This is a genomic window from Rahnella sp. GSA61A (genome assembly GCF_019969905.1).
GTDB lineage: Bacteria > Pseudomonadota > Gammaproteobacteria > Enterobacterales > Enterobacteriaceae > Rahnella > Rahnella aceris.
Genome location: NZ_JAHXYO010000022.1, coordinates 1 through 57,671 on the forward strand (window position 1 = coordinate 1; position 57,671 = coordinate 57,671).

53 protein-coding genes, 1 tRNA gene and 2 pseudogenes (1 of these 56 running past the window's edge) are annotated in these 57,671 nt (G+C 52.1%); 27 read left to right on the forward strand and 29 right to left on the reverse strand.

Annotated features, from left to right (window positions below; all coding sequences use genetic code 11):
- Positions 1-178: 178 nt before the first annotated feature.
- The 6 genes from proX (LC431_RS21575) to LC431_RS21600 form a co-directional block, all read right to left on the reverse strand.
- On the reverse strand, positions 179-1,174 hold the full coding sequence (gene proX, locus LC431_RS21575; RefSeq protein ID WP_013574085.1) for a glycine betaine/L-proline ABC transporter substrate-binding protein ProX: 996 nt from the start codon (positions 1,172-1,174) through the stop codon (positions 179-181).
- Between the two features lie 24 nt (positions 1,175-1,198).
- Complete coding sequence (gene proX, locus LC431_RS21580; RefSeq protein ID WP_153376679.1) at positions 1,199-2,209, reverse strand: glycine betaine/L-proline ABC transporter substrate-binding protein ProX; 1,011 nt, start codon at positions 2,207-2,209, stop codon at positions 1,199-1,201.
- 105 nt (positions 2,210-2,314) lie between these two features.
- Positions 2,315-3,514 (reverse strand): glycine betaine/L-proline ABC transporter permease ProW, encoded by a 1,200-nt coding sequence (gene proW, locus LC431_RS21585; RefSeq protein ID WP_013574087.1) that lies wholly within the window; start codon positions 3,512-3,514, stop codon positions 2,315-2,317.
- A complete protein-coding gene (gene proV, locus LC431_RS21590) occupies positions 3,511-4,707 on the reverse strand; it encodes a glycine betaine/L-proline ABC transporter ATP-binding protein ProV (protein WP_013574088.1) in 1,197 nt (398 codons plus the stop codon). Before proV ends, proW begins: the two co-directional genes overlap by 4 nt.
- A 588-nt stretch (positions 4,708-5,295) precedes the next feature.
- The gene (locus tag LC431_RS21595; RefSeq protein WP_013574089.1) at positions 5,296-6,009 is read right to left on the reverse strand and encodes a response regulator; all 714 of its coding nucleotides are present in this window, start codon (positions 6,007-6,009) and stop codon (positions 5,296-5,298) included.
- On the reverse strand, positions 6,002-7,654 hold the full coding sequence (locus LC431_RS21600; protein ID WP_119261267.1) for a sensor histidine kinase: 1,653 nt from the start codon (positions 7,652-7,654) through the stop codon (positions 6,002-6,004). Before LC431_RS21600 ends, LC431_RS21595 begins: the two co-directional genes overlap by 8 nt.
- 319 nt (positions 7,655-7,973) lie before the next feature.
- Between LC431_RS21600 and LC431_RS21605 the strand changes: the two genes are divergently transcribed.
- Together LC431_RS21605 and LC431_RS21610 are read left to right on the forward strand one after the other, a co-directional pair.
- Positions 7,974-9,329, forward strand: a complete 1,356-nt coding sequence (locus tag LC431_RS21605; protein ID WP_013574091.1) for a 2-hydroxycarboxylate transporter family protein — start codon at positions 7,974-7,976, stop codon at positions 9,327-9,329.
- 296 nt (positions 9,330-9,625) lie between these two features.
- On the forward strand, positions 9,626-10,084 hold the full coding sequence (locus LC431_RS21610; protein WP_223510322.1) for a C40 family peptidase: 459 nt from the start codon (positions 9,626-9,628) through the stop codon (positions 10,082-10,084).
- Positions 10,085-10,131: 47 nt separating this feature from the next.
- Here LC431_RS21610 and mgrA read toward each other — a convergent pair whose 3' ends face one another.
- From mgrA to LC431_RS21640, 6 genes are all read right to left on the reverse strand, one after another.
- Positions 10,132-11,175, reverse strand: a complete 1,044-nt coding sequence (gene mgrA / locus LC431_RS21615; protein ID WP_112152331.1) for an L-glyceraldehyde 3-phosphate reductase — start codon at positions 11,173-11,175, stop codon at positions 10,132-10,134.
- 117 nt (positions 11,176-11,292) lie between these two features.
- Positions 11,293-12,276 carry a class 1b ribonucleoside-diphosphate reductase subunit beta gene (gene nrdF / locus LC431_RS21620; RefSeq protein ID WP_013574094.1) on the reverse strand — a complete coding sequence of 328 codons (984 nt, stop codon included), beginning with the start codon at positions 12,274-12,276 and terminating at the stop codon, positions 11,293-11,295.
- A gap of 21 nt (positions 12,277-12,297) precedes the next feature.
- Positions 12,298-14,460, reverse strand: a complete 2,163-nt coding sequence (gene nrdE / locus LC431_RS21625) for a class 1b ribonucleoside-diphosphate reductase subunit alpha (protein WP_112198036.1) — start codon at positions 14,458-14,460, stop codon at positions 12,298-12,300.
- Positions 14,442-14,846: a class Ib ribonucleoside-diphosphate reductase assembly flavoprotein NrdI gene (nrdI, locus tag LC431_RS21630; RefSeq protein ID WP_013574096.1), complete on the reverse strand. Its 405-nt coding sequence runs from the start codon at positions 14,844-14,846 to the stop codon at positions 14,442-14,444. The genes nrdE and nrdI overlap by 19 nt, the downstream gene beginning before the upstream one ends.
- Positions 14,847-14,856: 10 nt before the next feature.
- Positions 14,857-15,096 carry a glutaredoxin-like protein NrdH gene (gene nrdH, locus LC431_RS21635; protein ID WP_013574097.1) on the reverse strand — a complete coding sequence of 80 codons (240 nt, stop codon included), beginning with the start codon at positions 15,094-15,096 and terminating at the stop codon, positions 14,857-14,859.
- A gap of 257 nt (positions 15,097-15,353) precedes the next feature.
- The gene (locus tag LC431_RS21640; protein ID WP_013574098.1) at positions 15,354-15,785 is read right to left on the reverse strand and encodes a carboxymuconolactone decarboxylase family protein; all 432 of its coding nucleotides are present in this window, start codon (positions 15,783-15,785) and stop codon (positions 15,354-15,356) included.
- 123 nt (positions 15,786-15,908) lie between these two features.
- On the opposite strand from LC431_RS21640, the gene LC431_RS21645 reads away from it, so the two are divergent.
- Together LC431_RS21645 and LC431_RS26430 are read left to right on the forward strand one after the other, a co-directional pair.
- Positions 15,909-17,360: a PLP-dependent aminotransferase family protein gene (locus LC431_RS21645; RefSeq protein WP_223510323.1), complete on the forward strand. Its 1,452-nt coding sequence runs from the start codon at positions 15,909-15,911 to the stop codon at positions 17,358-17,360.
- The gene (locus tag LC431_RS26430) at positions 17,344-17,517 is read left to right on the forward strand and encodes a hypothetical protein (RefSeq protein WP_015689408.1); all 174 of its coding nucleotides are present in this window, start codon (positions 17,344-17,346) and stop codon (positions 17,515-17,517) included. Before LC431_RS21645 ends, LC431_RS26430 begins: the two co-directional genes overlap by 17 nt.
- A 237-nt stretch (positions 17,518-17,754) precedes the next feature.
- Here LC431_RS26430 and LC431_RS21655 read toward each other — a convergent pair whose 3' ends face one another.
- Positions 17,755-18,060: a YqjD family protein gene (locus LC431_RS21655; protein WP_013574100.1), complete on the reverse strand. Its 306-nt coding sequence runs from the start codon at positions 18,058-18,060 to the stop codon at positions 17,755-17,757.
- Positions 18,061-18,332: 272 nt separating this feature from the next.
- Here LC431_RS21655 and LC431_RS21660 point away from each other — a divergent pair, with 272 nt between their 5' ends.
- Together LC431_RS21660 and LC431_RS21665 are read left to right on the forward strand one after the other, a co-directional pair.
- On the forward strand, positions 18,333-19,529 hold the full coding sequence (locus tag LC431_RS21660) for an MFS transporter (RefSeq protein WP_121020181.1): 1,197 nt from the start codon (positions 18,333-18,335) through the stop codon (positions 19,527-19,529).
- A gap of 126 nt (positions 19,530-19,655) precedes the next feature.
- Positions 19,656-19,991: a DUF2002 family protein gene (locus tag LC431_RS21665; RefSeq protein WP_013574102.1), complete on the forward strand. Its 336-nt coding sequence runs from the start codon at positions 19,656-19,658 to the stop codon at positions 19,989-19,991.
- Between the two features lie 64 nt (positions 19,992-20,055).
- On the opposite strand, the gene LC431_RS21670 is transcribed toward LC431_RS21665, so the two are convergent.
- The 3 genes from LC431_RS21670 to pfkB all read right to left on the reverse strand — a co-directional run bounded on the left by LC431_RS21670 (position 20,056) and on the right by pfkB (position 22,614).
- Entirely contained in the window at positions 20,056-20,943 is an 888-nt protein-coding gene (locus tag LC431_RS21670) for a GyrI-like domain-containing protein (protein ID WP_166861370.1), read from the reverse strand.
- Positions 20,944-21,069: 126 nt separating this feature from the next.
- A complete protein-coding gene (locus tag LC431_RS21675; RefSeq protein WP_013574104.1) occupies positions 21,070-21,510 on the reverse strand; it encodes a DUF1198 domain-containing protein in 441 nt (146 codons plus the stop codon).
- Between the two features lie 159 nt (positions 21,511-21,669).
- Complete coding sequence (pfkB, locus tag LC431_RS21680) at positions 21,670-22,614, reverse strand: 6-phosphofructokinase II (RefSeq protein WP_112152335.1); 945 nt, start codon at positions 22,612-22,614, stop codon at positions 21,670-21,672.
- 183 nt (positions 22,615-22,797) lie between these two features.
- Here pfkB and LC431_RS21685 point away from each other — a divergent pair, with 183 nt between their 5' ends.
- Positions 22,798-23,328 (forward strand): class IV adenylate cyclase, encoded by a 531-nt coding sequence (locus LC431_RS21685; RefSeq protein WP_013574106.1) that lies wholly within the window; start codon positions 22,798-22,800, stop codon positions 23,326-23,328.
- Between the two features lie 48 nt (positions 23,329-23,376).
- Here LC431_RS21685 and ygfZ read toward each other — a convergent pair whose 3' ends face one another.
- Positions 23,377-24,369, reverse strand: coding sequence for a tRNA-modifying protein YgfZ (gene ygfZ, locus LC431_RS21690; RefSeq protein WP_013574107.1), 993 nt, complete (start codon positions 24,367-24,369; stop codon positions 23,377-23,379).
- A 278-nt stretch (positions 24,370-24,647) separates the two neighbouring features.
- Here ygfZ and sdhE point away from each other — a divergent pair, with 278 nt between their 5' ends.
- Together sdhE and LC431_RS21700 are read left to right on the forward strand one after the other, a co-directional pair.
- Positions 24,648-24,914, forward strand: coding sequence for an FAD assembly factor SdhE (sdhE, locus tag LC431_RS21695; RefSeq protein ID WP_037035260.1), 267 nt, complete (start codon positions 24,648-24,650; stop codon positions 24,912-24,914).
- On the forward strand, positions 24,895-25,347 hold the full coding sequence (locus tag LC431_RS21700; protein ID WP_112198031.1) for a protein YgfX: 453 nt from the start codon (positions 24,895-24,897) through the stop codon (positions 25,345-25,347). Before sdhE ends, LC431_RS21700 begins: the two co-directional genes overlap by 20 nt.
- 45 nt (positions 25,348-25,392) lie before the next feature.
- Here LC431_RS21700 and fldB read toward each other — a convergent pair whose 3' ends face one another.
- Entirely contained in the window at positions 25,393-25,911 is a 519-nt protein-coding gene (gene fldB, locus LC431_RS21705) for a flavodoxin FldB (protein WP_013574110.1), read from the reverse strand.
- 99 nt (positions 25,912-26,010) lie between these two features.
- On the opposite strand from fldB, the gene xerD reads away from it, so the two are divergent.
- From xerD to LC431_RS21740, 7 genes and pseudogenes are all read left to right on the forward strand, one after another.
- A complete protein-coding gene (xerD, locus tag LC431_RS21710) occupies positions 26,011-26,970 on the forward strand; it encodes a site-specific tyrosine recombinase XerD (RefSeq protein WP_072012276.1) in 960 nt (319 codons plus the stop codon).
- A 25-nt stretch (positions 26,971-26,995) separates the two neighbouring features.
- On the forward strand, positions 26,996-27,715 hold the full coding sequence (dsbC, locus tag LC431_RS21715) for a bifunctional protein-disulfide isomerase/oxidoreductase DsbC (protein WP_013574112.1): 720 nt from the start codon (positions 26,996-26,998) through the stop codon (positions 27,713-27,715).
- A 6-nt stretch (positions 27,716-27,721) separates the two neighbouring features.
- Positions 27,722-29,455: a single-stranded-DNA-specific exonuclease RecJ gene (gene recJ / locus LC431_RS21720; protein ID WP_013574113.1), complete on the forward strand. Its 1,734-nt coding sequence runs from the start codon at positions 27,722-27,724 to the stop codon at positions 29,453-29,455.
- A 130-nt stretch (positions 29,456-29,585) separates the two neighbouring features.
- A protein-coding gene (gene prfB / locus LC431_RS21725; RefSeq protein ID WP_013574114.1) for a peptide chain release factor 2 occupies positions 29,586-30,684 on the forward strand; the annotation gives its coding sequence in 2 pieces (ribosomal slippage) (positions 29,586-29,660 and positions 29,662-30,684; 1,098 coding nt in all).
- 9 nt (positions 30,685-30,693) lie between these two features.
- Positions 30,694-32,223, forward strand: a complete 1,530-nt coding sequence (lysS, locus tag LC431_RS21730) for a lysine--tRNA ligase (RefSeq protein WP_013574115.1) — start codon at positions 30,694-30,696, stop codon at positions 32,221-32,223.
- 151 nt (positions 32,224-32,374) lie between these two features.
- A tRNA-Gly gene (locus LC431_RS21735) sits at positions 32,375-32,448 on the forward strand.
- A gap of 164 nt (positions 32,449-32,612) precedes the next feature.
- Positions 32,613-33,137: pseudogene (locus tag LC431_RS21740) on the forward strand (tyrosine-type recombinase/integrase); the annotation flags it as partial.
- A gap of 92 nt (positions 33,138-33,229) precedes the next feature.
- Here the strand turns inward: LC431_RS21740 and LC431_RS21745 are convergent.
- Positions 33,230-33,460 carry a hypothetical protein gene (locus LC431_RS21745; protein WP_223510324.1) on the reverse strand — a complete coding sequence of 77 codons (231 nt, stop codon included), beginning with the start codon at positions 33,458-33,460 and terminating at the stop codon, positions 33,230-33,232.
- Entirely contained in the window at positions 33,457-33,717 is a 261-nt protein-coding gene (locus LC431_RS21750) for an AlpA family transcriptional regulator (RefSeq protein WP_223510325.1), read from the reverse strand. The genes LC431_RS21745 and LC431_RS21750 overlap by 4 nt, the downstream gene beginning before the upstream one ends.
- Before the next feature lie 567 nt (positions 33,718-34,284).
- Here LC431_RS21750 and LC431_RS21755 point away from each other — a divergent pair.
- Together LC431_RS21755 and LC431_RS21760 are read left to right on the forward strand one after the other, a co-directional pair.
- Complete coding sequence (locus LC431_RS21755) at positions 34,285-35,070, forward strand: capsid protein (protein WP_223510326.1); 786 nt, start codon at positions 34,285-34,287, stop codon at positions 35,068-35,070.
- Positions 35,071-35,079: 9 nt separating this feature from the next.
- On the forward strand, positions 35,080-35,286 hold the full coding sequence (locus LC431_RS21760) for an ogr/Delta-like zinc finger family protein (protein ID WP_223510338.1): 207 nt from the start codon (positions 35,080-35,082) through the stop codon (positions 35,284-35,286).
- Between the two features lie 334 nt (positions 35,287-35,620).
- On the opposite strand, the pseudogene LC431_RS26435 reads toward LC431_RS21760, so the two are convergent.
- Together LC431_RS26435 and LC431_RS21770 are read right to left on the reverse strand one after the other, a co-directional pair.
- Positions 35,621-35,689: pseudogene (locus LC431_RS26435) on the reverse strand (SEC-C metal-binding domain-containing protein); the annotation flags it as partial.
- A 1,521-nt stretch (positions 35,690-37,210) separates the two neighbouring features.
- A complete protein-coding gene (locus LC431_RS21770) occupies positions 37,211-37,990 on the reverse strand; it encodes a hypothetical protein (RefSeq protein WP_120134549.1) in 780 nt (259 codons plus the stop codon).
- Positions 37,991-39,685: 1,695 nt separating this feature from the next.
- Between LC431_RS21770 and LC431_RS21775 the strand changes: the two genes are divergently transcribed.
- Positions 39,686-39,937 carry a helix-turn-helix transcriptional regulator gene (locus LC431_RS21775; RefSeq protein ID WP_131638647.1) on the forward strand — a complete coding sequence of 84 codons (252 nt, stop codon included), beginning with the start codon at positions 39,686-39,688 and terminating at the stop codon, positions 39,935-39,937.
- A gap of 71 nt (positions 39,938-40,008) precedes the next feature.
- Here the strand turns inward: LC431_RS21775 and argG are convergent, their stop codons facing one another.
- Together argG and LC431_RS21785 are read right to left on the reverse strand one after the other, a co-directional pair.
- Positions 40,009-41,370 (reverse strand): argininosuccinate synthase, encoded by a 1,362-nt coding sequence (gene argG, locus LC431_RS21780; protein ID WP_015689414.1) that lies wholly within the window; start codon positions 41,368-41,370, stop codon positions 40,009-40,011.
- A 149-nt stretch (positions 41,371-41,519) separates the two neighbouring features.
- Positions 41,520-42,425: a LysR family transcriptional regulator gene (locus LC431_RS21785; RefSeq protein WP_037035253.1), complete on the reverse strand. Its 906-nt coding sequence runs from the start codon at positions 42,423-42,425 to the stop codon at positions 41,520-41,522.
- Positions 42,426-42,553: 128 nt separating this feature from the next.
- Here LC431_RS21785 and LC431_RS21790 point away from each other — a divergent pair, with 128 nt between their 5' ends.
- From LC431_RS21790 to LC431_RS21805, 4 genes are all read left to right on the forward strand, one after another.
- Positions 42,554-43,693 (forward strand): M20 family metallopeptidase, encoded by a 1,140-nt coding sequence (locus LC431_RS21790; RefSeq protein ID WP_131638648.1) that lies wholly within the window; start codon positions 42,554-42,556, stop codon positions 43,691-43,693.
- Between the two features lie 364 nt (positions 43,694-44,057).
- Positions 44,058-44,738 carry a nucleoside recognition domain-containing protein gene (locus tag LC431_RS21795; RefSeq protein WP_013574120.1) on the forward strand — a complete coding sequence of 227 codons (681 nt, stop codon included), beginning with the start codon at positions 44,058-44,060 and terminating at the stop codon, positions 44,736-44,738.
- On the forward strand, positions 44,731-45,198 hold the full coding sequence (locus LC431_RS21800) for a YjiG family protein (protein ID WP_013574121.1): 468 nt from the start codon (positions 44,731-44,733) through the stop codon (positions 45,196-45,198). Before LC431_RS21795 ends, LC431_RS21800 begins: the two co-directional genes overlap by 8 nt.
- A 47-nt stretch (positions 45,199-45,245) precedes the next feature.
- Positions 45,246-46,349: an amidohydrolase gene (locus LC431_RS21805; protein WP_013574122.1), complete on the forward strand. Its 1,104-nt coding sequence runs from the start codon at positions 45,246-45,248 to the stop codon at positions 46,347-46,349.
- Positions 46,350-46,403: 54 nt separating this feature from the next.
- Here the strand turns inward: LC431_RS21805 and LC431_RS21810 are convergent, their stop codons facing one another.
- The gene (locus LC431_RS21810) at positions 46,404-46,880 is read right to left on the reverse strand and encodes an Lrp/AsnC family transcriptional regulator (protein ID WP_112197510.1); all 477 of its coding nucleotides are present in this window, start codon (positions 46,878-46,880) and stop codon (positions 46,404-46,406) included.
- A 132-nt stretch (positions 46,881-47,012) separates the two neighbouring features.
- Between LC431_RS21810 and LC431_RS21815 the strand changes: the two genes are divergently transcribed.
- Complete coding sequence (locus LC431_RS21815) at positions 47,013-47,429, forward strand: DUF2000 domain-containing protein (protein WP_119261274.1); 417 nt, start codon at positions 47,013-47,015, stop codon at positions 47,427-47,429.
- A gap of 75 nt (positions 47,430-47,504) precedes the next feature.
- On the opposite strand, the gene LC431_RS21820 is transcribed toward LC431_RS21815, so the two are convergent.
- The 4 genes from LC431_RS21820 to LC431_RS21835 all read right to left on the reverse strand — a co-directional run bounded on the left by LC431_RS21820 (position 47,505) and on the right by LC431_RS21835 (position 50,830).
- Positions 47,505-48,689, reverse strand: coding sequence for a sugar transporter (locus tag LC431_RS21820; RefSeq protein ID WP_223510328.1), 1,185 nt, complete (start codon positions 48,687-48,689; stop codon positions 47,505-47,507).
- A gap of 162 nt (positions 48,690-48,851) precedes the next feature.
- Entirely contained in the window at positions 48,852-49,406 is a 555-nt protein-coding gene (locus LC431_RS21825) for a GNAT family N-acetyltransferase (protein ID WP_112152341.1), read from the reverse strand.
- 51 nt (positions 49,407-49,457) lie between these two features.
- Positions 49,458-50,003 carry a D-alanyl-D-alanine carboxypeptidase family protein gene (locus LC431_RS21830; RefSeq protein WP_015689419.1) on the reverse strand — a complete coding sequence of 182 codons (546 nt, stop codon included), beginning with the start codon at positions 50,001-50,003 and terminating at the stop codon, positions 49,458-49,460.
- Positions 50,000-50,830, reverse strand: a complete 831-nt coding sequence (locus LC431_RS21835; protein WP_037035205.1) for a gamma-glutamyl-gamma-aminobutyrate hydrolase family protein — start codon at positions 50,828-50,830, stop codon at positions 50,000-50,002. The genes LC431_RS21830 and LC431_RS21835 overlap by 4 nt, the downstream gene beginning before the upstream one ends.
- 471 nt (positions 50,831-51,301) lie before the next feature.
- On the opposite strand from LC431_RS21835, the gene LC431_RS21840 reads away from it, so the two are divergent.
- The 3 genes in view from LC431_RS21840 to LC431_RS21850 are tightly spaced (each overlapping or abutting the next) and all read left to right on the forward strand, a layout consistent with a single transcriptional unit that may run on beyond the window.
- Positions 51,302-52,645, forward strand: a complete 1,344-nt coding sequence (locus LC431_RS21840; RefSeq protein ID WP_112152343.1) for an MdtA/MuxA family multidrug efflux RND transporter periplasmic adaptor subunit — start codon at positions 51,302-51,304, stop codon at positions 52,643-52,645.
- Complete coding sequence (locus LC431_RS21845; protein WP_223510329.1) at positions 52,642-55,842, forward strand: efflux RND transporter permease subunit; 3,201 nt, start codon at positions 52,642-52,644, stop codon at positions 55,840-55,842. Before LC431_RS21840 ends, LC431_RS21845 begins: the two co-directional genes overlap by 4 nt.
- Positions 55,843-57,671: the 5' portion of an efflux RND transporter permease subunit gene (locus tag LC431_RS21850; protein ID WP_121020175.1), read on the forward strand. It continues 1,297 nt past the right edge of the window; the window shows 1,829 of its 3,126 coding nt (coding positions 1-1,829); the start codon lies at positions 55,843-55,845; the stop codon falls past the right edge of the window.

The window sequence follows — 57,671 nt, forward strand, 5'->3', positions numbered from 1 at the left end:
GGACATGGAACGAATGCTTGCCGAGGTCAATACCGATGAGCGTAACGTTTTGCATGATGATCCCCTTCAGAAAGAAAAACACCCTGTCAGCGTACCGCTCACAGGGTGGGGGTGACCATCTTATTAAACGGGCGGAGATCTCTCTCCGCCCGCGGGCCTTACTGAGTCTGTGACTGCGTTATTTCGCTGCGGCAGCCGCTTCTTTTACCCAGCCATCAAATTCTTCCTGATGGGCTTTGATCCAGCCGTCGGTCTGTGCAGCGATATCCGCATCTGAATTTTTACCCGCGTGCATCGCGGCGTTCTGCGCATTGATGTCTTTCAGAGGCAGTTTCATGATGGCAAACAGTTTTGCTGCCGCCGGGTTTTTCTCAGCCCAGGCTTTGTTCGCCACGATGTGCATAGTGCTCACCGGGAAACCGTAGTTTTTGCCATTTGGCAGTTTGGTATCGGCGTTTTTATCCCCTGGCACCACGGAGAACGGTACCTGCATCCACAGCACGTCTTTGCCCGGGATCAGCACATTGCTCACCCAGTACGGCGTCCAGGTGTAATAGAAGATCGGTTTACCTTCTTTGTAACGCGTGATGGTGTCAGCGATCATCGCAGAGTAGTTACCCTGATTGTGCGTCACGGTCGGTTCAAGACCATAGGCTTTCAGCTGTTCATTCAGCGCCGCTTCGCAGCCCCAGCCCGGTGTACAACCGGTCAGATCGGCTTTGCCGTCGCCGTTGGTATCAAACAGTTTGGCCAGTTTCGGGTCTTTCAGCTGTTCGATATTAGTGATGTGGTATTTCTCAGCGGTTTTCTTATCGATCAGCCAGCCCTGTGCCGCGCCGGTCACGTAAGTCCCTTCACGGTAAAACACTTTGTCGCCACCGGCGGCTTTATACATTTCATCATGCAGCGGTGACCAGTTGACGGCGGTGAAAGTGGCATCACCGGCAGCCAGGGTGGTGTAGCCGACGTTGTAATCGACCTCGCGGGTTGGCTGAACGTCATAGCCCAGTTTCTCCAGCGCCTTGCTGACCAGTTCTGTCTGAAAAGACTCTTCGCTGATGGTGCTCTGAACGGGTGTCACGCTGATGCCTTTACCCGGCAGATCGGCGGCGAATGTGGTGGCTGTTGCAAATGTGGTGAGGGCGGCAACTGCCCAGATTCCTGTCTTTTTCATAAATTCCTCGATTTTTATAATGCGTTATTTTGCTGCGGCGGCAGCTTCTTTGATCCAGCCATCGAAGGTCGCCTGATGCGCCTTGATCCAGCCATCAACATGCTGCTGGATATCTTCTGATGAGGATTCACCTTCATGCATCCGCAGGTTCTGCGCATTCACGTCGGCCAGTGGCAGTTTCATGATGGCGAACAGTTTCGCGGCCGCCGGGTTTTTCTCAGCCCAGGCTTTGTTCGCCACGATGTGTTCGTTATTGACCGGGAAACCATAGTTCTTGCCGTTCGGCAGCGTGGTATCGAGATCTTTCTGCGAACCCGGATTGGCCGAGAACGGCACAGTCAGCCAGACCACGTCTTTGCCCGGTCTCATCTCGTTGCTGACCCAGTACGGCGTCCAGGTGAAGTACAACACCGGCTTACCGGATTTAAACCGGGTGAGGGTGTCAGCGATAATCGCCGAATAGTTCCCCTCGTTTTGCGTCACGGTATTGCTCAGACCGTAGGCTTTGATTTGGGTGTTGATCACCTGGCCGCAGACCCAGCCCGGATTACAACCCGCCATATCCGCTTTGCCGTCGCCGTCAGCATCAAAGAGTTTGGCGATCTTCGGATCTTTCAGCTGTGACAAATCGTGGATGTGATATTTGTCGGCGGTTTTTTTATCGATCAGATAACCCTGCGCTGCGCCGCTGATGTAGGTGCCCTGACGGTAGAATTTCTGGTCGCCACCGGCTGTGTTATACATGTCTTTTTGCAGCGGCTCCCAGTTCACCGCCATGTAGGTAGAATCGCCGCTGGCGATGGCGGTATACGCCACGTTGTAATCCACTTCGCCGGTTTGCTGAACGTCATAGCCCAGTTTTTCCAGCGCGCGGTTAACCAGTTCTGTCTGGAAGGCTTCTTCCGCGATGGTACTTTGCAACGGTTTGACGACCACGCCTTTGCCCGGTAAATCGGCAGCGAAAGCGGCGGGAGTTGCCATGGATACTGCGAGGATGAGTGCTTTGATCTGTGTTTTATTCTGAGTTGTGCGCATGGTGAACCCTTATTCTTGCTGTTGAATACGTAAGAGTGGACTGCGTTTTTTTAGCTTTTTGAGAGTTCCCGGCAGCGAGCCGCCGGGAAAAATGCAGTGTGTGAATCAGGCTTTCTTCGTGAAAGGCTTCATCACCAGACCGACAGGACCGCGGGTGAACCAGCGGTGACCGCCTTTACTGCGGCTGTCGCGTCCCATCGACTGGGTGAGACGGTCGAGGATAATAGCGAGAATAACGATACCCGCACCACCGACTGACGCCAGACCCATATCCAGACGACCAATACCGCGCAGTACCATCTGACCCAGACCACCGACGGCGATCATCGAGGCGATAACCACCATCGACAGCGCCAGCATCAGCGTCTGGTTAATACCGGCCATGATGGTCGGCATCGCCAGCGGCAACTGAACTTTAAACAGCAACTGACGCGGGCTGGAACCAAAGGATTTCGCGGCTTCGATCAAGTCTTCCGGCACCTGATTGATACCCAGAATGGTCAGACGCACCACCGGCGGCAGGGCGAAGATAATCGTTACCACTACGCCCGGCACGTTACCGATACCAAACAGCATCACGATCGGCACCAGATAGACGAACGCAGGTGTGGTTTGCATGGCATCAAGCAGCGGCCTGATAATTTTCGCCGCTCTCTGACTGCGCGCCAGCCATATCCCGAGCGGAAGGCCGATCAGGATACAGAAGAACAGCGAGGTCAGAACCAGCGCCAGCGTCACCATTGCCTGTGACCAGGCACCGATTGCGCCAATCAACACCAGCGAAACCAGCGTGGCAGCACCCATGCCGAAACCGGCCATCTGCCAGGCGAGCAGGGCGAAGACCAGGATCGCAATCGGCGCTGGCAGGGATTCCAGACCATGCTGGAAACCGCTCAGGACGAAATCGACCGGAACACGGATCCCCTGAAATACCGGGCGGAAGTTACCGACCAGCCAGTCGATCCCCTCCGTCACCCAGCGGTCGAGCGGGATCAGTGTGCTGTGAAACGGATCGAGAATATTAAAATGCTGATGCTGTTCCGGGGCGACGCTCAGCCAGTCGTTGGTCTGTGCGGCGGCATGGTGCGTCGCGTCTGGTGTGCTGGTTGCGGCATCGCTGCTGCCGCCCCACGGATCACTGCTGCCTGCATCGGCTGGCGCGGCATGGGTGGCGGCGTCAGCTTGTGGCGCGACACCGCCACTGGCGTTATCGGCACTCCACGGATCCACGGAAGGATCGAGAGCCTGGGCCTGAGCGGCCTGCGCGTGCTGTGTAATGGTGTTCGTTATGGTTGAAGTGCTCATTCGTTACCCCCTTCTTTGTCCAGAGCCTGAAGCAGCATGGCTTTGGAAATAATGCCGATATAGTTATTGTCCTCATTGACGACCGGCACAGCGCAAGGCGCGGCGGCGACATGGGAAATCAGTTCGCTGAGCGGCATGTCTGCCTGCACGGCTGCCGGAGATTCCAGCAAGGCGCTTTCCAGCGACTGATTGGTTTTGAGCGCGGTTTTCAGGGATTCAATCGACACCACGCCAATGAATTTCTGTCCACGTTCAAGCACATAACCATATTCGCGGTCTTCATCTTCGAGCAGCTTGAGAGCGGCACGTGGACCAAAACCGGGGGTTTTACGAATAAGCGCGCCACGGCGGCGGGCAATGTCTTTGGCACTGAAGACCTGACTGATATCCACACCACGGAAGAACGTGCGCACATAGTCGTTGGCCGGATTATTAAGAATGTCTTCCGGCGTGCCGACCTGTACCACTTCGCCGCCCTGCATAATGGCGATGCGGTCGCCAATACGCATGGCTTCGTCCAGATCATGAGAAATGAACACAATGGTGCGCTGATGCTGAGCCTGCAGCTTCACCAGTTCATCCTGCATTTCGGTACGAATTAACGGGTCAAGTGCAGAGAAGGCTTCATCCATGAGCAGAATGTCAGGGTTGTTGGCCATAGCACGCGCTAAACCGACACGCTGGCGCATCCCGCCTGACAATTCATCCGGATAAGAGTTGGCATAGTTTTCCAGCCCGACCTGACGCAGCGCGTCAAGCGCTTTGGTATTGCGCTCTTCGACCGGCACACCAGCCAGCTCCATACCAAACGCGGTGTTATTCAACACGGTCAGGTGTGGCATCAGCGCAAAGGACTGAAATACCATACTGATTTTACTGCGGCGCACCTGGCGCAATTTTGCTTCTGAGATTTTGGCGATGTCTTCGCCGTCGATCAGGACTTCGCCACGGGTGGGCTCTATCAGACGATTGAGAAGGCGTACCATGGTGGATTTACCGGAACCGGATAACCCCATGATGACGAAAATCTCGCCTTCTTCAATGGCCAGACTGGCATTCTTAACGCCAAGTGAAAGACCGGTTTTCTCAAAAATCTCTTCTTTACCCTTGCCTGCATCAATCATCTTGAAAGCGCGATCCGGGTTTTCGCCAAATACCTTATAAAGATTCTTTACTTCGATTTTAATTGCCATGCAATGTGCATTCCTTGGATATAAATAGCCGTATCGGCTCGATGTCTAATTTTTGTGTTGGACCGTATAGGATTTTGCCTGTAACGAAATAGTGAACGCGTTATACCCTAACACATCGAAATTCTGAGACAAGTCTCAATGTTTCCGATGAATATTCATGATTGGGTTTCTGGTTACGTATTTATCTGTATTTGCGGTGTTTAATTTCGGTAAATTCAAACTGACAATTAATGACAATTTATCCCGCCAGAGCACTTTGGGTTTTTGCCTAATTTCACGACGGATGCTTTCGCTAAAAATATAAGTAATTTACTGATTTTATGGGTTTTATTGTCTTTTTTATTTGTGTGATTTTAGAACGGAGTTATTGAGGTATTTCCCTGAAGTTAATGCGTTTTATGAGGAGGGGATTTGCAAGGGTAAATAGAGATTTGAGCTTTGCGTGAAAGCCGTGAATTTACCGCTTGTCTGAAAGATGACTACGTAATGAAATAATCACCTGAACAGGCGGGGTATGCGGGAAATTCGCCGGTGATGACACCGGCAGGGAGGGGGAAGTTCTTCACGCAAAACGGCCGAAATTCGGCCTCAGGATACGGATTTTTCTTCGTCTGCTATTTTGCGATACAGACGTCTCGGATGACCGATATTTCCGTACTGCATCTCGACGCCGATAAAGCCAATTTCCACGCAATATTCCAGATAGCGGCGACCGGTCGTTTTGCTGATCCCAACCTCTTCAACCACCTGTTCCACCGACCAGCTGACGTCGGGTTTCGCCGTGAAAACCCGCTGAACCAGTTCGAGCGTATTCGGCTCGATGCCTTTGGCAGAAGGGGCTGGCGGCGTATCGGTGGCTGGCAGATTGAACAACTTATCCAGGGCCCGCTGATCGACCACTTTCACATTACGCAGCGTTTGCACCAGTTGCATAAAGCGCTCGAGTGAACTGCGCAGACGATGGAACGACACCGGCTTGATGATGTAATCGAACGCGCCGCTGCGCATGGCCTGGCTACAGGTTTGCATATCGCTGGCAGCGGTAATGAAAATCACCGAGCAATCGAAGCTTTTCAGCAACGGGCTGTCGATCAGATCGACACCCTGACCATCCGGCAAATAGTTATCGAGTAAGATCAGACGCGGCTGATGCAGGCGCAGCAGAGAACGCGTCTGCTCCAGTGTGGCCGCAATGCCGACGACGCGCAGGTTGAAATTTTGCTCGATAAAATCACGATGCAGACCAGCCAGATGTGGCTCATCTTCCACAATCACGACATCGAGTGCGCTGCTGTTATTCATGGTTCTGTCCTGTTAACGCTTCTGCCGGATACGGGATAAAGACTGAAAATATTGTACCTTGCGGCGTGTTGTCTGAGATTTCGATGCTGCCACCCGCCTGACGGACATAACCGGCCACCAGATACAGGCCGATACCGTGTTCTGCACCCGTGGCGTCCTGCCCGCTGGAGGGCTTGCTGGTGACGCCTTGTTCAAACAGGTGCGGCTTGAGTGCATCTTCCACGCCGCTGCCCTGATCGGCGACTTCAATCAGCAGTTCCCGGTTCCGGTCGGAAATATACAATTCGACCGGTGCCGGGGGCGTCAGTGCTTTCAGTGTGGCGTCCACGGCGTTATCCAGCAAATTACCAATCACTGACATCAGTTCGGTTTCACTGATGGCTGCCGGTATGCGGGTGAGCTGACAGGCAGGATCGAAACTCAGCTCGACACCTTTTTCGCGTGCACTGACGTATTTCCCCAGCAGCAGGCCACAAAGTGCTGGCGAGGTAAAACGTGCTGAGACGAAATCCAGCACGGCCTGCGCGCCTTCCGACTGTGCCTGAATATAGCGCATTGCATCGTCGTAACGCTGCATTTGCAGCAAGCCCGCCAGCGTCGCAGTCCAGTTCAGTTGTTCATGGCGCATGATGCGAAGGTTATCGGCGTAGCGCTTCACCTGACTCAGCTGGCTGCTCAGCGTATTAATGTCGTTTTTATCACGGAAACTGAATACCCAGCCACTTTCTGCACCGGGTTCAAGTTCGATGGGTACGCGGTTGACGATCACCTGTCTCTGATTGAGTACCGTAATCTGATCATGCTGACTGTTGTTTTCACTGACACCACGTTGCGTAAAGAACGTGGGCGGCGTCTGAAGCACCTCCGCCAGCGGTTTACCCAGTAGCTCGTTTTCGGGCTGGCGGATATCCAGTAACTCGCGTGCGGCCCGGTTAATTGAAATCAGTTGCCTTTCGGCGTTGATCGCAAATACGCCCTCATACATGGCTTCCAGCAACGCTTTTTGCTGGCGGACCAGCAGGGCAATATCTTTGGGTTCCAGCCAGAACATCTGTTTTTTAACGTTGCGGGTGAACATCCATGAAAAAATAAACAGCAGTAATAAAAGCAGTAAACCGTATAAACCGGCCTGCGCCAGACGGCGGCCATTAATATTATCGATGTAAGAGGTGAGATAACCGACCGAGACAATGCCGATCACCTGATTACTGGCATCCAGAATCGGGGCTTTGCTGCGCAATGAAACGCCGATGCCGCCCTGACGTACGGAAATAATGGTTTTACCGGCCAGCACACCGGCGTTATCACCGCCAATCATCGGCAGGTCTATGCGCTCCGGAGATTCGGAATGATAAAGATGCAGCTCGCGGGTATCGCCGATAACGATATAACTGGCGTCACTTTTATCGCGTAATGGCTGGATTAGTTTCGCGATGCCGGGGATATCGCGGGCCTGTACCTTCTGCGCCAGCCCCGGCATCAGAGCGATCTCGCTGGCCTGAACCCGTGCACGCTGGCCCAGATCATGATGTAACTGACGGTCAATAATATGAAATAAAATAGCCCCCAGCAGTGCCAGCAACACGCAGGAAAATACCACCAGAGATAAAAAGAGTTTTACCTGAAAAGGTAACCTGAATTTCATACGACCTGCTGCACGGCGAACCTGAGATATACATTCAATAAGCCTATCACGGCGAAATGTGAGTCGTAATCGCAGAGAAGCGGAGTTGTGAACAGAAGATTAAAATAATGATTATTTCACACAGTAATAACAGGGTTAATAGCGGGGTTTACTACTAATCTTATAATCCTTATAAATCAGGGTGCATTAACACCATAAACACCATAACAACCTTTATCCCTGCGGTTTTAATTTGAACAACCTCACACCTGGCTGACCGCCTGTTTTCATATGCTCAGACCATCAATAAGAAAAGTCTTCAGAAGAAAGAGGCAATGTCATGAGCACAACCGACGATTCCTACATCGCTGTCAAAGAAACGAAAACCTCCGGCCTCTCGGCCAGACAAAAATGGTGGCACATTCTTGATCACTACAAGATAGGCATTATCCCGCTGCCCTTTTTCCTGCTGGCGGGCGTGCTGATCCTGCTCGATTGCCTGAATGGCAAGTTGCCGAGTGACATCGTGGTGATGGTCGCCACGCTGGCCTTCTTCGGTTTTGCCTGTGGCGAGTTGGGTAAACGCTTACCTGTGGTGGGTAAACTGGGGGCCGCGGCGATTTGTGCCACTTTTATTCCTTCGGCGATGGTGCATTACGGCCTGCTGCCGGATGTTGTTGTTGATTCCACGGTCAAATTCTATAAATCCACCAATATTCTCTACCTTTATATCTGCTGCATTATTGTCGGCAGCATCATGAGCATGAACCGTCAGGTGCTGATCCAGGGCTTTATGCGTATTTTCGTACCGATGCTGTGCGGCGAAGTGGTCGGCATGATTGCCGGTATGGCGATGGGCACTGTTTTAGGTTTACCGCCAATGCAAACCTTCTTCTTCCTGATCCTGCCGATCATGGCTGGCGGTGTCGGAGAAGGTGCGATCCCGCTGTCGATGGGTTACGCGACCATCCTGCATATGGAGCAGGGCGTGGCGCTTGGGCGCATTCTGCCGATTGTTATGCTCGGTGGCCTGACGGCCATTGTGCTGGCGGGCGTGCTGAACCAGCTCGGTAAACGTTATCCGCATCTTACCGGCGAAGGCCAACTGATGCCGTCGAAAAAAGGCCAGATGGGCAGTGGCACCGATGAATTTGAGGGCAATCCGGGCGTCAACGCGCTGGCCTGTGGTGCGCTGCTGGCCATCCTGCTGTACATGGTCGGGATGCTCGGCCAGAAATGGATCGGCCTGCCAGCGCCGGTCGGCATGCTGTTTGCGGCGGTGCTGGTGAAACTGGCGAACGGCGTTTCGCCGACTATTCAGCACGGCTCGATGACGGTGTATAAATTCTTCCGCACTGCCGTGACCTATCCGGTGCTGTTCGCGGTGGGTGTCGCGATCACGCCCTGGCAGGAACTGATCAACGCTTTCACCCTGCAGAACCTGCTGGTGATTGTGACCACGGTGCTGGCGCTGGTCGGCACCGGTTTTTATGTGGGTAAGAAAATTGGCATGCACCCTATCGATGTGGCGATTGTTTCCTGCTGCCAGAGCGGGCAGGGCGGCACGGGCGACGTGGCGATTCTGACCTCCGGCAACCGCATGACGCTGATGCCTTTCGCGCAAATCGCTACCCGTATCGGGGGAGCTATCAACGTTTCTGTCGGCCTGTTTGTTCTGGCGAAGTTCTTCTCATAACACCTTCACCCACCCCTTCAGCCTAAGGGGTGGGTTTTCCTGAGAAAAAATCCCCAGTCCAATTTTGGACTCAATTCAACCTGCTTATTTATTGTCCGGCGGTTATTATTTGCGCACTCAGAGACGAGTCACCCGCCCCGTGAGCAGGTTCCCACGTAAGGAAGAGCACTATTTTTTGACGAAAGAATCCACGCATGTTCCGTATTAAATCGCTTGTTTCTGCCTTACTGCTTCTCGTTACCGGTTTGTTTAGCATCCACTCCTTTGCTTTTGATATGCCTAAAGAATTTGAGTCTATGGACACCTACAAATTTTTCCATAGCGAACTTTTTAATGGAAAAGGGTCCACCGTGACTGCGGTCAATACGGGCAACTCAGACAATATTAAAAGCGCCCTGCTGGCGGAATATCCGCGCTGGAAGGGGACGCATTACCGCTGGGGGGGCACCACCCACAAAGGCGTGGACTGCTCGTCGCTGATGCAGCATCTGTTTAATGATTCCCTGCAAACACGCCTGCCAAGAACCACCTTTCAGCAAATCAGGAACGGCAGAAAAGTGAGTAAAAATAATCTGAAACCGGGAGATTTAGTGTTTTTCAAAACGTCGCCGGGCGATCGTCATGTCGGCGTGTATGTCGGGGATCATCAGTTCATTCATGCCTCGAAAATTGAAGGCGTCACTATTTCATCACTGGATAATCAGTATTGGGTTGATCATTACGAAACCGCACGTCGTTTAGAACTGATGAGCTAAAAAAAAGGCGGATCCTTTCAGGAGATCCGCCCGTTTGTTTTGGATGGTTATTTATCTGACGAAGCCTGCCAAAGATTCAGCTGACCATCCGCCACATGCTTATCAATCGCTGTCAGTTCTTCAGCGGTGAAGCGCAGATTATCCAGCGCTTTCACGTTTTCATCCAGTTGCTCAGGGCGGCTGGCACCAATCAGCACCGACGTCACGCGATCGTCTTTCAGCAGCCAGCTCAGCGCCATCTGCGCCATGGTCTGTCCGCGCTGCTGCGCCATCTCATTGAGCAACCGCAGGCTGTTCAGGTTATCTTCTGTCAGCATCTTGGCGTTCAGCCCGCGCACCTTATTCCCTTCCACCTGCATGCGCGAGCCGTCAGGGATGCCGTTGAGATACTTGCCGGTCAGCAACCCCTGCGCCAGCGGCGTAAAGGCGATGCAACCTGCGCCATTTTGGTCCAGCGTATCCAGCAAACCACTCTTATCCACCCAGCGGTTCAGCAGATTGTATGACGGCTGATGGATCAGCAGCGGTACTTTCAGCTCACGCAGTAACTCCGCCATGATCTGGGTACGTTCCGGCGAGTAAGAGGAGATCCCGACATACAATGCCTTACCGCTTTGCACCGCATAAGCCAGCGCCGCTGCGGTTTCTTCCATCGGCGTTTCTTCATCCACCCGGTGCGAATAGAAGATATCGACGTAATCCAGCCCCATGCGTTGCAGGCTCTGATCGAGGCTGGCCAGCAGATATTTGCGCGAGCCGCCGGAACCGTACGGTCCTGGCCACATGTCGTAACCGGCTTTGGTGGAGATGATCAGTTCATCGCGATATGGCGCGAAATCCTGCTTCAGCAAACGGCCAAAATTTTCTTCCGCAGAGCCCGGAGGCGGGCCGTAGTTATTCGCCAGATCAAAATGGGTGATGCCTAAATCGAAGGCTTTTTGCAGCAATGCACGCTGGGATTCCAGCGGACTGACATGGCCGAAGCTGTGCCACAGGCCAAGAGAAAGGGCAGGGAGTTGTAAACCGCTCTGACCGCAACGGCGGAATTGCATGGTTTCGTAACGGGAGGATGAGGCTTGATAGGGCGTCATGATGTTTCCTTTTTCTGATCGCGTAGGGTTTTGAAACACTGTTTCTATACTAACGCTGAGAAAAATAACGGCAACATCCGTTTTCCTCCTTCCCCTCTCACGAGGGGAAGGAGCTGTTTAGAAATCCCAGTCCTCGTCTTCGGTGTTGACGGCTTTGCCGATCACATATGACGAACCGGATCCGGAGAAGAAGTCATGGTTTTCGTCGGCGTTTGGCGATAATGCGGAAAGGATCGCCGGATTCACATCCGCCATGCTGGCCGGGAACAGGGCTTCGTAGCCGAGATTCATCAGCGCTTTGTTGGCGTTGTAATGCAGGAATTTCTTCACGTCTTCGCTCCAGCCTACACCGTCGTACAGTTCTTCGGTGTAGCGGATCTCGTTATCGTACAAATCCTGAATCAGATCAAACGCCTGCTCCTTGATCTGACGCTGACGCTCTTCGCTTTCCAGCGCCAGCGCTTTCTGGAATTTATAGCCGATGTAGTAACCGTGAACCGCTTCATCGCGGATGATCAGACGGATCAGATCGGCGGTGTTGGTCAGCTTGGCGCGGCTCGACCAGTACATCGGCAGATAGAAACCGGAATAGAACAGGAACGATTCGAGGAACACGCTGGCGACTTTCTTCATCAGCGGATCTTCGCCGTCGTAATACGACAAAATGATTGCGGCTTTGTTTTGCAGCGCGACGTTTTCCTCACTCCAGCGGTAGGCTTCATCCACGTCCACGGTGGCGCACAGCGTCGAGAAAATCGAACTGTAAGAACGCGCATGCACCGCTTCCATAAAGCAGATATTCGAGTAAACCGCTTCTTCGTGCGGTGTCACCGCGTCCTTCATTAGCGTCGGTGCGCCGACCACGTTTTGCACGGTATCCAGCAGCGTCAGGCCAGTAAACACGCGGATCGTCAGCTGTTTCTCTTTTGCGCTGAGCGTCGCCCAGGACGGAATATCGTTCGACAACGGCACCTTTTCCGGCAACCAGAAGTTCGACGTCAGGCGGTTCCACACTTCCAGATCTTTATCGTCCTGGATTTTGTTCCAGTTAATGGCTTTGCTGACCGGCTGTGGCACTAACAATTGTTTTACTGCGCTCATCTTTTAAATCCTTTCAGTCGGTTACAGCGTGCAGGAAACGCAGCCCTGAACTTCGGTGCCTTCCAGCGCCATCTGGCGCAGACGGATGTAATAAATGGTTTTGATGCCTTTGCGCCAGGCGTAAATCTGCGCTTTATTGATGTCGCGCGTGGTGGCGGTATCGCGGAAAAACAGCGTCAGCGACAGCCCCTGATCGACGTGCTGCGTGGCTTCGGCGTAGGTATCAATAATTTTTTCCGGGCCGATTTCATAGGCATCCTGGTAGTAATCCAGATTGTCGTTGGTCATAAACGCCGCCGGATAATACACACGGCCAATTTTGCCCTCTTTGCGGATTTCTACGCGGGACACAATCGGATGAATACTCGACGTCGAATTATTGATGTAGGAAATAGAACCGGTGGGCGGCACCGCCTGTAAATTCTGGTTATACAGGCCATGCTGCATCACGGAGGCTTTCAGCGCCGCCCAGTCTGCGGTGGTCGGAATGGCAATACCGGCATCTGCAAACAGTTCGCGCACGCGCTCTGTTTTCGGCTGCCATTTCGCCGCCAGTGCGTCATCGACATATTTGTCGAAATACGCGCCGCTGGCGTAAGTGGAATCGCTGAAGCCTTTAAACGACTGCTGGCGCTCGATGGCGATCTGGTTCGATGCGCGGATCGCGTGGAAAGCCACGGTGCAGAAATAGATATTGGTGAAATCCAGACCTTCTTCCGAACCGTAGTAAATACGCTCGCGGCACAGGTAACCGTGCAAATTCATCTGGCCGAGGCCGATGGCGTGCGAATCCTGATTCCCCTGATCAATAGATGGCACTGAGCGGATGTGGCTCATGTCAGACACCGCCGTCAGCGCACGAACCGCCATTTCGACAGTATTGCCGAAATCCGGTGAATCCATCGCCGAAGCGATATTCAGCGAACCGAGGTTACAGGAAATGTCTTTGCCAATTTCCTGATAAGACAGGTCTTCGCCGTAGATCGTCGGCGAATTCACCTGCAAAATCTCCGAACACAGGTTGCTCATATTGATGCGACCTTTGATCGGATTGGCGCGGTTAACCGTGTCTTCAAACATCATGTACGGGTAGCCGGATTCGAACTGAATTTCCGCCAGCACCTGGAAGAATTCACGCGCGTTGATTTTGCTTTTATGAATGCGCTTGTCATTCACCATCTCGCGATATTTCTCGCTGATGCTGATTTCAGACATCGGCACGCCGTACACTTTCTCCACGTGATACGGCGAGAACAGGTACATATCTTCATTATTCTTCGCCAGTTCGAACGTGATATCCGGAATAACCACACCCAGAGACAGCGTTTTAATCCGGATTTTTTCGTCGGCGTTTTCGCGCTTAGTATCGAGGAAACGCAGAATATCCGGGTGATGAGCGTTCAGATAGACCGCCCCCGCGCCCTGACGCGCACCGAGCTGGTTGGCGTAAGAGAAGGCATCTTCCAGCATCTTCATGATCGGAATAACGCCGGAAGACTGATTTTCGATGCGCTTAATCGGCGCGCCCACTTCACGGATGTTGGTCAGCATAAACGCCACACCGCCGCCGCGCTTGGAAAGCTGCAGCGCCGAGTTGACCGAGCGCCCGATGGATTCCATGTTGTCTTCAATGCGCAGCAGGAAGCACGACACCAGCTCACCGCGCTGTTTTTTGCCGCAGTTAAGGAACGTCGGCGTGGCAGGCTGGAAACGGCCGGAAATGATCTCATCAACAAAATGGCCAGCGAGCTGGATATCGCCACGAGCCAGCGTCAATGCCACCATGCACACGCGATCTTCATAACGTTCAAGGTAGCGTTTGCCGTCGAAGGTTTTCAGCGTGTAGCTGGTGTAATACTTGAACGCGCCCAGAAACGTCTGGAAGCGGAATTTTTTGGCGTAAGCCTGTTTGAATAACGCTTTAATATCGTCAAAAGCGTACTGATCCAGCACGCTGGCTTCGTAATAGCCTTCTTCCACCAGATAACGCAGTTTCTCCGCCAGATTGTGGAAAAACACCGTGTTCTGATTGACGTGTTGCAGGAAGTATTGGCGCGCGGCCAGGCGGTCTTTATCAAACTGGATCTGGCCGTTAGCATCGAACAGATTCAGCATCGCATTAAGCGCGTGATAGTCCGGGCCGCGGGTGCCGGGGTCGGTAATTGCTAGTTCTGTCGCTGCCAAAATTCTGTTACTCCCTGTCTGACCTTTGCAACGTCTTCCGGCGTTCCCAGCAACTCAAAACGGTACAGGTAAGGCACCTGACACTTTTGGGAAATAATATCGCCGGCAATACAATACGCTGCGCCGAAGTTGGTGTTTCCGGCGGCGATAACGCCGCGGATGAGTGAACGGTTATGTTCGTCGTTCAGAAAACGGATCACTTGTGTCGGCACCGCGCCTTTGGCCGAACCGCCGCCGTAGCTCGGCACCACCAGAATATACGGTAAGTCCACACGCAATTTTTCAGGCTGACGATCTACCGGGATACGGATCGCCGGCAATCCTGTTCTGCCGACGAAACGATGGGTGTTTTCTGAACTGCTGGAAAAATAGACCAACGGATTCATCCGCCAGCCCTCAGAACGCGTTCTGGAGCTGGCGCAGGGCGCTGATTTTGTCCGGACGGAAACCAGACCAGTGATCGTCACCGGCCACAATCACCGGAACCTGCTGATAGCCCATCGCACGAACCTGGCCGAGCGCCTGCTCATCCTGAGTCAAATCCACAACTTCGTAAGCGATGCCTTGTTTATCTAATGCACGGTAGGTCGCGTTGCACTGGACACAGTCTGGTTTACTGTAAATAATAATGCTCATGATTCGTATTTCCATCTTGTAAGAAATCAGAGACAATTTTTGCCTTCCCGTTGTGCGGCTGCTTCAGCCGGGGGAAAGGCGCGAGAGTCGGTGCCATCGTGGCGTCCCGATGAACTGAATACTAGATGTAGTGATTTGGATTTTCAACCACACAATATGTAGATTTTCTAAATTTGCTTATTGCAAAAGCGGCAAAGCCCGCAGGAAGCGGGCTGGCGAGGAAAAACTTTTTTCAGTTCGTTTTTTAAGCGGTCAAATTACTGGCGCATACCCACCGCGAGGCGGTTAAACGCATTCATCAGACCGATGGCGAAGGTCAGTTCCGAGATTTCCACGTCGCTGAATTGCGCTTTCAGCGGCTCAAAGGCGTTGTCCGGTGCGCCGGTAGCGGCAACGAATGTCAGTGATTCGGCCCACGCCAGTGCGGCACGTTCACGCTCAGAATACACGTGGCTGACCTGCCAGCCCGCCAGCTGATCCAGTTTGGTCTGCGCGACTTCCATTTTACGCAACGCTTTGGAATGCATATCCAGGCAATAGGCGCAGCCGTTAATTTGTGACACACGCAGGAACGCCAGCTCGATAATCACGTTATCCAGCGGACCGTTTTCCAGTGCGCCGAGCGCGGCTTTCATCGGTTCCATCACCGAAGAAGACAGGGAATAGTAAGGCAGGCGAAGTGCAGTCATGATGATTTCCTCTGGGCGTTTAGGGCTAAACAGCGACGCAGGGTGCGTCTCAATGACCGCTACTTTACGCTGCGTATGGTCTATACTACAGGGCCATAAAATGTCTCTTTAAGCAGGTCATGAATGAACCGCTTCGACCTTGCCTTTCATCTCGATCCCCGACACAAAGCACCGCTTTACCGGCAGATTTATCAGCGGGTGAAACAGGCGATCATGGCAGGACAGCTTAAACGCGGCAGCCGTGTGCCGTCGGTGCGGGCGCTGGCCAGCGAACTCGGCGTGGCACGCGCCACGGTTGAAAATGCCTATGGCTTGCTGATGGCGGAAGGCTTTCTGCAAAGCCGCGCACAGGCCGGAACGGTAGTCAGCGCGCCGGAAAGTTTATCCGCCCCCGCACCCTCGCCGGTCAGAGAAGATGCCGGGCGTAAACCCGTCAACCCGATGTTACCTTCCGTTTCTTCCCTGCCTTTCCAGCTCGGGCTTCCGGCACTGGATGCGTTCCCGCGTGCGATCTGGTCGCGCATTGTTTCACGGCAAATTCGTCACACCAGCATGAATGATTTAGGCCATCCGCCGCTGGCAGGGACGGACGTTTTACGCCACGCCGTCGCCCGTTATCTGCAACTTTCCCGCGGATTTACCTGCCGTCCTGAACAGATATTTATTTGCGGCGGCTATGCGCCGGTGCTGGATTTGATCATCGGCAGCCTGCTGCAACCGGGCGACGGCGTCTGGCTGGAAGACCCGGGTTATCCGGTCACGCAGGCATTTTTCCGTGCCTCCGGCGCCACGCCGATGGCGGTGAATGTTGATGATGAAGGCATGAATGTTCCGCAGGCGGTGGCGCAGTTTGCGAACGCACGATTTGCCGTGGTGACGCCCGCTCATCAAAGTCCGACCGGTGTGACCATGAGTTTAGCGCGGCGTATGGCCTTGCTGGATTGGGCAGCGCAGCAACAGGCGTGGATTATCGAAGATGATTACGACAGCGAGTTCCGCTATCACGGCCAGCCTTTGCCTTCGCTGAAAAGCCTCGATACGCAGGGAAGGGTGATTTACGCGGGAACATTCAGCAAAGTGATGTTTCCGGCGCTTCGCTGTGGATATGTCGTGGTGCCGGACAGTCTGGTGGAAAAAATCGAAGCGTATTGCCCGCTGCGAATTTGCGGAACGCCGCCTTTGGTGCAAAGCAGTATCGCGGAATTTATCGAGCAGGGGCATTTCTACCGGCATCTGAAACGGATGCGTCAGCTTTACGCTGAGCGGCGCGGCTATCTGGAAAAGGCGCTGACGGCGGCGTTTCCGGCGGACATATTACGTGTGAGCCAGCAGGTCGGCGGGATCCAGCTTTGCACCACACTGAATGCCGCACTGGACGATGCGCTGATCGCCACAAATGCCCGTGAACAGGGGCTGGCAGTGCAGGCGCTGTCCGACTGGCAGGTTGAGCGCCACGTGAGGGGCGAGGCTTTACGTCCGAACGGCCTGTTGATGGGATTTGTGAATATCAGTTCGCAGCAACAGGCGGACGGGCTGGTGCAGCGGCTGGCGGCAGTGCTTGAAAACAGCCGCTGATCAGTGCGGCATTCGCCGCTATCAGCAGGTACTGGAGCTGGAAAACGGCTCGGATGATGGCGATGAATATGACTATTCTCCGGCGCGCGATGAGTGGCTGCTCACGTCTGGCAACCTGGTGGCCGGAGTCAGCTATCAGCATCAGCCGTGGCGATGAAACGCAGGCATCTTCTCAACATAAAAAAGGTGACCTGGGGACGTTTAAACCCTGTCAGTCAAAGAGTTTTCGCGTTTATTTTTAACGTTAAAGGGATCCAAAAATAGAAAACGGAGCCCGGAGGCTCCGTCGTCTTTTTTTAGCAATCGCGCGGCAATGAGGGAGCCACGCGGATGTTTCAGGTTTTTAAGCCATATTCCCGACACAGGAGTGAAACATCGCAAATTGCCTTTTACGTTAGCGGCGTCCCAAAAGAACACCGATAACAATACCGATTGCGGCACCGGCACCGACGCCATACCACGGATTATCTTTCACATAATCATTGGCAGTGGCCGCCGCATCGCGTGCCTGCTGACTTAATTTTTCGCTGTTGAAACGCGCACGGGTTTCACGCAATACACCCTGTGCTTTGCTGCGGATTTTATCCAATTCATCCTTGGATTTATCACCTGCAGACTGAAGCACTTCATCCAGCGTGTCCGCCAGCAGGGTTACGTCCTGATCGATATTTTTTTCTACTTTATCTGTTCTCTTAAACATTCCGTCTCTCCTTGTGTGACTGTTGTATTAAGCATAGACCATAATGTTGTACCGGATGGTTCTTTAAGGACAAATGTCTATGATTTCGGACCTTTTCAGACCATGGCACTGTGTCAGAAGTCAGGCGGGACGAGGGCTGGCGTGATGCGGCTCAGATTTCTCTGCAAAACAAAATCCGCGTTACAGCCGATAACATTTTTAGCCCGTTTTGAAGGCCAAACCTGTTTATACTGTTTATTCCACTCTCAGTGATCTCATTTTCGGGTCCGCCCATGTCTTTAAGTACATTGCGTTCTAACGCTCTGCTCAACAAACGCATTTTGTCGTTCATGCTGTTCACTTTCGTTGTTTATCTGACCATTGGCTTGCCGCTCGCGGTGTTGCCGGGCTTTGTGCATAACACGCTGGGATATAACTCGGTGCTGGCGGGGCTGGTGATCAGTGTTCAGTATTTCTCGACGCTCATCAGCCGGCCGCACGCCGGGCGATATGCCGATCTCCTTGGCCCGAAACGGGTGGTCATTTTTGGCCTTATTTGCTGCGGGATCAGCGGTATTTTTTACGCGATGGCGTTTTGGTTTTCGGCGTTTCCGCTGGCGAGTCTGCTGATGCTCTGTGTTGGCCGCATCTTTCTGGGTGTCGGTGAAAGCTTCGGCAGCACCGGAACCACGCTGTGGGGAATTGGTGCAGTAGGCGCGAAACATACTGCACGCGTGATTTCCTGGAATGGTGTGGCGACTTACGGCGCAATGGCCGTCGGTGCGCCGCTCGGCGTGTTACTCAACCATGCTTACGGGCTGATGGGGGTGGCGGTACTGATTATCGTCGCTGCCGCGTTTGCCGCCATACTGGCCAGCATGAAAGCCGCGATTTCCGTCACCGCCGGTAAGCGGATTGCATTCAAAGCGGTGGTCGGGCGCATCTGGCTGTATGGCCTCGGGCTGGGATTCGGCACCATCGGGTTCGGCGTTATCGCCACCTTTATTACCCTTTACTACGCTGATAAAGGCTGGAGCGGCGCGGCATTCACGCTCACCTTATTCAGCCTCGGATTTGTCGGTGCGCGCCTCGTCTTCGGCAACATGATTAACCGGTTCGGCGGCCTGCGGGTCTCACTGGTGTCCTTTGTGTTTGAAGTCGCAGGGTTACTGATGATCTGGCTGGGACACGATCCGTTGTCGGTGCAACTGGGCGCCTTTCTTACCGGTTCCGGCTTCTCGCTGATTTTCCCTGCGCTGGGTGTGGAAGCGGTAAAACAGGTACCGCCACAAAATCAGGGCACGGCGCTGGGGCTGTATTCCGCCTTTCTGGATCTCGGGCTCGGTATTACCGGACCGGTAGCCGGGCTGATTATTTCGCATTTTGGGACGCCGTCTATTTATCTTGCGGCGGCATTTATGGTGGTGATTGCCTGGCTGCTGACCCTCAGATTGTGGGTAAATACTTCGCGGCAATCTCCTGCTGAATAGCCCTTCAAATTGCAGGGTTAAGGCATTTAGATAAATCCTAAATACGCCGAAATCGGGGATAAACGCATTGTCTGGCAGAGTTATTGCGGTAAGGTCGCCTTGCGGTTAAAGAAGCGAGGAGCAACCATGTATTTACGGCCAGATGAAGTGGCACGTGTTTTAGAAACCTCAGGGTTTGAACGTGATTTTATTGATGATAAAGCTTACGGTTACCGCCGGGGCGAGCATTATGTGTATGTAAACCGGGAAGCGCGGTTTGGCCGGACTGCCCTGGTAATACACCCGGCGCTGAAAGAGCGCAGTGAGCGTTTTGCTGAACCCACAGCATCGTTTCGCAGCAGTGAAGCCTACAAGAATTTCCCGCTGGATGTCTCCAGCGACAATGAAACTTACTATGGCATTTGCCATGGTTTCAGTTCACGCCAGATCCTGGCGAGCTATCTGGACAACGTGTTCAGATAATCCGGCGACGGAACAGAAACAGACAGCGCTGATTTCACCAGCGCTGTTTCCTCAGGTTTTTATCTCATTTCAGCGGCAACAAAATATCGGTTTGCTGCGCATGCTCCGGTAATTCCTGATCAAGATGCAGGTAGCGGAAATAAACCGGAAAATCCCGTAATTCCTCTCCGCTGTGCGGCAACCATTCGCGATAAAGATAATAAACACTGTCACTTATCCGGTCATACGCTCCGACGTGTCGAACCACCGCGCAACGTCCACCCGGCAGCGTTTTGCCGATCACTCCCTGCGGATTTTCCGGCACGGTGCCATTAGCCTGCGGGTTAAGTTCGCCGCAGACATCGAAGCGGAATTCCTCGCCCGGCGTGACCAGCGGATCGTTATACGGAATACCGTAAGTGCCGCGCTGTGTGTAATCCGAAAGCCCGGAAGCTTTGCGCCATTCGATAAACGTTGCGACCGTATTGCTCACCCGCATCGGATCCCCGAGATGTTCCAGCACCGCGACCTGCATGGGTTCCACTTCAATGATTTTGACTTCCATATTTTCCAGCCTCTGCTGATTTTCCCTGCCGGGAAATTGAAAATGCACATGCCAGTCGACCCAGACAGGATTTTTGCGAAACCCGCTGGGGCTCAGGCCAAAAGTGTTCCTGAAGGCACGGGAAAACGACTCCGGGTTTTCAAATCCGGCATCCAGCGCGATACCAATCACCTTCTCGTGCGGGTTTTGTACCAGCCGGAACGAGGCGCGTTTCAGGCGCATCAGCGTGATGTAGCGGCTGACGCTGACCCCACAGAACTGGCTGAACTGCCGGTGAAAGTGAAAACGTGAGAAACAGGCGACTTCACTTAGTTGCTCCACGGTCATCGGACTGTCCAGATGCTGTTCTATATAGGTAAATACCTGCTGAAAACGTCGCTGATAAAGCTGGCTTTTGTCGTGATTCATTTCCTCTCCTTCATGGCGTTTACTTTGCCCGCCGTGTGAGGGGTTGTCCTGACTGAGATTGCTTTTTCAATGCAGCAGAAAAGAAAATGGCCCGGATAAGGGCCATTTCTGAGGCGAACCGGAACGTTAAACCAGATGGATTTGGTTATAGGTTTCGTTGTAGTCGCGGCGAAACTGCGCCAGCTCGAAGGGTTCGATATCCAGTTCGGCAAAATAGAACAGCGCCAGCTCGGCGTGTTCGCTGCTTAACTGTGGCGGCAGATGCGCGCGCACTAAAATGTTTCGCCAGCGGACGATATTCTCTTCCGAGGGATCTTTAATAAACGTCTGATAAATAAAAACAACATAAGCAGCTTTGCGGATTTCTTCAGCATAGCCACCGCTGATTGAGCGGATAAACATCTGGCTCTGACGTTTACCCATTTCCAGCAACATGGAATCGATATAAACCGGCTTTATTTTCAACAGACTGGCGAGAGAATCATTCGCTTTACGGGTATCTGCTGTCATAAACCAATAACCCACAATAAAAACCACAACAATTGCAGCAAGCATAATCCATATCATTCTGGACTCTGGCCTCCGGCCTTTTCTGGCGTGATGTGAAAGGTGCATGCAACACCCGATGCTGCGAGTTTATCTGCTAATCAGGGTAAATACGTGAAGGAGTGACAAAGAATTTTCGCTTCGTGAAGGTGCTGAGCCTTCACGAAGCGGGGTTTGGCCCTAATGAGCCGGTGTTTGCTGGCACAGATACTGATAAATTTGCTGAGTATCTTTATCCGAGCACAGACGCGTACCGATATTGAGTGTTGCCGCGCTACCGGCGGCCACGCCAAAGCGAACCATGTCGAGTAAATCAGCCCCTTCGGCCAGTTTGAGGGTCATCGCGCCGACCATGCTGTCACCTGCGCCAACGGTACTCATTTTTTTCACCGGCGGTGGGACAACCTGGAATGAGCTGTTCGCGTCCACGGCCAGCGCACCTTGTGGCCCCAGAGAAACGACCACGCGTTCAGCACCACCGTCACGGATAATTTGCTGAGCTGCCGCCAGAACATCCCCCGGATTTTCCAGAGAATGCCCGACCAGCGCGGCCAGTTCATTCTGGTTCGGTTTGACCAGCGCCAGCCCGCCGAGCTTCAGGCCCGCGGCCAGTGCATCACCCGAACTGTCAAGAATGCAGCGTAAACCGGCTTTCTGCGCTTTCCTGATTAACTCTGTCAGTGCCGTAATGTGCGTGCCCGGTGGCAAACTGCCGCTGATGACCAGTATTGAGCCGGCAGGGATCTTTTCGATTTTCGCGCTAAGGCCCGCAAATTCAGCCTCCGTAAGTCGTGCGCCCGGCATAACGAAACGATACTGTTCGCCGGTATTTTCGGTGTGAACGTGCAGGTTCTGGCGGGTCCAGTCCTGGGTTTCCAGTGTGTCTGTGGTGATCCCCTCGTCGCGCAGCAACTGAACCAGATGTGCACCTGTCGGGCCTCCCGTCGGAAATAATGCGGTAGCCTGGCCGCCCAGATAAACAATGGCACGCGCTACATTGATACCGCCGCCGCCGGGTTCGAACACGGGGGCCGTACAACGCAATTTACCTTCCGGGTAAATCTTAGGGGTGAGAGTGGCACTGTCGAGCGAAGGTGCCAGTGTGAGTGTGACTATTTTGGTCATTATCGTTCCCTCAATTTTCCAAAAACTGAATTCAGGTTAGCATCCTGACCTGTTTTTGCAGCACCTGATTGGCGATTTAACGCGCGAGATCAAACTCCCTTGCGGTTCAACATAATGTCACTGTAAGGTCACTCCATGTTCATTGAATCAGTATAAAAAGCATGAACTTTTAAGGAGTGAAAGATGGCCAGAAACATTGAGATCAAAGCCAGAGTAGATGATTTCTCTGCGCTGTATGAAAAAATCGCGCTGCTTTCCGATGGATTGCCGGACATCATTGAGCAGGACGACACTTTTTTCGTGTGTCCGCACGGACGCCTGAAATTGCGCACATTAGCGCCCGATCGCGGCGAGCTGATTTTCTATCAGCGTCCTGACAAGGCGGGACCGAAAACCAGCTTCTACACGCTTTCTGAAACACATGATCCTGACAGTCTGCGCGAAACCCTGACGCTGGCCTATGGCGCCGCCGGACGGGTCATCAAACAGAGGACTCTTTTTATGATCGGACAAACCCGTCTGCATCTCGACAGGGTAAAAGGGCTGGGCGATTATCTGGAATTCGAGGTTGTGCTTGCGGATGATGAAACGCCTGAGCAGGGTATTGTCATTGCAGAAGACTTACTGGAAAGGTTGGGGATTGACCGCCAGGAACTGGTGGATCAGGCGTATGTGGATTTGCTGAATGCGAAAGGCAAACACCTTCACGAGTAAATTTATAATCACCGCCTTCATATCAGGAAGGCGGCAATAGGTTGAAAGTTACTTTGTTTCTTCCAGCGAATACGGCAGCGGCTGAATGCTCAACTGGCTGGTCGCGTCATCGCGCACCCGCAGACTGGCATCGGCTTCCAGATCGTTATTCAGCACGGCCTGAACCCAAAGCGTGCCGTCGCTGAGCTGAACGGCTGCCAGAACGGTGCCGGTCCGGCGCCAGTTTTCACCCAGTTGCAGTTCGAGATCGTCCGCTGGGGCAGGCACTTTGCTCGCTTTGCCTGCCAGCCAGTACAATGCACGTTTGTTCGCACCGCGGTATTTTGCTCGCGCCACCATTTCCTGCCCGGCGTAGCAGCCTTTGGTAAAGCTGATGCCATCGAGCGCATGAATATTGGTGGCCTGCGGGATAAATTGCACGGCGTTGGCGGTATCAATCACCGGGAATCCGGCTTCGATATCCAGCGCCAGCCATTGCTGGCTGTCGTTGCGTTGTGCCTGTTCACCCAGTTCTTCCACCACCTGACGGGCTTTTTCCGGGCTGGTGACAATCAGATAACGTTCGGCTGGCAGGGAGAAATGCAGCAGTGTGGTTTCATCTTGTTGTACGACCTGCTGTTCAGCCGTTGGCAAGGTTGAAAAAAGCCCGGTCAGAGCAGCACTGGCCTGAAAACCTGCCACACCGAGTAACACCACATCATCATCGGCAGTGAACGTCACTTTAGAAAATACGGCGTACTTTTTGATTTCTGTAAGCTGTGTGTCACGCAAATTGCGGCGTTCAATAAACGCCATACCATCGCCACGCTTGAACAGGCGCAAATTACTCCACATTTTCCCTTTCGCATCACAGTGCGCACAGAGAATATGCTGATCGGCAGCCAGCGCATCGACATCCGCAGTGACCTGGCCTTGCAGGTATTTCACGGTGTCTGCGCCGGTCATGGTCACCAGTGCCCAGTCTTCCAGTGAAATCAATGTCAGCGGAAGGTGCGAAGACGCTGAAGGTTTTTGCGGTGGAAAGGGAAATTCGTTAGCCATTTTCTAATCCCGGTCAATGAAATGTGACTGATGCCCCATGGTAAAAGAGCCCATCCGCTTTGAAAACAGTTATTGGTGCCTTTTCCAGGACGCCTTCCAGAGAATGTAAGACAAACGACAGGTTTGCATCAGGTTTTCCAGCACATCACAGAGATTGACAAAACAGGGCACTGAAAAGTTACGCCCCTGCGCAACGGGCTGTTAGAATCGCTTTCTATATAAAAGAATTCTCATTCTGTATCCTAAAAAAGAGTCTTGTTATGGAAAGCAAAAACCAACTGGATATTAATAATCGTTCCCGCGTTCACTGGGCCTGCCGTCGTGGCATGCGCGAGCTGGATATCTCCATCATGCCGTTCTTCGAATATGAATATGATTCGCTGAGCGAGACCGATAAAGAAGTATTTGTCCGCTTGCTGACCTGTGATGATCCGGATCTGTTCAACTGGCTGATGAATCACGGCGAACCGAAAGACACCGAATTGCAGCGTATGGTCGCCCTTATTCAGACTCGAAACAAAGCCCGTGGCCCTGTGGCGATGTGATCTCAGGGTGTCCTGGCGCAGTCAGCTTATTTCACTGGGATGTTACGGTGCAGTGATGTTGCTGATTTTGCTGGCACCCTGGCCTGCGGGTTACTGGCCGGTATGGATGACGTTGCTTTTGCTGGTGTTGTTTGAATGCATCCGCAGCCAGCGGCGTATTACAGCACGCACAGGTGAAATGATCCTGCTCGAGGATGACCGTCTTTTATGGCGCGGCCATGAATGGCAGATTAAACAGCCGGTATGGATGATAAGCCACGGCGTACTGCTCTCGCTTCGTCGCGAAAAACGTAAAGGCGGGCTGGCGCAGGCGATGCGCAGTTCAAGGCAGCGGTTATGGCTGGCGTCGGACAGCATGAGTCTGGAAGAGTGGCGGCGGTTGCGACAGATATTGCTCAGTGGCACTCCGCGTAGCCCGGTAAAACCGGGCTGAGAGGGGCATGTCCATGGAAGGCTGACGCCGTGTTCTTATGCTGCGTTAAAGCAGGGCGTCCATTTCCAGCAGGATCTGTTCGCACCATTGTTGCAGGCGCTCTTCGGTGAGATCGAACTGGTTCACATCATCCAGAGCCAGCCCGACGAAATGCTTGCCGTCCGCACTCAGCGGTTTCGGGCTGGTAAACTCAAAGCCTTCTGTCGGCCAGAAACCAATGAAATGCACGCCAAGGGGAACCAGCTGATGATAAAGCATGCCGAGCGCGTCAAGGAACCATTCGCCGTAGCCGAGCTGGTCGCCCATGCCGTACATGGCGACGATTTTACCGCGTAGTTTCAGCGTTGGGAGTTGATTCCAGACCGCTTCCCAGTCTTCCTGGATTTCGCCAAAATCCCATGTCGGGATGCCCAGGATCAGGATGTTGTAATCTTCCATTCTGTCGGGATCAACATCTTTTATGTTATGCAAATCAACCAGTTCTTCGCCCAAAATATCGCGGATTTTTTCCGCTGCCATTTCGGTATAACAGGTGCTGGAACCGTAGAAAAGTCCGATCTTCATACTTGCTGCCATAACGTTATCAGAATACGAATGGCAGCCAGTGTAGCAGATTTGGGCGCATGAAAGGCATAATGGCCGTCGTGAGTAAGAGGAGTCGGGATGCCAAAACAAGATAATGCGAATCCTCAGGATGTTACGCCTGAGCCGGTGACACCAGCGGTTAATGAGGCCGATCAGAGCCTGACTGAGCAGTTTCTGGATATGCTCTGGATCGAGCGCAATCTCGCGGAAAATACGCTGTCATCCTACCGTCAGGATCTGAAATCATTGCTGGGCTGGCTGCATCATAACAATACCGATCTCCTGCATGTCAGCGCCGAAGATTTACAGTTGTTCCTCTCCGAGCGCATTGAGGGCGGATACAAAGCCACCAGCTCAGCACGGTTGCTTAGCGCGATGCGTCGCCTCTTTCAGTACATGAACCGTGAGTCCGTGCGTCAGGATGACCCGACCGCGCTGTTGTCTTCGCCTAAATTACCGCAACGCCTGCCGAAAGATCTCAGTGAGGCGCAGGTAGACGCATTGCTGGCGTCACCGAGTGTCGATGTGCCTCTTGAACTGCGCGATAAAGCCATGCTGGAGCTGCTTTACGCCACCGGTTTGCGTGTTTCGGAACTGGTCGGGCTGACGCTCAGTGATCTGAGCCTGCGCCAGGGTGTGGTGCGGGTTATCGGTAAAGGCAACAAAGAACGGCTGGTGCCGATGGGCGAAGAAGCCGTGTACTGGATCGAAAATTATTTCGAACACGGCAGGCCGTGGCTGCTGAACGGACAATCGCTGGATATCGTGTTCCCCAGCAACCGGGCGCAGCAAATGACACGCCAGACGTTCTGGCATCGCATCAAACACTATGCGATTCTTGCGGGCATTGATGCGGAGCGGTTGTCTCCCCACGTTCTGCGCCACGCTTTCGCCACCCACTTATTGAATCACGGTGCGGATCTGCGCGTCGTGCAAATGTTGTTAGGTCACAGTGACTTATCGACCACACAAATCTATACCCATGTAGCGACTGAACGACTCAAACTGCTACATCAACAACATCATCCCCGTGCATAACAGGCCGGAGAAAAAGGACGACATGATGAAAAAAGGTTTAATGCTGCTGACACTTCTGGCTGCGTGTATGAGCTCCGCGGTCCATGCTGATGAAGCAGCAATCAAAGCCACGCTGGGCAAACTGGGCATGAGCCATGCCGACATCCAGCCATCGCCGGTAACCGGCCTGAGTGCGGTTTCTACCGACAGCGGCACCCTTTACATTACCGACGACGGCAAACACGTTTTGCAAGGCCCGCTGTATGACGTCAGCGGCAGCCATCCGGTTAACGTCACCAACAAAGCGCTGGTGAAGAAGATGGATGCGTTACAAAACGAGATGATCATTTATAAAGCCAAAAATGAAAAGCATGTGATCACGGTGTTTACCGATATCACCTGCGGCTATTGCCACAAGCTGCATCAGCAGATACAGGACTATAACGATCTTGGCATAACCATCCGTTATCTGGCCTTCCCGCGTCAGGGGCTGAATTCCAAAACCGAGAAAGACATGCAATCTATCTGGTGTACAGGCAACCGCAAAACCAACTTTGATGCGGCAATGCGCGGCGATGACATCACGCCGGCAACCTGTAAAACCAGTGATATTGCGAAGCAATTTGAGCTGGGCGTTCAGTTCGGCGTGACAGGCACTCCGGCCATCGTGCTGGCAGACGGAACTTTGATCCCTGGTTATCAGCCGCCGAAAGAAATGGCTGCCATGCTCGACCAGCAGGATCCTTCACATAAAACCGGTGGTTGATTTTTCGTGACCTTGCAGACTCAACTTCGCCGTCGTGAGGCGGCGACTGGCGTGGATCTTCCCGCCGAACTCTCCCCGCTGTTACGTCGGCTGTATCTCGCCCGCGGTGTGACACAAAGCCAGGAGCTGGAGCGCGGCGTGCGCGGTATGCTGCCTTATCAGCAGCTTGATGGCATTGATACCGCCGTTGCCTTGCTGCAAAAAGCGCTGGCTGAGCGTCTGCGCATAATTATCGTTGGCGACTTCGATGCCGATGGCGCGACCAGTACGGCGCTGACGTTGCTTTCCTTGCGCAGCATGGGCTGCGGTAATCTGGATTATCTGGTGCCGAACCGTTTTGAAGACGGTTATGGTCTCAGCCCGGAAGTGGTTGAACAGGCGGCGTCGCGCGGTGCAGAGTTGATCCTCACCGTCGATAACGGCATTTCTTCTCACGCGGGCGTGACGCTCGCCCATGAAAAAGGCATTCAGGTGCTGATCACCGATCACCACTTGCCGGGCGAAATATTGCCGGATGCCGAAGCGATCATTAACCCGAATCTGGTCGGTTGCGAGTTTCCGTCCAAATCGCTGGCGGGTGTCGGTGTGGCGTTTTATCTGATGCTGGCGCTGCGCAGTGCATTACGCGAAAGTGGCTGGTTTGAACAAAACGGTCTGGCGATCCCCAATCTCGCGGAGCATCTGGATCTGGTGGCGCTCGGCACGGTAGCGGATGTCGTGCCGCTTGATACCAACAATCGCATCATGGTGTATCAGGGGCTGAACCGCATTCGTGCCGGAAAATGCCGTGCGGGGATCCGCGCGTTGCTGGAAGTGGCCGGGCGAGAAGCCCGTACGCTGTGCGCCAGTGATTTAGGTTTTGCGCTTGGACCACGGCTGAATGCCGCCGGACGTCTTGATGATATGTCGGTTGGCGTGGCGCTGTTACTCAGTGAAGACATCGGTCAGGCGCGTGCGCTGGCAAGCGATCTGGATGCGCTGAATCAGACCCGCCGTGAGATAGAGCAGGGCATGCAGGTCGAAGCGCTGGCGCTGTGTGACAAGCTGGAAAGCAGTACCGACGCGCTGCCGTTCGGGCTGGCGATGTATCATCCTGAGTGGCATCAGGGGGTGGTCGGCATTCTGGCATCACGTCTGAAAGAGCGTTTTAATCGCCCGGTGATTGCGTTCGCACCGGCGGGTGAAGGCATTCTGAAAGGGTCCGGTCGTTCGATTGCCGGATTGCATATGCGCGATGCGCTGGAACGTCTCGATACGCTTAATCCCGGTCTGATGATGAAATTCGGTGGACACGCGATGGCAGCCGGTTTGTCGCTGGAAGAGAGCAAGTTCGACGAATTTCGTGATCGTTTCGCTGCACTGGTCGGTGAATGGCTGGATCCTTCGCATCTGGAAGGTGTGGTCTGGTCGGATGGCGAGCTGTCGGCGCGTGAACTGACGATTGATACGGCTGAAATGCTGCGCGACGGCGGCCCGTGGGGACAGGCGTTCCCGGAACCGACCTTTGACGGCAGGTTCCGTATCCTGCAACAGAAACTGCTGAAAGAGCGTCACCTCAAGCTGATGATTGAACCCGTCGGCGGCGGTCCGTTGCTCGATGGTATTGCTTTTAATATCGATCCGACTTTCTGGCCGGACAGCAGCATCCGCGAAGTGCAACTGGCCTACCGGCTGGATATCAATGAATTTCGGGGAAATCGCAGCGTTCAGTTGATTATCGAACATTTATGGCCGAAATAAGCGATTTACGCCGGTAATAAACCCTGCAAAAAAACGGCTCCTTGCTATAAAAAGACCGCTAATTCCGTTAGAATCTGCGGTTCGAATGGCATTGGGCCAACTCCGAATCTAACGTAAGACGCGAAAAATCATGTTTGAAATTAATCCGGTTAAAAACCGCATTCAGGACCTGTCCGAGCGGACAGTCGTTCTTCGGGGGTATCTTTGACTATGATGCCAAGAAAGAACGCCTCGAAGAAGTAAACGCCGAGCTGGAACAGCCGGACGTCTGGAACGAGCCAGAACGCGCGCAGGCGCTGGGCAAAGAACGTTCCTCACTGGAAGCTATTGTTGAAACCATCGATGAGTTGTTGCAGGGCGCGGAAGATGTGACCGGCCTGCTGGAACTGGCGGTAGAAGCCGACGATGAAGACACTTTCAATGAAACGGTTGCCGAACTCGACGTACTGACCGCCAAACTGGAACAGCTTGAATTCCGCCGCATGTTCTCCGGTGAATACGACAGCGCGAGCTGCTATCTCGATATCCAGGCTGGTTCCGGTGGTACGGAAGCACAGGACTGGGCGAGCATGTTGCTGCGTATGTATTTGCGTTGGGCAGAAGCCAAAGGTTTCAAAACTGAAGTTATTGAAGAATCTGACGGTGAAGTCGCTGGCCTGAAATCCGCGACTATCAAGATCATCGGTGATTATGCGTTTGGCTGGCTGCGTACGGAAACCGGCGTTCATCGCCTGGTGCGTAAAAGCCCGTTTGATTCCGGCGGCCGCCGCCATACCTCGTTCAGTTCCGCGTTTGTGTATCCGGAAGTGGATGACGACATCGAAATCGAAATTAACCCTGCCGACCTGCGTATCGACGTATACCGTGCGTCCGGTGCGGGTGGTCAGCACGTCAACAAAACGGAATCTGCGGTACGTATTACCCACCTTCCGACCAACATTGTGACCCAGTGTCAGAACGACCGCTCCCAGCATAAAAACAAAGATCAGGCCATGAAGCAGATGCGTGCGAAGCTTTATGAGTATGAGATGCAAAAGAAAAATGCGGACAAGCAGCAGCTGGAAGACACCAAGTCTGACATCGGCTGGGGCAGCCAGATTCGTTCTTACGTGCTGGATGATTCCCGTATTAAAGATTTACGCACGGGCGTCGAAACGCGAAATACGCAGGCCGTACTGGATGGCGACCTGGATAAATTCATTGAGGCAAGTTTGAAAGCCGGGTTATGAGGAACCAAAATGTCTGAGCAACAACCAGCAGCGCAAAGCGCAGAAAACGTACCAGATCTTAACAACGAGCTGAAATCTCGTCGTGAGAAGCTGGCTTTACTGCGCGAATCCGGTATCGCTTTCCCTAACGATTTCCGTCGTGACAGCATCTCTGATGAATTGCATGCGAAATATGGCGAAAAGACCAACGAAGAACTGGAAGCATTAAACATCGAAGTCACCGTGGGTGGCCGTATGATGACCCGCCGTATTATGGGCAAGGCATCTTTCGTGACCCTGCAGGATGTCGGTGGCCGTATCCAGCTTTACGTTGCGCGTGATGACCTCGCAGAAGGCATCTACAACGAGCAATTCAAGAAATGGGATCTGGGCGATATCCTGGGTGCGACCGGTAAACTGTTCAAAACCAAGACCGGCGAACTGTCGATCCATTGTTCTGAACTGCGTCTGCTGACCAAAGCACTGCGTCCGTTGCCGGACAAATTCCACGGCTTGCAGGATCAGGAAGCGCGTTACCGTCAGCGTTATCTCGACCTGATCGCTAACGAAGATTCCCGTAAGACCTTCAAAATCCGTTCTCAGATCATGTCTGGCATCCGCAGCTTTATGGTGGAAAACGGCTTCATGGAAGTCGAAACCCCGATGATGCAGGTGATCCCTGGCGGTGCGGCAGCGCGTCCGTTCATCACTCACCACAATGCGCTCGATATCGACATGTACCTGCGTATCGCGCCGGAACTGTATCTGAAGCGTCTGGTTGTCGGTGGCTTCGATCGCGTGTTCGAAATCAACCGTAACTTCCGTAACGAAGGCGTTTCTCCGCGTCACAACCCAGAGTTCACCATGATGGAACTCTACATGGCGTACGCGGATTACAAAGACCTGATCGTTCTGACCGAAACCCTGTTCCGCACCCTGACTGAATCTGTTCTGGGCAGCAGCGTTGTGCAGTACGGCGACCAGACTTTCGATTTCGGCAAGCCTTTCGCCAAGCTGACCATGCGTGAAGCGATCTGCAAATACCGTCCGGAAACTAACGTGGCTGATCTCGACGATCTGGCAAAAGCGACCGCTATCGCAGAATCACTCGGTATCAAAATCGAGAAGAGCTGGGGTCTGGGCCGTATCGTGACCGAGATCTTCGAAGAAACCGCCGAAGCACAGCTGATCCAGCCAACCTTCATTACCGAGTACCCGGCAGAGGTTTCTCCGCTGGCGCGCCGTAATGACGTGAACCCTGAAATCACTGACCGTTTCGAGTTCTTCATCGGTGGCCGTGAAATCGGTAATGGTTTCTCTGAGCTGAACGACGCAGAAGACCAGGCACAGCGCTTTGCTGATCAGGTTTCTGCGAAAGATGCAGGCGACGACGAAGCGATGTTCTATGACGAAGACTACGTGACAGCGCTGGAACACGGCCTGCCACCGACTGCGGGTCTGGGTATTGGTATCGACCGTATGGTTATGCTGTTCACCAACAGCCACACCATCCGCGACGTCATCCTGTTCCCGGCAATGCGTCCGCAGACACAGAAATAAGTTTTCCTCAGAAACACCAGAAGGGCGCTCCGGCGCCCTTTTTCATGCCACAGATCACGGCATATGCTAACTGCTTAAAACTCCAGCGCTTATCCGCAATCACGTCTTGCTCCGCCGTCGTAACCGGTTATAATGCCAGTCGCACACCGATGCGGGTGTAGTTCAATGGTAGAACGAGAGCTTCCCAAGCTCTATACGAGGGTTCGATTCCCTTCACCCGCTCCAAAAGTACTTCCCAGACCTTCCGTAAGCATCCGAAAAAACCAATAAAATCAAATGAATTAGCCGGTTTTCAGTCCGCTAGCGTCCGAGCTCATCCCTTGAAAGCCAGTGTCTGATGTGTATATGATCGCGTATAGTTTTTCTATACACACGGATTCCTATACACAATGCCTCTGACAGAACTACAAATTAAAAAGGCTAAGCCCACAGAAAAGCCTTACACCCTGAGCGATGGCCTGGGTTTATCACTTCTTGTTGAGCCCAACGGCAGTAAAGCTTGGCGTTTTCGCTATCGTTTTGACGGTAAACCCAAAATGCTGTCATTAGGAACCTATGAGCACGTTTCCCTGGCTGATGCGCGACAAAGGCGTGATGAATCTCGTCGAATGGTTGCATCAGGTGTTAATCCAAGCACATTGAGGAAAGAGCAGAAAGCCGCAAAAACTCTTTCAGCAACTAACACCTTTGAAGCGATTACCCGTGAATGGTATGAGCATCGTTATGACCGTTGGTCGGCATCATACCGAACTGAGATGATGGATACCTTTGAGAAAGATGTATTTCCGTATCTTGGTTTTCGTCCTATAGCAGAAATTAAGCCTTTAGAGCTTTTGGCAATGCTTAGACAGGTTGAAAACAGGGGAGCTACAGAGAAAGTACGCAAGGTGCGCCAGAGGTGTGGTGAGGTTTTCCACGCCCGGCTGCCGATTTTGCGGCAGCACAAAAACTATAGAGCAGGCGCTTGCCAGAGAAAAGCCTTTTTTGCTGCATGGGCGCTTTCTCCTTAGCAATCGGTCAGGACTTGATCGGACTGCTGCGGATTTGATCGGAAGTGTGAATCATCCTCTGAACTTACGCCTTCGGCTGCTACGGATAACACGCCCAGGGTATTGCTGGTAAACGCAGGTAAAGGGTTCTTTCTGCCGCAGGCGGCAGCCATCAGGCCTTCAGCCAGATAGGCCGCCTCTTGTGTATTGAGCTGGATATTATGATGACCGACAGACAGAGAAATCATTGCATGGTCTCCTGAGCGCGGGCGGCGATGCGGTCATTCATCCAGCTCTCAATCTCGGAGGCCAGCCAGGCTACGTTCTTGCCACCGAGAGAAATCTGCGCGGGAAATTGCTGACGGCTGATTAAATCGTAAAGGGTGGAGCGGGACAGGCCGGTGGTGTGGATCACTTCCGGCAGTCGCATAAAGCGATCGCGTGGGTAGGCCGGTGGCATCACAGGGGCAGAAGTAGGGGGCGTATTTTGATCGGTGGAGAGCATGGTGCTACCTCATATTAGTATCCGGCTGGACGCGACCAGTACCGGCTGTTTCGTTAAGGAGCCCCCTATTGTGAGAATATTTTTGCGTTTAGCAACAAGCTCTTGCGTTAAAAAACTTGAAAAAAAATGCTTGTTTTTTTAAACAACATCAGGTCACAAAAGACCAAATGCCTACAGTTGCCTACAAATGCCTACAGTGACATGCAGGTTGTTTACTGAACAATGATTAAGTGGTTTTGGTTATTAATGAACACAATTTTAATAGGAAAAAAATATTAAATTATTTTGGGCTAGCCAGAAAAAAGGTTTTTTAAGACAGTGAACAGTAGTGAGCAGTGAGTGAATGCCTTTAGGGAAGGTGTTCACTGATTAAATTAATGATTTAATAGTATTTTATTTTAGAGTGAACAGTAGTGAATAGTATTTATAGAAATATAAACTCTCTCCACTTTCATGGATTACGTCCCAGTCCGTTGTACCAGCGCTGAGCGAACGCCATCAGATAGAAATGTTGTGCCAGCCTCCCCACAATATCCTCACATTGACAACACATTGCTGAGGTACGCCATGAAACCCGATTCAACCAAAACCGTCGAAGCCGTTATCCAGGACTTTCTTAAGGTCAAAGCCGGTCACAACGAAAAGCCATCATCAGGAAAAGCGGAAGGCGCTATCCAACACTTTGAGCAGGCCAAAGCGGCGTTTGCTCAGGAAAAGCAGGCACTGGATGAAATTGAAAGTTCGATTGCCCGCTGCGCCCAGGAAAAAGAAACGGCGAACAGCGAAATCAAAGAGAACGAAGAGAGCTGGCGTTCGCGTTTTCGCAAGTCACGCGGGGTTATGACGGACGAGCTCAAGAACGCGCACAGTCAGCGGGCTGTTCAGCAGGGATTAGTTAAAGAGTTCGATGACCTGATTGAGGAATTGAGTGTCGAGAAAGAATCAGCGATGTTGCATTGTGCTAATGCCGGGAATGCGTTGATTAGCGCCCACCGCAGCGCACTGAATGCCTATGCTGAAACACAGTGGCGCATGGCCATCAACAATCTCAGTCCGGCGCTAGTTCGTGCGGTAAAGCTGAAAGTGCTGGCGTTATCCAACGTCAGTTATCAGGAAACACAATCCGGTCATTATGTAGAGCCCGCCAAAATTGTCAGCGCTGAAATTGGCAAGGCGCTTGTCGGGGCGGCTAGCATAGGTCAGTTCAACATGGATGCAGAACCTATGTTGGAGAAAATCGGGACGCATTCTCCTGCGCTGCCTGGTGTCGATATGGGGCTGCTGCAAAGCCCGATAAAAAGACAATTGCTGGCTCAAAAACTCTCCCAGCGTATCAATTCAAATAAGGAGTAATAGCAAATGATGCGCTGCCCGCTTTGCAGCTCTGTTTCTCACATTCGCACAAGCCGTTATATCACCGAACAGACAAAGGAGTCTTATTATCAGTGCACCAGGCTAGCATGCTCATGCGCATTTAAAACAAATGAAAGTGTCAGTAAAATCGTTAAAAGAGAAAATCTAAAGCATAAAAATATAAATTTCGGCTTGTCTCAATCCCCCAAAAAATAATCTCAAGTGCCGCTTTCGAAGAAGGCGGTATTTTTCATTAATGCAGTGCAAAACCGTCCCTCCGGACAGCCTTTTCTCTGGCTAGCCTGCCCTTGTGAGCTCTGCATGCATAGGGTGCATGGTTTTGCATGCAATCCGGCGTGCTAAAAAGGGCTCAAAACCCTTGCTACACGGGCTTTCAGAGGTTTTATTTCATGCATTAAAACCAGTGGGCTAAGTCAGCAGCGGGCAGGCGGGGAGAATTGCGCGCGCCGAGGTGTGGCAGAAGAAAAGGTGGCCGGCCTGCTCCAACTGAAACATTTCCACCTTCTCTATGGTTTGTTTAATAGAAAGGTTACTTACCATGACATTTTTTATATTTATTACCAGAGCCACATGGGCAGGGCTCATTCCTACCTACTTTAATTTTTGTCATGTTTATATTTTTTCTAGAAAATCTTCTACTCAAATCTTTCATTATAATTTCATTTTTAACTTCTTCTATAGTTAACAAGTAACCAATATCACCATCTAAATGATTGTTTTTTGTATACTCCACATCAAAAGTAACACTATGTTTTTTTAACAAATCATTAAGCTCTCTTTGATTTGTTTTTTTATTTGAAAAAGTTCGATTGATGTAAACTAGATCTTCTGAACGAATTGGGCATCCGTTAGGTTCTGTTGCGATAACACAAAGTTTATCTACACTATCATATTTATTTAATACGTAGGGTATATAGGCATAGATGCAACCTACTCGGGCATGCCTGTAGTCGGCGTCTGAATCTGAAATATTTCTTGGGAAGAAAAGAAATAAATAAAACTTCCCTTTTTCATCTAAGGACTCAACGAGCCTTGCGGAAGGCTTTCTTGAATGAGATTTCTCAAATTTTTCCACATAACTTCTTGATAAAAAATATCTAGATTTACGGCTTTCTTTGGCGAGCTCTCTAACTGCTAGCTCGTGTGTCATAAAGTCATGTTCTTTAAAAAAACCAACGTTGCTCGACAATATACTATCAGAAAATATCCTTATTAGATCATCCCAATACTCACTTCCTTTTTTCATGGCTTGTGAATATTTAAACCAATGTGTTGATCGATAATAACACCACTCATTTTCAGGAAGAATTGCAAAATTCTCATCTTTCAAAAAATCCTCATTAAGGATTTTTTTGTTATTCATCAAATAAGTGGCGAGTATTTCCTCCTCCCCTGGGCTAACTTTTAATGCACCAATTCTTACGACTCTTTCTCTTTCTTTTATATAATCCAAGAAATCAGAAGTGGTATTTAGCTCTGTCAATACAATGCTAAGAGAAGTTTCATCAAAAAAATGGATAAAGGTTTTGCTTCTATCAATATCGCCGATGCAAAAAGGGAATTCTAAACATTCCACTCCATCAAATACAAAGGCGTTGAATAATGTGGGTGAACTTCCCGGAGCAATGCTATCATAAAAATCCTGCGCAACTCTTGAAACGTTGTTAATAACACCTATTAGATGGAATTTAAAATCATTATGTATTTCAAAAGGAAGTGAGTTTTTGCATTCTTTATCAAGAAATATTCTACTTGGATACCTCTTTATAAAGTTCTCTGCCCCATAAAGTTGGTCTGACGACTCTAATACTGATTTCTTATACCAGCGTTTCCACGCAACTTCTAAGGTCTTGGTAGAATTAAATTTGATGTTCTTATCTGAGAAGATAATTACATCTTTATCAAAAACTACAATTAAGTCACATACTTCCTTGCCGGTTTTGTTTTTTGAATATCCCTCATCACTATAAATATTTGCATAAGACCATAGTCCCATAAAAGCAGTGTCTGCTAAATCAATTAATTTTTCTTCAGAACTGTTGAAACCAGTGTTTTTAGTTATTTTCCTTAGCATTATATAGGCCTCGCCTTTTTTATTTATCGATAAATCTCAACTGTGTTATTTCAAAGCTTTAAACGCTGCCACGGCACTGGCGAAGGCAGCAATAAATGAGAATACTGTTGCCCAGACCATACGTTTCTGGATTTTAGTCGATTCAACGTAACGTTGTTCCTCTTCGATATATTTGTTAAGTGTCATTAGTGCTCTTCCATTAACAGTATAGTTACCCCCATGAGTTTTAGTTAGTTCGCCATTAATCACAAATGCCTCAAGCGTAAGGGTTAATTGTTTTCTCATTCTATCTTTTTCATCATGATAAAACCACAATTTACCAAAAACGACTGACATAATATTGATATGGCTAATACCGCCCCCTTCTTTTTGGTCAAGATATAAAGAAATTACCGCCGATAAAACATCATGTAGATTTTTTATTTCTTTACGCTGTTTTCGATAACGATATTTTTCTCGGCTGCTAACCCAGTTATCCTTAATAGCCGATAATTTAAATTTCATCTCACGCCACCAAGTAAGGTCTTTCAGGGTGGTAAATCTTAATTCATGGGCTTTGTAGTAATAAATCCCTGAAAAGGACTCTGAGACCAAACCATCTGGATTTAAATTTTCTGGAATGTTGAATATATTTTGCTCTGAATTCCACCTCAGTACACTAATTTTATTATTTTCATAACCTTTAAAAAGATACTCCTGACCACTATCGAGATGGGTGATATACACGGAATACGCATCATAATGGATGGCAGTTTCATAGTTAAGAGTGATACGGTCAGGTGTTTTTTTCTTTTCGAATTTAGCAAGGTAATGACGAATGTTCATTTACTACTCCTAAACACTGCTTTTAGTGGTTTCTACATCTTAACTTAGCCGCATTCGAGTTTACAGGCAGTTTATCGAATGCTCCGAGAGCCCCGCACTCTCAGTTTTTTTGACTACCCGCCGCGACAGGACTTTTTTAATTCTATGTTTTAAAAACTTCTCTTTTATGATGCAACCGATGTGCCTCTGAGAGATCTCCCTGCAGGACGCTCACCCGCAGTAGCAATTTTTCAGAAAAATAATGTGCGCGAAATGGCAAGGATGGTTTCCGTGCAAATGCTATATGCCATGTCTCCGAGGGGTTACTTGCTACCATATGAGTATCTGGGGGAACATTGCAATTACCCGCCGTTGGAGCGTTGACCTTTCGCTGTCCCTCCGGCCATTCGGGTTTACTCTGTCAGTGGAAGTTTCACCGAATGTGGTAATTCCGCCAGATAAATCTGTTTTAGTTGATATTTTTTTATTTAGCTTTTTTTGAAGTCCGATACATTTAAATAATTGACTTCTAAGTCAGCTTATCGTTGACAGCTGCCTGTCAATGTAGTTTGGTCGGGTTAGATTCTGTTGGCGATAGTCAACTAAAACGCAAATGGGTGTCAGGTGGCCAATCGAATGCAAATAGCCGTGTCGTGATAACAGCGCGTTTGGGATAAATATCGAGGCCAACATATTAAGTTTCACATACAGAGACGAGCTGTGATGAACCACAGTTAGTAAATTAGAAAACCGCATAGAGCAAGGTTGTCTACTAAAGGCAGAGTGAGGGGAAGTGTATAGTAATGTGTATATTAAATTAACTTAATGATATTTAATTCATTATTATCATGTGTTTATCTTTAAATTACCGTTCCCTTCACCCGCTCCAAAAGCTTCTTCCTCAAATCTGTTCAATACCCCAAAAAATTCACTACCCAATCCCGATTATTCGTATTTCCTGTACGTCGTTTCTGCATGTCTAAATTTTGAACTCAAAAGTTTAAAAATGATGCAAATCAGCTCCCTCCCCTGCGAAGGGGGAGGGTTGGGGTGGGGTATTAAGAGCAGATCGGAATGCAGACGTTTTTGCTATTTTATGGTTTGCTAAACCCCCTCCCGGCCTCCCCCTTCGCAGGGGGAGGAGCACACCTGCAATCCCTGCAACTCCTTGCAAACCATTAAATTTATCTGGAATCATCACCTCAGTTTCGTTCTTAGCCACTTGGTTTAGTCATATTTCCTCTGCGGTGTTTTTGCATATCCAAATTTTGAATCAAAAACTAAAAGTCGATGCAAATCAGCTCCCTCCCCTGCGAAGGGGAGGGTTGGGGTGGGGTATTAAGGTCAGATCGCAATGCGGAAACATTGACTGTTTTATGGTTTGCTAAACCCCCACCCAGCCTCCCCCTTCGCAGGAGGAGGAGCACACCTGCAATCTCTGCAACTCCTTGCAAACCATTAAATTTATCTGGAATCATCACCTCAGTTTTGTTCTTAGCCACTTGGTTTAGTCACGTGCTTTACGCTATAGTCGCGTCGCTGCGGCAAAATTCGCAGCCGGGCGTGAGAACTCGAACTCTACTGGAAACGGCACAATTTCTGTTGTGCGAAAACATCAGCTTAGTTAGATGGAGTTCTCAATGAACCTGTATCAGTTATTCACCTTTTTACCTTTCCCCCATTCCCCTGTGATCCTGACCTCAGGAGCACAAACTCATGAATAATCAAGACTGGCATCAGGCTGATATTATTGCGGCGTTACGCAAGAAGGGTACGACACTGGCGGCGGTATCACGGGCTGCGGGGTTAAGTTCTTCGACGTTATCGAACGCGCTTTCACGTCCGTGGCCGAAAGGGGAAATACTGATTGGTCAGGCGATTGGCGTTCATCCTGCGGTGATCTGGCCGAGCCGTTATTACGACCCGAAAACACATCAGTTAGTAGAACGCCGTACACGAAGTCATTAGGCACTAATTACTGAGCGGGCGGGGTATGAGTAATGATGATCATCCCGCCCGCTCGTTTAAACCAACAGTAATTACTTATTCTTTACCTGTAATCCGCGCGGCAGGTTGTTGTTATCCACCTGCGGTAAACCGGTAGAGGCGGAAGAAGTCAGCAAGCCTGTCTCAACGTAGTTTTGCAGCTTCTCGCGGGTATCGGTGATGTCCAGGTTCCGCATGGTCAGCTGACCAATACGGTCATCTGGTGAGAACACCGAATCGCCTTTTTCCATGGTCAGACGCTCTGGTTTGTAAGTCAGGTTCTCAGATACCGTATTCATGATGGTGTAGTCATTACCGCGACGCAGTTCCAGAGTCACTTCACCGGTGATTTCGCTGGCGACCCAACGCTGTGCGGAGTCACGCAGCATCAGAGCCTGCGGATCGAACCAACGGCCCTGATACAGCAGACGACCCAGTACACGGCCATTTGCATGGTATTGCTCGATGGTATCTTCGTTATGGATACCGGTCAGCAGACGCTCATAAGCGATGTGCAGCAGCGCCATCCCCGGGGCTTCGTAGATGCCACGGCTTTTGGCTTCAATGATACGGTTTTCAATCTGGTCGCTCATCCCCAAGCCATGACGACCGCCGATGCGGTTGGCTTCCATCATCAGCTCAACGCTGTCGTCAAAGGTCACGCCATTCAGTGCGACAGGATAACCACGCTCAAAACGGATGGAGACTTCTTCCGCTTTCACGACCACATTCTCGTCCCAGAATTTCACGCCCATAATCGGGTTAACGATTTTGACGCCGGAATCGAGGAATTCCAGATCTTTGGCTTCGTGCGTTGCGCCCAGCATGTTGGAGTCAGTGGAGTAGGCTTTCTCGGTCGACATTTTGTAATCGAAACCGGACTGAATCATGAATTCGGACATCTCATGACGGCCACCGAGTTCATCGATAAAGTCGGTATCCAGCCACGGCTTATAAATCTTCAGTTCAGCATTGGTCAGCAGACCGTAACGGTAGAAACGTTCAATGTCGTTACCTTTATATGTGCTGCCGTCGCCCCAGATATTGACGCCGTCTTCTTTCATTGCGGCAACCAGCATGGTGCCGGTCACGGCACGGCCCAGCGGCGTGGTATTGAAGTAAGTCACGCCCGCCGTAGTGTTATGGAATGCGCCACACTGAATGGCGGCAATCCCTTCTGCAACCAGTTGTTTACGGCAGTCAATCAGGCGGGCTTTCTCTGCACCGTACTCCATCGCTTTACGCGGAATGGCATCGTAATCTTCTTCATCAGGCTGACCCAGATTGGCCGTGTAGGCATAAGGAATCGCCCCTTTTTTCTGCATCCACAGCAGGGCTGCACTGGTGTCCAAACCGCCGGAGAATGCAATCCCCACACGCTGATTGATAGGAAGGTGCTTGAGAATAGTTGTCATCGGTTAAATCCTGTATGAATGGGGTCTGTCTGCTAAAAGTTTCAATGCCTATATTGATATCGCAAAACCGGCGTCGGGTAAAAGACATTTTGCATATTTATGTAAATTTTACCGCATAACTATCTAATTGTCATGCACTGCAAAACGCCTTACCGCTCATTTTGTTTCTGGAAAAAATTCAGCAGTAACTGCCATAAATGATGCGCTGCGGGCGTGAAACGCCGGTCTGAATTGCGCAATAAATGGCACTGGGCTTCGGTGGCGATAGGGTGATCAATGGGAACCGCCACCAGAATGTCGTGCTCGATGCGTTCACCTGCCGCCTGTGCGCTCATAAAGGAAATCCCCATGCCTGAAATGCTCAGGCTCATGGCCGTCGAGAACAGGTTACAGCGGTAGGCAGGAGTGAACAAAAAACCTTTGCTCTGGAACATCGCGTTCATGTGGCGTTGCAAACCAAACGTCTCACTGAGCGAAATCAGCGGGTGCTTGTTCAGTTCTTCGATCGAGACTGTTTTCAGATGTGCGATCGGGTGCTGCGGATTGACCACTGCGCAGATCGGCCCCCACGGAAAACTGTGTCGCTTCAGTTCCGGGTTACCAATCGGGCCAAACGCCAGTGCCATATCGGCCTCACCCTGGACAATCGACGCCAGGGTTTCCTGCATATTCCCTGCGACAATTTCCACAAAAACATTGGGATAAGATGTCGCAAAGTTTTTCAGTACGTGCTCGACAAACGTATCAACCAGCCCGGCACCGACGCGAATGGTGACTGCGCCGCCTTTCATATAGCGCAAATCTTTTAAATGCCGCTCCAGTTTTTCGCGACGTATCCGGCTTTCAAAAAAATCATCCGCCAGCAGTTTTCCGGCATCGGTCAGCACCACTGTGCGTCCGCTGCGTTCAAGTAAGGGCAGTTGCAGTGTGCGTTCCAGCAGGGCGATCTGACGGCTGATCACCGAAGCGTTGACGCCCAGAATATCGGCCGCACGGCGGATCCCACCCTGGATCCCCACCTCGTAGAGATAACTGATCTGCTTCTCGTGAAACATCTGGCTCATCGGTGTTCCCGGTGTCTGTTGACCAAAAGGCAACAATATAGTCATTGAAACGACATTTATATTATGTGATGGGTTGTAGATAATCAAAATTGACGACAAAACAGACATCGGGAAATTTCATGCCAACCGTGTATGACTATCTGCAACAACATGCCTCGCTGATCCTCAGTGATATAAAGCGCCTGGTTCAGGCCGAATCCCCTTCGCTGAATAAAGTGGCGGTTGACCGTTGCGGAGACGTACTGCAAAGCATCATGGCGGAGCGGCTGGATGTGCAGGCACAGGTTTGCCCGCAGGAAAAACTCGGCAATCATCTGCTGTTCAGTGTCGGTAACGGGCCGCAGGTGACCAGTATTCTTGGCCATTTCGATACTGTGTGGGAATGCGGTGAGCTGGAGATGGTGGAAAAAGACGGCCGTTTATATGGGCCCGGTGTGCTGGATATGAAAGGCGGGCTGGTGCAGGCAATCTGGGCGGTGCGGGCGCTGGTACAAACCGGCGCGCTGTCGCCACATCGCATTCAGTTTATTTGTCCTTCGGATGAAGAACTCGGCAGCCCGTCATCGCGTAAATGGATTGAACAATGTGCTGCTGATTCCGGACGGGTTCTGGTGGCCGAACCGGCCGTGGCGCGTACCCATGAGGCCAAAATTGCCCGTAAAGGATCCGGCAGGTTTGAAGTGAAAATCACCGGTCGTTCGGCCCATGCGGGCAACAATCCGGAAGATGGCATCAGCGCGATTGAGGAAATGGCGCATCAGATTTTAGCCCTTCACAGCCTGAATGCCCCAGAGGCTGGCACGACGGTCAACGTCGGTCTGGCAAGCGGTGGCGGTAAAATTAACGTGGTCGCCGATCATGCCGTACTGGGTGTGGATTTACGTGTGACCAATATGGCAGAGGCCGCGCGCGTGGAAGCGGCAATCAAAGATTGCCAGCCGCATCTTGCCGGTGCGCAGGTGGTGGTCACCGGCGGGATGTCCCGCCCGCCAATGGAACAGACACCGCAGAATTTAGCGCTTTTTTTGCAGGCGCAGCATGCTGCTGAACGGCTGGGAATTGCGCTGAAAGGCAAAGCGGTCGGCGGCGGCAGCGACGGTAATTTTACGTCGGCGCTGGGTATCCCCACGCTCGACGGACTGGGTGCGACAGGCTCCGGCATTCATGCCCGGGACGAACATATTATTATTGATGATATTCCGCTGCGGGCAGCATTGCTTGCTGAAATAATTCTGGGCAGTGGGGAAGTAGTCGTATGACATGTTGATAAACAGTGCATGAAATAAAATACCTGGCCCTTTATTGGTGCGTCATAAACCAAAATGGTGCAATGAATCTCGGGTTATTTCATCGCGATTGAATGATTTTATTAAAAAGCCTTTATTACGATGAGGGCTATTTTTCTTTTTTATTTTTTATCTGTTTTTTAACTATTTTTACTGTTTATTAAAAAGTGAAAGTTGGCACGTTTCCTGCTCTCTTGTCTGTGGTTAAAAATAAAAATGAGCAGAAATCAGGTGCTGAATGAATAACCTGTTTTCTCACATGACATTCATTGAAAACTGACAGGAATTGTATTCCTGATTTTTTATTGCAGACAGATACCAGAGAAGGAACGTTAGTATGAGTGACACACGAATATCAGAACAGAGAGCCATCCCTGAGGTGGACGAGTGGAAAGTCGGTAAGGGGGCATACGTGTCGCTTATTGTCGTTATCCTGCTGTTTTCTGGTGCATTTTTAAAGGTGGATGGCATGGCGTGGCTGGGAGCCTTTGACTTCACCACGCTGGGCGGTTCGTTCGGTACAATGAAAGGTGAAACCAGCACGTTTGTCGGGGCGGGCGGTGTCAGTGCGAAAGCCGGTTTCCTTTTTGCCTTATCTCTGGTGCCGACGGTCATGCTGGCACTGGGATTATTAGAAATATTTACGCACTACGGCGCTATCCGGGCTGCACATAAATTATTAACACCACTGCTTAAGCCGATATTAGGCATTCCCGGCCACACCGGTCTGGCGTTAATTACCGATCTGCAAAGCACTGACGCCGGCGCTGCATTAAGTAAAGAGCTTTACGATAATAAACAGGTCACAAAGAAAGACGTAGTGATCATGGGCGCATGGCAATATTCCGGTGCCGGTCTGATCAACAACTATTTCTCCATCGGTTCCGCTATGTTTGCATCATTAACCATGCCGGTGATTATTCCGCTGGTGGTGATGTTCGTGATGAAATTTGTCGGCGCGGTATTTGTCCGCTTTGTGTTGAACACCGTTTATAAAAGAGATTTTGAAAATGAGTAATGCCACCCGAGTTTCCTCAAACCCGTTCGATATTTTCGTGGTCGGTGCCCGTAAAGGTTTCAATATTGCTATCAATAATCTGATGCCTAACGTGGTAATGGCTTACGTCATTTCAGAAATGCTCAATCTGCTCGGCGTAATGACGTTGGTGGGGCACATTTTCGCGCCACTCATGGGGTTGCTGGGATTGCCAGGTGAAGCCGTTACCGTGCTGCTCACATCATGGCTATCGTCTTCGGCGGGTACGGGTGTGGCCATCAGTTTGCTGACCAAAGGCACGCTCGATATGACGCAGATTACCATCCTGGCACCGGCAATTTTCCTGATGGGTTCTCAGTTGCAATACATGGGACGCCTGCTTGGCGTGGCGGATGTGCCGAAAAAATACTGGCCTCTGCTGATGCTGACCAGCGTACTGAACGCCATTATTTCGATGATCCTGATGCGAATTTTTGCCTGATTTTCGATTGCACTGTTTTGAAAATGAATTTACCGGAGTCTTTACCCGTGTCGAAAGCTATTGAACATTATCAACATTTACATCTCATCCCTGAACTGGGTTTTACCGAATTTAAAACATCGGCTTATATCGCGCAGGCGCTTGAAGATGCGGGGTTTAACGTCACGCGTCATGTGAACGGCACCACAGGAATTATCGCTGAAATCGACAGCGGCAAGCCCGGTCCGGTCATGGCGCTGCGTGCCGATATGGATGCACTCGGCCATATCATTGATGGCGAGCTGGTGGCGCGCCATACCTGCGGCCACGATGGTCACTCCTCTGTCGTGCTCGCAGCGGCGCAGGAAATCATGAAAGAAGGCATGGTTAAAAAAGGCCGCCTGAAAATTTTGTTTCAGCCCGCTGAAGAGCTGGGCACCGGCGCCCTGGCCATGGTGGAAGGGGGCGCCATTGATGATGTGGATATGCTGCTGGGGTTCCATGTGCGGCCACTTGAAGAGTGCCCGATGGGGCAGGCGGTGCCCGCAATGTATTACTCTGCCTGTGCGACGGTGGAGGCGATTATCACCGGTGTTCCTTCTCACGCGGCGCGCCCGCACCTGGGCATTAACGCGCTGGATGCCGCCGTGGCGGCGGTTCAGGCAGTGAATACTATTCATCTGGCACCGAGCCTGACATACAGCGTGAAAGCCACCCGTTTCCTGTGCGATGCGGGTGTGACCAATTCTGTGCCAGCGGAAGCCCGCGTGTGCTGGGATTTGCGTTCGCAGCACAATGAACCGATGGATGAACTGAAAGCAAAGGTGATTCGTGCGATTGAGCACAGCGTGGCGGCGCTGGGTGCCACCGCGGAAATTCATGTGATGAAAGAGATGCCTGCGGCAGAAGTCGACAGTGACGTGACCGCGATTATCGCGGAATCTGTTACAGAAGTTTTAGGTGCAGAGGGCCTGACTGAACCGAAATTTACACCGGGCAGTGAAGATTTCTTCCACTATTCACGCCAGCGTCCGGCCATTAAAACCGGGTTCTGGGGACTGGGCGCGAATCTCACGCCCGGGCTGCATCATCCTGATATGCGCTTTGATCTCGACGCTTTGGACATTGGTGTCAGGGTGTTTAAAGGCTGCGTGAAAAGAGTGCTGGGATAAGCATTACGGCGCGTCATTGTTTAAAAACATGCCCGGCTTTTGTCGGGCATTGCCTTACATTCCCTCCAGCGGCAGCACATCCAGCGGTTTCACTTCCCTGAGCACAAACGAGGTTTGCATCTCTTTGATGCCCGGCAGACGACGCACCACTTCCATCGCGAAACTGGAAAAACTGTCGAGATCTTTAGCGACCACCTGCAACAGAAAATCCGCATCACCGGCAATCGCGTAACAGGCAATCACCGAAGGCAGCGCCCCCACTTCCTGCTCGAAACGTTGCGCATCTTCCTCGCTGTGACTGTCGATTTTCACCCGGATAAATGCCAGCAACCCCAGCCCGATTTTTTTCCTGTCGATGTTCGCCTGATAACCGGTGATTATGCCGCTGTCTTCCAGCTGTTTCATGCGCCGCCAGCAGGGAGAAGCGGCCATGCCCACTTTTTCCGCCAGCTCCTGATTGGTCATTCTGCCCGAACCCTGAAGTTGTTTGAGAATGCGAAGGTCTGCCGGTGAAATTTCAGATATGGACATAATCTGCCTTTTAAATGTGATTTAAAGAAAGAGATAACCAGATTAGGGCATTTTACGGCGGGAAAAGAAAGCACCTTTCAGCGGCCAGGCGCTATCATTTTTGTCATCAATAATGATGAAAAGGGCGCAAAAATGGCAGATAAACTGCGGGTGGCAATTATTCTCAATCCCGAACTTCCGCCGGGATTACTGGCGAACACGGCAGGCGTAATTGGCATCGGATTAGCGGCAAAATTCCCGATGCTGGCGGGCAGTTCGCTGACTGACGCAAAGGGTGTCACGACCGATACTATCTCTAAAACTCCGCTGCCCATTCTGCAGGCCACGCCCGATCACATTAAGGCGCTGATGTTTAAAGCACTGGACGCAGCAGGCGAGCGCGGCGTGGTGCCGTTCCCGGCATTTGCGCGCACGATGCATCAGTTTGAGCAATACGAAATGACGTTCCCGTTGCGGGATTTATACGATGAAGTGATCGACGGTGTCGGGCTGGTGGGGCCGGAAAAGTGGATTAAATCGCTGACGGGAAACCTGAAATTATTGCGCTAATGTGTTGAAGATACAGATATAAAAAAGACCGAATACAGGGATGGTATTCGGTCTGAGTTTTGCGCTAATCCGTATTCAGCTCGTCGCTTTCAGTTGCGGATAGCGTTTGAAAATCGTCAGACACCAGACGAACGCAATGCAGCCGATCAGGCCACCGGCGTAGCCGATGTTGCTCATTTCCAGATGCAAACTCACCTGATTACCGATCAGCGCGCCGGCACCGATACCGATGTTATAAATACCGGAAAGCAGCGCCATTGACACGTCGGTGGCGTCGGTCGCCAGCGCCAGCACGCGCACCTGCATTGCCAGGCCGATAATCATCATCGCCAGTCCCCAGATAATACACAGCACTGAAATCGCGACCGGATTCATCACCGCCGCAAACAACAGGAGCATGCTAAGCGTGACCAGCAGGATCGGGCCGCTGAGCATGGCTGCCGGGAAACGGTTGCCAAGTAAACTGAACGCAATGCTGCCGAGAATACCCGCGCCGCCGAAAATCAGCAGCAGGAAAGTGGTGAAGTTTTCACCCATGTTGGCAACACTCTGGATAAACGGTTCGATATAACTGTATGCCGTATAGTGAGCGGTCACTATCAGCGCAGTCAGGAGATACATACCGACCAGCGCCGGACGGCGGAACAACATCGGCACGCTTTTCAGTGAGCCGGTATGTTCACTTGGCAGCGGCGGCAGCAGTTTAATCAGACAAATCAGTGTCATCAGCGCAACGATGCCGATGCTCATAAAGGTGGTTCGCCAGCCAAGATACTGACCGATAAGACGACCCAGCGGCAAGCCGAGCACCATTGCCAGTGCGGTGCCGGTCGCTAACATACTGAGTGCCTGTGTTTTTTTACCGGCCGGTGCCACACGGATCGCCAGTGAGGCGGTGATCGACCAGAAAATGGCGTGGGCGAGGGCGATACCGACGCGCGAGGCCACCAGACTCCAGAAATCCCAGGCGACGACAGATAACGCATGGCTGGCGATAAACAGGCAAAAGATGATGATCAGCAGGCGCTTTCGTTCAACGTTGCGGGTCAGCAGCATCAGCGGCAGAGACATCAGCGCGACGACCCACGCGTAAATGGTCAGCATCAGGCCAACCTGTGCTGTCTGCATATTAAAACTGGCGGCGATGTCGGAGAGTAATCCGACGGGCACAAATTCAGTGGTATTGAAGATGAATGCGGCAATAGCCATCATCACAACGCGAAGCCATGCTGTCCTGCGCGAAACGGTATCTGATTGCATTGAAATTTATGACTTATAAGAAGATGTTGAAATCAGGCATCTGTCTGCCAGATGCCTGTTGAACGCATAGTGTGTTTTATTTGTTCGAAAAATGAAACAGAAAATTGGCCTATCAGATAAATCTTCAGGCGACAATTTTAGTGATGGTAACTGTGATGTTCCTCACGCATTGTCGTGAGGATTGATCAGGGAAGTCAGTACGTGATCCTGCCAGCAACCGGCAATTTTCAGATATGATTTCGCATACCCTTCGCGTTCAAAGCCCAGACGCAGTAGTACGCGCTCACTTTTATGATTGTCCGGAATATAGCTGGCCATAATGCGGTGCAGACCCTGCTCGCGAAACAGGTAATCAATGGCGGTTGTCAGCGACCGATGCATCAGTCCTTTTCCCTGCTGGTTTTCCGCGACCGAATATCCCAGATGACAGGCCTGAAAAGGACCGCGGGCGATGCCGGTAAAATTGCAGGCACCGAGCATGTCACCGGTTTCACGGCTGATGATGCCAAACTGGAATGCCGTACCGCAGGCCGCTTCATCAAAAGCATTGCTCAGACGGACCCGCAGGGTTTCAGGCGCGTAAAAGTTCGCTGGCCGCAAAGGCTCCCACGGCGCGAGATGCGTGGCGTTATCGCGAAAATAAGCATGAACGACAGCCGTGTCTTCCGGCCCCAAAATTTTAAGGTAAAAATCAGCGTTCGTGACGGCGAGTTCCATGGTGGTCCCTTAAAGCCTGTAGCGGAGAGGGCGGTAAGTGTAGAGGATTCATCAGGAATTGGAATGCCAGCACCAGTGCCACGGTTCATAAATGAATCCCCAGGGATTGTTCAGCGGGAATGACATCACAAAACCGAATCCGGCGGCGTGGCTTTGCAGCCACTGAAAAGCTTCTGTTTCACCAAAAACGCCGGTCACTTCGTCGCAGCCCGGCGTATTGATATCCACGGCGCAGCCGGTGTGATGCTCGCTGCATCCGGGCGGCGCCAGCGAGGTAAAGAAATCTTCCGGGGCGATGCCTGCCAGTTGTTTGGCGCGGATTAAATCAGCCTGATAATTCAGGCTGCGGTAGGCGGAAACCAGATAAATCCCCACGCCGTCAGTAGCCGCCTGCTGTCTCATGGTATGCCAGGCGGCAGAGGCGGGGGCGGTCAGACGGTATATTTTACCGCTTTCGGCATCCGTTTCCGCCTCCACCAGTAAGTGCTCACTTACTTCCTCAAAATACGGCAGCGTACGATGTGCGATAACCGCCGGGTCGATATGCAGTTCCCGCAGTATCTGTTCCGTTTGCGATTTCAGTGCCGCCGGGTTCATGCCGGTTCGTCTCCCGCACGGCCGATCACATCATTCATGGCTTCCGTCATCGCCTTACCTGCTGAGCGCATCGACTGCTGATAGCGCGAAGCGGCAACAACAAATGCATTAAGAAGCTGAGTATCCTGCGCATGTTGCTGATATTCAGGGTGCCATTGCACACCAAGACAGAAATCATAGCCTTCACATTCAATGCCTTCGATCACGCCGTCGGGTGCGTAAGCATTGACGATACAGCCGGGGCCGACGGATTTCACTGCCTGATGGTGTGAGCTGTTCACGACGTAATGGTCACGATCTACGCAGCGGCTGAGCAGTGAACCTTCAACAATTTCTACCGGGTGACGCGCGCGTTTTTTGCCGCCCGCGTTTTCGGTGTCAACAGTCGTGCTGTGCTCCAGGGCATCGGGCAGCGCATCGGGAATATGCTGATGCAGCGTGCCGCCGGTTAATACGGCAAGCAGTTGCTGGCCGCCGCAAATCCCGAGCAGCGGCATATTGCGCTGCATGGCACCTTTAACAATGGCTTTTTCAAATTCGGTGCGGGCGGGTTTCAGGCGAACCTGATCACTGGTTTGTTGCTCATTAAACAGTTCAGGCGGTACATCAAACGCCCCGCCGGTCACGACAATGCCGTCACACAGCGCCAGATATTCATCGGCCAGCGCCGCGTGATGTGGCAACGCCAGCGGCACCGCACCCAGTTCCGCCAGGCTGTTCATATAGTTCTGACGTAAGGCGTACCAGGGATAATCGGCATAACCACCGGCTTCCTCGCTGTCGAGCGTTACCCCAATGACCGGTCTGGATTGAAATTTTGTCTGCATTCGCCTGAGTCCCTGCATGGAAATGAAAAACAATCAGAAATTTCACCATATCAAGCCGTGGTCGGCGCAAACAATATAAATTATCTATAGGTCATATTTTCAGGATTTAGCTCTGGTTTTCTCACCTGTTCGGGTGGGATCTCAGTGCATTTTCCGCACTAACTCCGCGTTTTCCTGACAAAATTCCGGTCTTCGTTGACACTTCCTGATGCTTTTTTGTTGCGGTCTTCAATATTCATTCTCATTTAGTGATTAACATTAGATGCCTCGAAAGGATAAATTAGCGGGTATAATTCATCCTGCTGATAGAAATAGAAATTCTTAATTGCTAACGAAATCTTTACGTTGTCCTAAAAACAGACACCCGCACTTTTCGGGGATAATGGTTTTTTGACTGATATTGAAAATCTCTGGTTGAAGGTCATTTTTCAGCTGTTTTCTCCTCATTAATACTGCGAAACCAAGAAATTTATGCTGCCGACTGCCTCGTCTCGTTCCAAAAAACGCACATTCGTGTGGGTTATTGTCGCCATTATCGTTGCCGCGATCCTGGTCTGGTTTTTTGCTTTCCACCAAAGTGCCTCTGATCCCTCTGCCCATAAAAAACCGGGCCGTGGCGGCATGCGCGCAATGCGCGGCCAGATGATGGCAGGAATGGCAACGCCGGTGCAGGCAGGAAAGGCCGCACAGGCCGATGTGCCGGTGTATCTGCGTGCGCTGGGCACGGTGGTGGCGAACGCGACGGTGACGGTGACCAGCCGTGTCGATGGTCAGCTGATGAAGGTGTATTTCACCGAAGGGCAGAAAGTGGAGCAGGGTCAGTTGCTGGCGCAGATTGATCCGCGCAGTTATCAGGCCACGCTGGAACAGTATCAGGGCGATTTAGCGCAGAATCAGGCGCTGTCGAAAAGTGCTGAACTGACGCTGGCGCGTTACCGCAAACTGTATGCACAGGATTCCCTGGCACGTCAGGATCTGGAAAGCCAGATTGCGACCGCCGGTCAGTACGCGGGAGCAGTGAAAGCCGATCTGGCGCAAATCGCCGCCGCTAAGCTGAACCTTGAGTACGCTAAAATCACCGCGCCGGTCAGCGGCCACGTCGGCCTGCGTCTGGTGGATCCGGGCAACATGGTCACCAGCAGTTCGACCACCGGCATCGTCACCATTACCCAGACTCAGCCGATTGCCGTGACCTTCAGCGTGCCGCAAAGCAATTTGCAAACCCTGCTCAAAGCCCTGCGCGGCGGCAATCAGTTGCCAACCACGGCTTTTGACCAGAGCGGCAGCGAAGTGCTCGGACAGGGCAAACTGCAATTTATCAGCAACGAAATTGACACCAGTACCGGCAGTATCAAGCTGAAAGCGTTGTTTGATAATGACGATGAAAAACTCTATCCGAATCAGTTTGTGAATGCCCGTCTGCAGGTCGCGACGCTGAAAGATGCCACGGTGATCCCGGCGGCGGCATTGCAGCTGAGCAGCGACGGCGACTTTGTGTATGTGGTGAAAGCCGACAGCACCATTGAGCGTCGCAGCGTGAAGTCCGGCCCGGATTTTGGTGATGACCAGGTGGCGATTTTGTCCGGTGTGAAGCCGGGCGAGCAGGTGGTCACCACCGGTATTGACCGTCTGAACAACGGCACCAAAGTCGAGATTGTCACACCGAATTCCGGCGAGGCTGCAGCAGCAGGTGGCTCTTCCAAAGAGCGTCAGCAGAGCGGCGGTGTGGATAAAGCCACCACCGGCGCGGATAAAACGGCCGTCGCGCCTGATGCACCCCCAACTACAGCCGGTAAAGACAGCGGGTCTAAATGAATCCTTCACGCCTCTTTATACTCCGGCCGGTCGCGACCATTCTGCTGATGGTCGCCGTGTTGTTGTCGGGGATTTTCGCCTACAACATGCTCTCGACCTCGGCGCTGCCGCAGGTCGATTACCCGACCATTCAGGTGACCACGCTGTATCCGGGCGCCAGTCCGGACGTGATGGCGTCGGGTATTACCGCGCCGCTTGAGCGTCAGCTCGGGCAGATGGCGGGGCTGAGCCAGATGTATTCCACCAGCGCCAGCGGCTCCTCCATTATTACGCTGAAATTCTCGCTGGATTTGTCCCTTGATGTGGCTGAGCAGGAAGTGCAGGCGGCGATCAATGCCGCTGACAGCCTGCTGCCCAGCGATTTACCCAATCCGCCGACTTACAAGAAGGTGAACCCGGCGGATGCCGCAGTGCTGACATTAGCCGCGACCTCTGAATCCCTGCCGCTGACCAAAGTGCAGGATCTGGTGAATACCCGCGTGGCGTTGAAACTGTCGCAGATTTCCGGCGTCGGTATGGTCACGCTGGCGGGCGGGCATCAGCCTGCGATCCGCGTGCAGGTGGATCCGCGCAAACTGGCGGCGCATAACCTCAGCATGGAAACCATCAACACGCTGATCGGCAACAGTAACGTCAACGGTTCCAAGGGGGGCTTTGACGGGCCGCATCACTCGATCACCATCGATGCCAATGACCAGCTGCGCACTGCCGCTGAATACGGCAACCTGATTGTTAATTATGAAAACGGGGCGGCGCTGCGTTTGCGCGACGTCGCGACGCTCTCCGAAGCAGCGGAAAATCAGTACCTTTCTGCGTGGGCGAACAAACAACCGGCGATCATTATCAGCGTTCAGCGTCAGCCGGGCGCCAACGTGATTCAGGTGGTGGATGCCATCAAAGCACAACTGCCGAAATTGCAGGAAGCGCTACCGGAGTCGGTCAAAATCAGCGTGATTTCTGACCGTACCCAGACTATCCGTGCCTCGATCAGCGACGTTCAGTTCGAGCTGTTGCTGTCGATTGCGCTGGTGGTGATGGTCACCTTCCTGTTCCTGCGAAATGTCGCGGCGACGCTGATCCCAAGCGTGGCCGTGCCGCTCTCGCTGGTTGGCACCTTTGGTGTGATGTACCTGTGCGGTTTCAGTCTTAACAACCTCTCGCTGATGGCGCTGACCATCGCCACCGGTTTTGTTATCGATGACGCCATCGTGGTGGTCGAAAACATTTCACGACGCCTGGAAGAGGGCGAAACACCGATGCAGGCGGCGCTGAAAGGTTCGCAGCAGATCGGATTCACCATTATTTCCCTGACCTTCTCGCTGATTGCGGTACTGATCCCGCTGCTGTTTATGGGCGATGTGGTCGGGCGTCTGTTCCGCGAATTCGCCATTACCCTGGCCGTGTCGATTCTGGTGTCGATGGTGGTGTCGCTGACCCTGACACCGATGTTGTGCGCCTATTTGCTGCGTCACACCCCGGAAGAAAAACAGAGCAAGTTTTACCGTAAAGGCGGTGAGTTTTTTGACAAAATGATCGCCGGTTACGATCGTATGCTGGTCGTGGTACTGAACCATCAGAAGCTCACGCTGCTGGTCGCTGCCGCGACGTTAGTCTTCACCGCGTTGCTGTACGTGATTGTGCCAAAAGGTTTCTTCCCGTCGCAGGATACCGGCATGATCCAGGGGATCACCCAGGCCTCGCAGGATGTCTCCTTCAGCGAGATGGGGCGTCGTCAGCAATTACTGACCGCCGCTATCCTCAATGATCCGGATGTGGAAAGCGTTTCCTCTACCATCGGCGTGGACGGTAATAACACCAGTCTGAACAGCGGACGTTTGCAGATCAGCCTGAAATCCTTTGATGAACGCAGCGAACGTGCACCGGCGATCATTGAACGCCTGAAGCAGGAGACTGCAGGCGTGCCGGGCATTGAGCTTTATATGCAGGCTTCGCAGGATCTGACGGTGGACGATCAGGTCACGCCAAGCCAGTACCAGTTCACACTGGATGATGCCGACAGCGAAAATCTGGTGCAATGGACACCGAAGCTGATTGAGAAACTCAGTGCATTGCCGGAGTTCAGCGAAGTGGTCAGCAACCTGCAAAATCAGGGGCAGATCGCCTATGTGGAGCTCGATCGCGACGCTGCCGCACGCTACGGTATTACGGCGTCTGACGTCGATACCGCGCTGTACAACGCTTTCGGCCAGCGGCTGGTTTCCACCATCTTTACCCAGGCGAACCAGTACCGCGTCGTGCTGGAAGTGGCCCCGCAGTTCCAGCAGTCACCGGCTTCTTTTGACGATGTCTATCTGGCGACCAACAACAGCACCTCAACATCCGGCACGGTGGCGACCACCACCAGCACCACGTCTTCTTCGACATCGGACAGCGGCACCTCGACCACCACCACCAATGCCGGGGCGACCAATGGCATGGTCAAACTGACGTCGATTGCCAAAATCCACATGCGCACCGGCGCATTGTTGCAGGCGCGCCTCAATCAGTTCCCGGCAGTCACCGTCTCCTTTAACCTCAAAGACGGTTATTCGCTGGAGCAGGCGCAGCAGGCGATCAAAACCACGGTGGCTGATATCGCCATGCCGGACAGCATCACTTTGCGCTATCAGGGTGCGGCGGCGTCATTTGAAAGTGCCACCGGCAACACGCTGTGGCTGATCCTCGCCGCACTGCTGACCATGTATGTCGTGCTCGGTATTCTGTACGAAAGCTTTATCCATCCGGTGACCATTCTTTCCACGCTGCCGTCGGCGGCGGTCGGTGCGTTGCTGTCGCTGATCTTTGCCGGTACGGAATTCGGTCTGATCGCACTGATCGGGGTGATCCTGTTGATCGGCATCGTGAAAAAGAACGCCATTATGATGATCGACTTTGCACTGGATGCGGAAAACAAACAGGGATTATCGCCGCGTGAGGCGATTCACCAGGCGTGTTTACTGCGTTTTCGTCCGATCATGATGACCACCATGGCCGCGCTGCTCGGGGCGTTGCCGCTGATGCTGGCGAGCGGATCCGGCGCGGAACTGCGTCAGCCGCTGGGGCTGGTGATCGTCGGCGGTCTGATCTTCAGTCAGGTTCTGACGCTGTTCTCCACGCCGGTGATCTACCTGATGTTTGACCGGCTTTCTCACCGCCTTAATCCACGTCACCGGCGTGCAGCGAAGCAGGCGGAATAAATGAACATTTCGCGTTTCTTCATCTTCCGCCCGGTCGCGACATTGCTGCTGACCATGGCGATACTCCTGCTGGGTTTGCTCGGGTATCGCCTGCTGCCGGTGGCACCGCTGCCGCAGGTCGATTTTCCGACCATTCTGGTCAGTGCCAGTCTGCCGGGTGCCAGCCCTGAAACCATGGCGGCGACGGTGGCGACGCCGCTGGAAAGGGCGCTCGGGCAAATCGCCGGTGTGACGGAAATGACCTCGCGCAGTTCGCAGAGTTCGACCAGCGTCATTTTGCAATTCGATCTCGATCGCGACATCAACGGCGCGGCGCGTGACGTTCAGGCGGCGATTAACGCCTCCCGTGCGTTACTGCCCAGCAGCATGCCGTCGCTGCCGACATACCGCAAAGCCAACCCGTCGGATGCGCCGATCATCATGCTGGCGCTGACCTCGGCCACGCGCAGTAAAGGTGAGTTGTACGATATTGCCTCAAGCCAGTTGCAACAGAAAATCGCACAGGTTAACGGCGTCGGGCAGGTTTCTCTGGTGGGGTCCGCGCTGCCGGGTGTGCGTATTGATTTACGCCCTGAAGCTGTCACCTCTTACGGGATTTCCCTCGACACCATTCGTGCTGCGATTGCCGACAGCACCAGCAACCTGCCGAAAGGCTTACTGCAAGGGTCGGATCAGTCGTGGATGATTGAAGGCAACGGCCAGCAAAGTACCGCCGCGCAGTACAAAACGCTGATTGTCACCTACATCAACGGTTCGGCCATCCGCCTCAGCGATATCGCCAATGTGTATGATTCCGTCGAAGACAAATACAACGTCGGGTATTACAACAGCACGCCGTCGGTGATGATTGGTGTAACGCGCCAGGCTGGCGCGAACATGCTGGAAACCATTCAGGCGATCAAAGCCGCGCTGCCGCTGATGAAAGAAAGTCTGCCGGGCGATGTGCAACTGAACCTGGCTCTGGATCGTTCGCCTAACGTTTCCGCTTCCCTGCGTGATACGGAAATGACCCTGATGGAAGCCACGCTGCTGGTGATCGCGGTGGTCTTTGTGTTCCTGCGTAACTGGAATGCTGTGCTGATCCCCGCCGTGGCGCTACCGGTGTCACTGATCGGGACCTGCGCGGTGATGTATCTGCTTGGCTACAGTCTGGATAACCTCTCGATGATGGCGCTGATCATCTCCACCGGTTTCGTGGTCGATGATGCCATTGTGGTGCTGGAGAACATTACGCGGCATATCGAAGAGGGAATGGGACCGGTGCGGGCGGCGCTGAAAGGCGCACAGGAAGTCAGCTTCACCGTGCTGTCGATGACGCTGTCGCTGATCGCCGTTTTCATTCCGATCCTGCTGATGGGCAGTATTGTCGGGCGCCTGTTCCGCGAATTTGCGGTGACGCTCAGTGTCTCGCTGATCATCTCGATGCTGGTGTCACTGAGCCTCACGCCGATGCTGTGCGCACGTTTCCTCAAACGTAAACCGCCGGTGGAAAAACGTCAGCCGCGCATCTACCGCATGATCGAGCATGGCCTTAACAAACTGCTGGCGGCCTATTCTGCCGCGCTCGGCTGGGTTATGCGCCATCAGCTGATCACGCTGATCGGGTTGTTCCTCACCGTGATACTCAATTTCTATCTTTATACCGTGGTGGAAAAAGGTTTCTTCCCGGATCAGGACACCGGCATGCTGATGGGCATGTTGCGTGCGGATCAGAACACGTCGTTTCAGTCGATCCAGCCGCAGGTGCTGAAATACAGCAAGATCATTCAGGACGATCCGGCGGTAGAAGCGGTGATGAGTTCGGCGGGCAGCGGCGGCTTTGGTTCACG

Coding starts and splice junctions, on each gene's coding strand:
- proX (WP_013574085.1), bottom strand. CDS start 1,174: ATGAAAAAGACAGGAATCTGGGCAGTTGCCGCCCTCACCACATTTGCA.
- proX (WP_153376679.1), bottom strand. CDS start 2,209: ATGCGCACAACTCAGAATAAAACACAGATCAAAGCACTCATCCTCGCA.
- proW (WP_013574087.1), bottom strand. CDS start 3,514: ATGAGCACTTCAACCATAACGAACACCATTACACAGCACGCGCAGGCC.
- proV (WP_013574088.1), bottom strand. CDS start 4,707: ATGGCAATTAAAATCGAAGTAAAGAATCTTTATAAGGTATTTGGCGAA.
- LC431_RS21595 (WP_013574089.1), bottom strand. CDS start 6,009: ATGAATAACAGCAGCGCACTCGATGTCGTGATTGTGGAAGATGAGCCA.
- LC431_RS21600 (WP_119261267.1), bottom strand. CDS start 7,654: ATGAAATTCAGGTTACCTTTTCAGGTAAAACTCTTTTTATCTCTGGTG.
- LC431_RS21605 (WP_013574091.1), top strand. CDS start 7,974: ATGAGCACAACCGACGATTCCTACATCGCTGTCAAAGAAACGAAAACC.
- LC431_RS21610 (WP_223510322.1), top strand. CDS start 9,626: ATGGACACCTACAAATTTTTCCATAGCGAACTTTTTAATGGAAAAGGG.
- mgrA (WP_112152331.1), bottom strand. CDS start 11,175: ATGACGCCCTATCAAGCCTCATCCTCCCGTTACGAAACCATGCAATTC.
- nrdF (WP_013574094.1), bottom strand. CDS start 12,276: ATGAGCGCAGTAAAACAATTGTTAGTGCCACAGCCGGTCAGCAAAGCC.
- nrdI (WP_013574096.1), bottom strand. CDS start 14,846: ATGAATCCGTTGGTCTATTTTTCCAGCAGTTCAGAAAACACCCATCGT.
- nrdH (WP_013574097.1), bottom strand. CDS start 15,096: ATGAGCATTATTATTTACAGTAAACCAGACTGTGTCCAGTGCAACGCG.
- LC431_RS21640 (WP_013574098.1), bottom strand. CDS start 15,785: ATGACTGCACTTCGCCTGCCTTACTATTCCCTGTCTTCTTCGGTGATG.
- LC431_RS21645 (WP_223510323.1), top strand. CDS start 15,909: ATGAACCGCTTCGACCTTGCCTTTCATCTCGATCCCCGACACAAAGCA.
- LC431_RS21655 (WP_013574100.1), bottom strand. CDS start 18,060: ATGTTTAAGAGAACAGATAAAGTAGAAAAAAATATCGATCAGGACGTA.
- LC431_RS21660 (WP_121020181.1), top strand. CDS start 18,333: ATGTCTTTAAGTACATTGCGTTCTAACGCTCTGCTCAACAAACGCATT.
- LC431_RS21665 (WP_013574102.1), top strand. CDS start 19,656: ATGTATTTACGGCCAGATGAAGTGGCACGTGTTTTAGAAACCTCAGGG.
- LC431_RS21670 (WP_166861370.1), bottom strand. CDS start 20,943: ATGAATCACGACAAAAGCCAGCTTTATCAGCGACGTTTTCAGCAGGTA.
- LC431_RS21675 (WP_013574104.1), bottom strand. CDS start 21,510: ATGATATGGATTATGCTTGCTGCAATTGTTGTGGTTTTTATTGTGGGT.
- pfkB (WP_112152335.1), bottom strand. CDS start 22,614: ATGACCAAAATAGTCACACTCACACTGGCACCTTCGCTCGACAGTGCC.
- LC431_RS21685 (WP_013574106.1), top strand. CDS start 22,798: ATGGCCAGAAACATTGAGATCAAAGCCAGAGTAGATGATTTCTCTGCG.
- ygfZ (WP_013574107.1), bottom strand. CDS start 24,369: ATGGCTAACGAATTTCCCTTTCCACCGCAAAAACCTTCAGCGTCTTCG.
- fldB (WP_013574110.1), bottom strand. CDS start 25,911: ATGAAGATCGGACTTTTCTACGGTTCCAGCACCTGTTATACCGAAATG.
- xerD (WP_072012276.1), top strand. CDS start 26,011: ATGCCAAAACAAGATAATGCGAATCCTCAGGATGTTACGCCTGAGCCG.
- dsbC (WP_013574112.1), top strand. CDS start 26,996: ATGAAAAAAGGTTTAATGCTGCTGACACTTCTGGCTGCGTGTATGAGC.
- lysS (WP_013574115.1), top strand. CDS start 30,694: ATGTCTGAGCAACAACCAGCAGCGCAAAGCGCAGAAAACGTACCAGAT.
- LC431_RS21745 (WP_223510324.1), bottom strand. CDS start 33,460: ATGATTTCTCTGTCTGTCGGTCATCATAATATCCAGCTCAATACACAA.
- LC431_RS21750 (WP_223510325.1), bottom strand. CDS start 33,717: ATGCTCTCCACCGATCAAAATACGCCCCCTACTTCTGCCCCTGTGATG.
- LC431_RS21755 (WP_223510326.1), top strand. CDS start 34,285: ATGAAACCCGATTCAACCAAAACCGTCGAAGCCGTTATCCAGGACTTT.
- LC431_RS21760 (WP_223510338.1), top strand. CDS start 35,080: ATGCGCTGCCCGCTTTGCAGCTCTGTTTCTCACATTCGCACAAGCCGT.
- LC431_RS21770 (WP_120134549.1), bottom strand. CDS start 37,990: ATGAACATTCGTCATTACCTTGCTAAATTCGAAAAGAAAAAAACACCT.
- LC431_RS21775 (WP_131638647.1), top strand. CDS start 39,686: ATGAATAATCAAGACTGGCATCAGGCTGATATTATTGCGGCGTTACGC.
- argG (WP_015689414.1), bottom strand. CDS start 41,370: ATGACAACTATTCTCAAGCACCTTCCTATCAATCAGCGTGTGGGGATT.
- LC431_RS21785 (WP_037035253.1), bottom strand. CDS start 42,425: ATGTTTCACGAGAAGCAGATCAGTTATCTCTACGAGGTGGGGATCCAG.
- LC431_RS21790 (WP_131638648.1), top strand. CDS start 42,554: ATGCCAACCGTGTATGACTATCTGCAACAACATGCCTCGCTGATCCTC.
- LC431_RS21795 (WP_013574120.1), top strand. CDS start 44,058: ATGAGTGACACACGAATATCAGAACAGAGAGCCATCCCTGAGGTGGAC.
- LC431_RS21800 (WP_013574121.1), top strand. CDS start 44,731: ATGAGTAATGCCACCCGAGTTTCCTCAAACCCGTTCGATATTTTCGTG.
- LC431_RS21810 (WP_112197510.1), bottom strand. CDS start 46,880: ATGTCCATATCTGAAATTTCACCGGCAGACCTTCGCATTCTCAAACAA.
- LC431_RS21815 (WP_119261274.1), top strand. CDS start 47,013: ATGGCAGATAAACTGCGGGTGGCAATTATTCTCAATCCCGAACTTCCG.
- LC431_RS21820 (WP_223510328.1), bottom strand. CDS start 48,689: ATGCAATCAGATACCGTTTCGCGCAGGACAGCATGGCTTCGCGTTGTG.
- LC431_RS21825 (WP_112152341.1), bottom strand. CDS start 49,406: ATGGAACTCGCCGTCACGAACGCTGATTTTTACCTTAAAATTTTGGGG.
- LC431_RS21830 (WP_015689419.1), bottom strand. CDS start 50,003: ATGAACCCGGCGGCACTGAAATCGCAAACGGAACAGATACTGCGGGAA.
- LC431_RS21835 (WP_037035205.1), bottom strand. CDS start 50,830: ATGCAGACAAAATTTCAATCCAGACCGGTCATTGGGGTAACGCTCGAC.
- LC431_RS21840 (WP_112152343.1), top strand. CDS start 51,302: ATGCTGCCGACTGCCTCGTCTCGTTCCAAAAAACGCACATTCGTGTGG.
- LC431_RS21845 (WP_223510329.1), top strand. CDS start 52,642: ATGAATCCTTCACGCCTCTTTATACTCCGGCCGGTCGCGACCATTCTG.